Consider the following 54,163-nt stretch of genomic DNA (forward strand, 5'->3'; position numbering starts at 1 on the left):
GTGTAGTGGCCATTATGATCTGGTTGTCAGGCCGTTCGAGCCGGCAACGCCGGTCACTGCCTATGTTCTCAGGCCCAAAGGCCGGCCCGTTTCGCGGCTCGCCGAAGCCTTCCTGCGCGAGGTCAGGACGTCGCTGGAGGATGTAGCGCCACGCCTGGGTTGAGCGCGGCTGAACGAGGTATTTGCTCAGCAAATAGACATGCCCAAAAAATCATAGCTCTGGGCATTGCACGTCGGACCGGATGTGCAACATTTCGAACCGTCCCGCTTTTGCTCGCCTGCAATCGCTGTTCGATCGAGGACCCACCATGCCCCGTATCCTGCGTGTCGCAGCTGCCCAGATGGGCCCCAACCAGCGGGCCGACAGCCGCGAGGCCATTCTCGCGCGGATGATCGCGCTGCTGGATCAGGCCGCCGACCAGGGCGCGCAGCTCGTCGTGTTCCCCGAGCTCGCCTTCACCACCTTCTTTCCGCGCTGGCTGCTGACGCCTGCCGAACTTGAAGCCTATTTCGAGCCGGCCATGCCGAACCCGATGGTGTCGGCGCTGTTCGACCGGGCCCGCGAGCGCAAGATCGGCTTCTATGTCGGCTATGCCGAGAAAACCGCCGACGGCCACCATTTCAACAGCTCGATCACGGTTGGTCCGGATGGCGAACTGCTTGGCAAATACCGCAAGGTGCATCTGCCGGGCTCCGTCGAGCCGCGCATCGGCGACAAGTTCCAGCAGCTCGAGAAGCGCTATTTCGAGTATGGCGATCTTGGCTTTTCCGCCTTCTACGGCCCCGATGCTTGGGGCAGCCCGGTCACCGGCATGCTGGTCTGCAATGACCGCCGCTGGCCCGAGGCCTGGCGCTGCTACGGCCTCCAGTCGGTCGAGCTGATGCTGATCGGCTACAATTCGGCTGCCTATGATCCCAATGGCGGCAAGACCGAGAACGAGGAGCTGCGCACCTTCCACTCCACCCTTGCGGTCCAGGCCAATGCCTACATGAACGCGACCTGGGCGGTCTCGGTCGCCAAGGCGGGCAACGAGGACGGCTCAGGCCTCATCGGCGGCTCGCTGATCGTTGACCCGAACGGCGTCATCGTCGCCCAGGCGCAGTCGCTCGGCGACGAGGTTCTGGTCGCCGACATCGACCTCGACGCGTGCCGGCAGGGCAAGGAGAAGATGTTCAACTTCGCCGCCCACCGCCGGCCGGCGCAGTACAGCCGGATCGTCGACCAGGTCGGCGCCGAGCCGCCGCCGGTCGGGACTCCGCTGAAGGTCGCGGGAGGGCAGGGGCGATGAGCCAGGCTGTCTCCCGCACCGGCGCGCTGCCGGATATTTCAGCCTACAAGCTGGTGCCCGACCGGCACTATGGCCGCTGGCTCGCCGCCATCGCGATCGTGGTGGTGCTGTTGATCCTGGGGCGTGCCTTCGCCCGCGGCCAGATCGAATGGCAATATGTCGGAACCTTCCTGACCGCCCGCGCCATCCTTGACGGCCTCGTCAACACGATCCTGATGACCATTGGCGCCATGTCGCTTGGCATCATCCTCGGTGTCGTGGTGGCCGTCATGCGCATGTCGCCGAACCCGGTCCTGAAGGGTGTGGCGCTCGGCTATGCCTGGCTGTTCCGCGGCACGCCGGTGATCCTCCAGCTGCTGCTCTGGTTCAATCTCGCGCTGATCTTTCCCCATCTCGGCATTCCCGGCGTCTGGAGTGTCCGGACCGTCGACGTCATGACGCCGGCAGTGGCAGCGCTTCTTGGCCTCGGCATCAACCAGGGCGCCTATACGTCGGAAGTCATGCGTGCAGGCATGCTGTCGGTCGATACCGGTCAGTATGAAGCCGCCAAAGCCATCGGTATGACGCGGCTGAAGTCGCTGCGCCGCATCGTCTTTCCGCAGGCCATGCGGGTGATCATTCCGCCGCTCGGCAATGAGTTCATCGGCATGGTCAAGCTGACCTCGCTCGCCAGCGTCATCCAGTTCTCCGAGATCCTGCACAACGCGCAGAACATCTACTACGCCAATTCGCGGGTCATCGAGCTCTTGCTGGTGGCTGCCGTCTGGTACCTCGCGATTGTCTCGATCCTGACGCCGCTGCAGATGCTGCTGGAGCGCCATTTCGGCCGCGGTGCGGGAGTTGGGCGATGACAACACCGCTCGTTTCCATCGTCGATGTCCACAAGACATTTGGCGCCTTCCAGGCCCTGAAAGGCGTCTCTCTGGACGTCAAGGCCGGCGAGGTCACCTGCATCATCGGCGCTTCGGGGTCCGGCAAGACGACGCTCTTGCGCTGCGTCAACCAGCTTGTCGCGATCGACAAGGGCGCCATCTGGGTCGATGGCGAATTGACAGGCTACCGGATCCTCGACGAGCGGCTCCATCGGCTTCCCGAGAAGGACATTGCCAGGCAGCGTCTCAAGACCGGGATGGTTTTCCAGCGCTTCAACCTGTTTCCGCACATGACGGCGCTCGAGAACATCATCGAGGGGCCGGTGCAGGTTCAGGGGCGGCCGAAGGCCGAGGCGGTCGAGGAGGCGAAGGCGCTTCTGGCGCGCGTCGGCATGAGCGAGAAGGCCGGCGCCTATCCGACCAATCTTTCGGGTGGCCAGCAGCAGCGCGTGGCGATTGCCCGCGCGCTCGCGATGAAACCCAAGCTGATGCTGTTCGACGAGCCGACTTCGGCACTCGATCCTGAACTGGTCGGCGAAGTGCTGGCCGTCATGAAGGAACTGGCAGCTTCCGGCATGACCATGATTGTCGTCACCCACGAACTGGGCTTCGCCCGCGAGGTCGCCGACCGTGTCGTCTACATGGATCACGGCCTGATCATCGAGAGCGGCACGGCAGCCGAGGTCCTTGGCGCACCGCAGGAGGCGCGGACCGCCGCTTTCCTGGCCGCTGTCCTGTCATGAACCGTCGCAACACCAAAAGAACCAGACACACAACCAATCCAGAGGAGCCGACATGCTGAAGCGACTGATGATCACCGCCGCCGCCTGCCTTGCCGCATCGGCCGCCATTGCGCAGGAATTGCCCGCTGCCATCAAGACGCGCGGCTCCATCATTGCGGCCGTGGTGCCGAACTATCCGCCGCTTGAGATGAAGGACCCGGCGACGAACCAGCTGACCGGTTTCGACATCGAGCTTGGCAATGCCATCGCCGAGAAGCTCGGCGTGCGCATGCAGTGGCAGGAAACGAGCTTCGAGCAGATGCTGTCTGCGGTGAAGACCGGCCGCGTCGACATCATTCTGTCCGGCATGTCCGACCTGCCGGCGCGCCAGGAGACGGCAACCTTCGTCAACTACATCCGCTCGGGCACCCAGTTCTTCACGCAGCACAGCCGTGCCGCGGAGTTCCCTACACGCGAGTCGCTCTGCGGCAAGTCGGTGGGGGCCTCGCGCCGGACCTCGCTGCCGGCGGAGATCAAGGCCTTCTCGGATGCCAATTGCGTGGCCAAGGGCCGCCCGGAAATCCGCATCGTCGGCACCGAGGGCTCGGCCGATGCTCGCACGCAGCTGCGCCAGGGCCGTATCGACGCCGCCATGCAGGGCTCGGAGACGCTGCCCTACATCATGGGCATGGAGCCGAACACCTTCGCGCTGATCGGCGAGCCCACCCGCTGGACGCTGATGGGCATCGCGACCGGCAAGGAAGAGACCCAGCTGCAGCAGGCGATTGTCAGCGCGCTGCGCCAGCTGATCGCGGACGGAACCTACAAGCGGCTGCTCGACAAGTGGCAGCTCTCGACGAACGGACTTACCGAGGTGACCATCAATGCCGGCCAGTAAATACGACGCCATTCCGCTTCTGCCCGCCAACCGGGCGCCGCTGTCGCCGGAATATCCCTGGCCGAATGGCAACAAGGCCGCGGTCTTCCTGTCCTTTGACGTCGACGCCGAAAGCGCCTGGACCGCCAAGGACCCGAAGAACTACGAGCGCCTGGTGACGGTCTCCTACGGTGGCTTCGAGGCGCGCGTCGGCGTCGCCAAGCTGCTGGAGTTGCTGCGCCAGCAGGAGCTGAAGGCGACCTTCTTCATCACGGGCTGGTCCGTCGAGGCGCACCCCGCCATGTGCGAGGCGATCCTGAAAGATGGCCACGAGATCGGTCATCACGGCTTCCATCACCTGCTGCCCGATCCCGGCGACCCGCTGATCGTCGACGAACTGGAAAAGGGTCTGGACAGCCTGAAGCGTCGCCTCGGCGTCGTGCCTGTCGGCTATCGCGCGCCGCTCGGCGAGAGCTGCGAGGAATTGCGTGTGCTGCTGAAGCAGCACGGGTTCCTCTATTCCTCGTCCTGGCGCGACGATGTCCGGCCCTACCGGCATCTCCTCGCCGACAACACGCCCGGCATCATCGAGCTGCCGGTCACCATGACCTATGACGATTGGATGTACGGCCTGACCCACCGGTTCTCGCCGCGCCCGCTGTTTCCCCGCGAGCATGTCCTGTCGATCTGGAACGACGAACTGGCCGAGACCCGCGACTGGGGCGGCCTGATCACCACCGTTCTGCATCCGCAGGTCTCCGGCCGGCCGATGCGGCTGAAGCTGCTGCGCGAGTTCCTCGACGGCGTGAAGACCTACGGCGATGTGTGGATCACGACCGGCGAAGAGATCGCGAAGCATTTCGCGGCTTGCGAAGCCAAGTCGGCCTGACCTGTCCCTGAAACCCTGAGGAGAAGACCATGACCCGGACAATGTCCCGTTTCCTGCCCCTGGCCATGGCCTTCTGCCTTGGACAGGCGGTGCCCGCGCTCGCCCAGGCGCCGATCGTGCTCCCGGATGCCATCCGCACGGCTGGCGTCGTGCGCATCGGTATCGAGGCGACCTATCCGCCGATGGCCTACAAGGACCCCGCGACCAATGAGCGGCGCGGCGTCAATGTCGATCTCGTCACCGAAATCGCCAAGGTGCTGGGCTTGCGCATCCAGTGGGAAGAGATGGCATTCGCCCAGCTCATCCCGGCGCTGACCACCGGCCGTATCGATTTCTCCGGTTCCTCGATGACCGACCTGCCATCGCGCCGCGATCGGTTGAGCTTCGTCGACTATGTCTCGACGGGTCCGCAGATCTTCGCGCTCGCGGCTCAGTCGGCCGGCATCACCCAGCCGACCGATCTCTGCGGCAAGTCGATCGCCACCCCGCGCACGACCGCCTATTTCCCGACCCTGACGGCGTGGAGCCAGAAGAACTGCGTCGACCAGGGCAGGCCTGCCATCAATGTGGTCGGCACCGAGGGGGCTGCCGCCACCCGCACCGACCTGCGTCAGGCGCGCGTCAACGCCGCCGTGCTGGGCGCCGAATATGTCGTCTATCTGAGCCAGCAGGAGCCCAACACTTTCGTGCGTATCGGCCGCCCCATCGGCGTCAATATGTCGGGCATGGCCTTTCCGAAGGAATCGACCGTTCTGCGCGATGCCGTCGTTGCTGCGATCAACAAGCTGATCGCCGACGGGACCTATCTGGCGATCCTGAAGAAGCACGGCATTGAGGATCAGGCCCTGGCCACGGCAACGGTCGACGCCGGCCAGCCCTGACCCCTGTCGATCGACCGGCGCTGCCAACGGGCTGTGCCGGTCGTTCCCCTGCATAGGCGAGTCCGTCCATGAACATGCTCATCACACGGACTGTCGTCGTGACCGGCAATGCCGCGCACGATGTCCTGTCCAATGCGGCGATTGCCGTGATCGGCAACCGGATTGCCGCTGTCGGATCGACCTCCGAGCTGGAGCAGGCCTATCCGGATCTCGAGCGTTTCGACGCCCGCGGCCTCGCCGTCCTGCCGGGCTTCATCAACGCCCATACCCATACCGTCCTCCTTGCGCTGCGCGGCACGGTCGAGGACTGGTCTGGCGAGGCGATCTACCGCTACATGACGCCGGTGTCCTACGCGATGAGCGGCGAGGAGCGGTCGGTTCTGGCAGCGCTCGGTTGCCTGGAGGCGATCCGCTCTGGCACCACGACGCTGGTCGATCCGTTCCGGCACGTCACGACCTATGCCAAGGCCATGGCCGAGACCGGCATGCGGCTCTGGCTCACCGAATCCTGCGCCGACATCGACACCCGTCGCATCCGCCACGGCGAGTATGCGGTGGACGAGACCTTCGGTGCGGCCTTTCTGGAGCGCGCCGAGGCGCTGGTCGAAGGGTTTCATGGCAGCTATGGCGACCGCGTGCGCTGCCAGGCGGCGGCCCATGCGCCGGACAATTGCTCGCCCAAGATGCTGCGATCCGTGCTCGATTTCGCGGCGAAGCACCAACTGACCCGCACCGTCCATCTGTCGCAAAGTCCGGGCGAGGTCGCAGCCGTCAAGGCGGCGCACGGACTGACCTCGGCTGAATATCTTGATCGGGAGGGTTTCCTCGGCCCCGACCTGACCGCCGCTCACTGGACCTTCTGCACTGAGGCCGACATCGCGCTATTGGCCGAGCGCAAGGTTCGCATGGCCCATACGCCGGCCTCGATCTCCAGGCGCGGATTCCACAAGGTCCGCATTGGCCAGATCCGCGATGCCGGCGTCGAGGTGGTCTTCGGCACCGACAACATGAGCGAGGACATGTTCCAGGCCATGGCCTTCGGCTCCATCGTCCATCGGACGGGCAGGGGCCGGGAGGTCGAGGGCGGCGTGTCGCCAAGCCCCGACGAGGTGCTGGACAGCGTGACGACCATCGCTGCACGCTCGGTCGGTGCGGGCGATGAGATCGGCGCGATCAAGGTGGGCTACAAGGCCGACCTGACCTTTATCGATCTCAAGACGCCGGCGCTCCGGCCGATCGTCCGCCTGGTCTCCAACATCGTCCATTACGGCCATCCCGGCTGCGTCCATTCCGTCATGGTCGATGGTGAGTTCCTGATGCGCGACCGCAAGGTTCTCACCATCGACGAGGACGCGCTGATGGAAGAGGCCGACCGGGTGACCCGCCGTGTCTGGGAGCGGATGATGGCCGACAATCCCGACATCGCGCGGCCGGATGGCGAGCTCCAATGGCTCGGAACGGGCACCTGACCCTTTAGCTGCGGTTCATCCGCCGGCCATTGTCCGGTCATGAAGCCGCTTATGATGGCGAACCTTCAACGGAGCTAGCCCATGCGCGCCATCGGACCGGTTCTCGCTCTCGTTCTCCTGCCCAGTCTGGCGCTCGCCCAGACGCCCGGCGCGATCCCTGCGCCGCGCGACGTCGATGGACGTTTCGTGCTGCGCGAGACGCCCGAGGGTTTCCTGCGGATGGACAGCCGCACCGGCCAGATCTCGCTTTGCGCCCGCCAGAGCGGTGGGCTGACCTGCCGTCTCGTACCAGACGACCGAACCGCGCTCGAGGCCGAGGTTGAACGCCTGAAGGCCGAGAATGAAGCGCTGAAGCGGGGAGGGGCGACGGCTCTCGCCAAACCGCCGACCGATGGCACCGCCACGCAACTCCCCAGCGATCAGGACATCGACCGCGCGCTGTCGATCGCCGAGCGGGTCTGGCGCAAGTTCATGCAGATCATGCGCGACACCGAGCAGGAACAACCGAGCCGCAGGCTTTGAGCGCGCCTCAGGCCGCTGCCTTGTGCGGCGGCTTGTCGAGGCCCTTGGGCGACAGTGTGAACACTTCCACGCCGGTCTCGGTCACGGCCACGGTGTGCTCGAACTGGGCCGACAGCGAGCGGTCGCGGGTGACCGCCGTCCAGCCGTCCGAAAGTACTTTCACATGCGGGCGGCCAAGGTTCACCATCGGTTCGATGGTGAAGAACATGCCGGGCTTCAGCATGGGGCCTTCGCCGGGACGCCCGAGATGGACGACATTCGGCTCGTCATGGAACATCCGACCGAGGCCATGGCCGCAGAAGTCGCGCACCACGCTCATGTGCTGCGGCTCCACGAAGGACTGGATCGCGTGGCCGACATCGCCGAGCGTCGCGCCAGGCTTCACGGCGGCGACGCCGCGCATCAGCGATTCATAGGTGACATCGATCAGGCGCTCGGCGCGCCGCGGAATCTCACCGGCCGTGTACATGCGCGAGGAATCGCCGTGCCAGCCGTCCAGCACGAAGGTCACATCGATATTCACGATGTCGCCGTCACGGAACGGTTTCTCATTCGGGATGCCGTGGCAGACGACATGGTTGATCGAGGTGCAGCAGGACTTCTCGTAGCCGCGATACATCAACGTCGCCGGATAGGCGCCGTGATCCATGGCGAACTCGAACACCAGCTCGTCGATCCGCTCGCTCGGCACGCCGACATCGACCTCGTCGACCAGCATGTCGAGGCATTCGGCGACGAGACGTCCGGCCCGCCGCATGCCCTCGAAGGCTGCGGGACCATAGAGCTTGATCTGGCCATTCTTGCGCATCGGCGCAGTTCCGGCATCGACATAGGTGACCACGGGCAAATTCCTGAGTTTCAACCGAGATAGGGAATTTGGTCCCGCGGGGCAAGCCTTGCCGATGGGACAGGCTCGCTGATCGAGAGCTCAGGTGCCCTCGATCGGCTCCCGCAGCACCCAGATCTCATCCTCGAACACCCTGATGCCGCCCGGCGCCTCGTCGTCCGGATCCTCCTGGCGTTCGTGGTAGCCGTGCTCTACCCAGCCTTCTGGCAGGATCAGACCCAGTTCGGCGACCAGGCTTCGCGCTCGCGGGTTCAGCAAGGTCCAGGTTTGATAGCGATGGGTCCGACGCTCGAAATCGCGGCCATAGGCCGGATCGAGAAAGACACCCACTTCGGACATGAACATGTCCGGCCACCCGACCGCGACATAGACGGTGTCACGCGTCCGTGCCTCCGGACGGGCCGCGACCAGGTGCCTGCCGGCCTCAAGCAGCGCCTGCAGCAGTCGCCGCGCATAGTCGGGATTTTGCTGCGCCAACGGGACGAGCCGCTGATCCACCGGCAAGTGCCAGTGCTCGCACGGGCGGGATGGGCCACCCGGTCCCGGAAAAGTTCCGCTGAACGCGGCGGCCCAGTCCTCGACGGCCGCCACATGCTTTTCGGGTTTGCGCAACGGCCGGCTCTTGCCGAAGGATAGGCGGATGACAGGCTTGACCATGGCGGCTCGCAGGACGGCTTGAAGCAAGGGGCCCGCGCGATGCGCGCGAGACCCCTTCGTCGCCTCGTCAGTCGAGAAGGTTCAGCCCGTTCCAGCTCGCCACCACGTCCGACAGCATCGGCACATATTTGCCGCCCATGCCCTGTGCCTCCGCCATCGCATAATAGTTGCGGACCGCCGCGCCCATGGGATTGGCAATGCCGGATGCCTCCGCCATGGCGGCGCAATAGCGCATGTCCTTGTGGGCATTGGCGAGCGTGAAGCGGTGGGCGTTCTCGTCGCGCTCGATCACATATTTGAAGAAGGTCTGGTAGAAGCCGCAATCCATCCGGCCGCCGCTCAGCACAGCATTCATGGCTTTTGGCGCCACGCCATTGGCCTTGGCAACGGCCAGCGCCTCGGCATAGAGCGCCGCATAGCCCATCGAGACGAAGTTGTTGACGATCTTCATCGTGTGGCCGGCACCCGTCGGCCCGACATGGACGATGCGGCCGGCAAAGCACTCGATGACAGGCCGGACGCGCGCGAGATCGGCCTCCGAGCCACCCGCCATCACATCCAACGTGCCCTCCCAGGCTTCCTTCGGCGTGCGCGACAGGGGCGCATCCAGAAAGGTCACCCCGATCTCGGCAAGCTCCCCGGCGAGCTTGCGGGTCAGCGTCGGTTCCGATGTCGAGCAATCAATGATGGTCAGGCCCTTGTGGGCGCCGGCCCGAAGACCGTCCGGCCCGTTGACGATCGCTTCGACCTGCGGTGAGCCGGTGACGCACAGCACCACGATGTCGGAGGCCTCCGCGATCGCCTTCGCTGATGAGACCTCCTTGGCGCCACGACCGATCAGGTCCTCGACCGGCTTGCGGTTGCGATAGGCCATCACGGTCAGAGGGAAACCCTTCTCGACGATGTTCTTGGCCATCCCATGGCCCATCAGGCCGACGCCGATAAATCCCACTCGTGCCTTGGTCATGCTCGCTCTCCCTGATGTTGTTTTGCTCAGTCTAGCGACATGAGCGCGCAAAAGACGAGAGGTGAAACGATTGAATTGGCTTTCAACTTTTGAATTCAAACTTTAAGCTGCAGCCTTGGCCGGGAGCTTATCCATGTCGCCGCGCATGTCGGATCAAGCGGGTCAGCGGGTGACGCTGCAGCGCATCGCTCACGAACTCGGCGTTTCGACCGCCACGGTGTCTCTAGCGCTGCGTTCCAGTCCACTTGTGGCGGATGCCACGCGGGACAGGGTGCAATCGGTCGCCCGCGAACTCGGCTATGTCTACAACCGCTCGGCCGCCAGCCTGCGTACCGCCCGTACCAACATGATCGCGGTCGGCGTCAACGACATCGTCAATCCCTATTTCGGCGAGTTGCTGGCGGCGATCGAGGAGACGCTGGCCGGTTCCGGCCATACCGTCTTGCTGGGGACCTACTCGGACGATCCCGCCAAGCAGGACCGTGTGCTAAACACGTTGAAGGAATATCGGCCGGACGGGATGATCCTCTGTCCAGCCAATGGAGCGCTCGCGCCGGGCCTCGCAAATGTTGCCGCCAGCGGCATCCCGATCATCCAGGTGACCCGCGAGATTGCGGATGTCGGGCTGGATTTCGTCGGCTCGAATGACGCGATGGCGGCGCGTATCGCGCTCGATCACCTCTATGCGCTGGGACATCGCCGCATTGCCTGCATTGGCGGTACGGACGGGATGTCCACCGGCTTCAACCGGCGCCAGGCGTTCGGGGCGTGGATGCGCGAGAAGGGGCTTACGCCCGACCCCCGCCTGGTGGTGGCGGGGCCCCCCACGCGGCATGCGGGCTTCGAGATCATCCAGCATCTGCTGGACCTCGATGATCCGCCGACGGCTGCGACCTGCATCAACGATCTCACCGCGTTTGGTGTGATGCTGGGCTTGCGCCATCGTGGTGTGGAACCCGGCCGAGGTTTTTCGGTGGTGGGGTCGGACGATGTCGGCGAGGCCGCGCTCTGGGCGCCAGGGCTCACGACCGTGGACAATCATCAGGCAGATATCGGACGCCGGGCCTGCGAGCGGGTTCTGGCCCGCATGGTCAATCCGCACCTGCCGGTCGAGCGGATCGTGATCGCGCCGACGCTGGTCGTGCGGGGGAGCACGGCCAGCGTCGGGTCGTCAGTCTAGAAGTGGTCGATCAGAAGGTCTTGGCGAGCTCGACGGCCTTGGCTTTGGCTTCGGTGAGCGAGGCTTCCGCCGAATCCGGCATGGCGGTGTTGATCACCTGGATCGAGTGGATCGTCTCGAACCCGAAGAACTTCAGCATCCACTCGACATAGGGCTTCTGGAAGTCGATCGCTTCCGCGCCGGTGCCCGGGCCATAGGCGCCCATGGAGGCGGTGACCACCAGGGCCGGCTTGCCCTTGACCAGGCCGAAATAGCCCTGGTCCGGCGACCAGCCGAAGGTCTGGCCCGGCTGGGCGATGACGTCGATATAGTGCTTCAGCACATAAGGAACGCCGAAGTTCCACATCGGGACGGAGACGACGATCTTGTCGGCAGCCTTGAAGTGCTCGGCGGCGGCGACAACCTTGCCCCAGGCCTGGGCCTGTTCGGCGGTGAAGTCCTTGCCGCCCATGACGGCATATTTCGCGTCGAGGGTCGCGCCGTTGAAGGCCGGCAGGTTGGCGGCCCACAGGTCGAGGACCTCGACCGTGTCGCCGGGATGGGCTGCCTTGTAGGCGTCGAGGAAGGCGGTCGCGGCCTGGGTGGAATAGGAGCGGCCCTTGCGCGGGCTCGCTTCGATGTAAAGAATCTTGGCCATTGTCGTGGTGCTTTCCTTGAGAGGGACGGTCAGGCGGCGCGCAGCGCGGAGCGCGGCGACGACTGCCAGAAGGCGAGGGGACCCGAGCGCAGGGCGAGCGCGCCGTCACCGGCGAGCGCATGGGCGACCGACGCGACGATCAGGAAGGCGGGATATTCCCAGCCGCCCTTGGGCGCGCTGAACACCCAGCCATTGGGCACGTGGACCATCAGGGCACCGATCATGATCGGCAGCAGCACGACTGACACCTGCCGGCCATAGAAGCCCGCGATGATCAGAAGGCCGCCGATGATCTCGGCGAAGATGATCGGAGCGGCGAGGAATGACGGCATGCCCTGCGAGCCGAGGAAGCCGGCAAAGCCCGGGATGGTGAACAGCATGAGCTTCATCAGGCCGTGGGAAACCCACATGGCGCCAAGAGCAAGCCGGAGGACAAGGAGGCCGTAAGGGCCGGTCTGGGTATCGGTCATGGTGGGGGTTCCAACGATTCAAGGTCGAGGCGGCGGGTTGCCGTCTGGCAGGGAAGATGGGTCGCTAGTCCCCGCAAGTAAATTGACTTCTCTGCAATGATTTGCTTGCATCTGTGCACATTGAGACGGAGTGCCTGTGATGACACCGCCGCTGGTTTCCTGGGACGACTATCGAACCGTGCTGGCGGTCTCGCTCGCCCGGTCGCTTGGCGGTGCGGCCGAGATGCTCGGCGTCAACCAGTCGACCGTTTTCCGTCGGCTCGGTGCGATGGAGGAACGCCTCGGTGCGCGGCTCTTCGAGCGCAGCCGCACCGGCTATTCGCTGACCACGGCCGGCGAGGAGATGGTCAAGCTCGCCGAGAAGATGGCCGACGAGATCGTCGACTTCGAGCGGCGCCTGACCGGCCATGACCTCAGGCCCCAGGGCGAATTGCGGGTGGCGACCAACGACACGCTGGTGGTCCACCTTCTGACCCCGATCTTTGCGTCGTTCCGCAAGCTCTATCCCGGCATCACGCTGGATGTGGTCGTCGGCAACCAGGCGCTGAACCTCTCCAAGCGCGATGCCGACGTGGCGATCCGCGCCACCGGCGATCCACCGGAGACGCTGGTCGGGCGCAAGCTCGCAGCCATCCACTGGGCGATCTATGGCGCCAAAAGCCTCGGGCTCACCGAGCTTGATCCGGTCGACTACCGCTCCCATTCCTGGATCGGCCTGGGTGACAATCTGTCGGGCCTCAAGCCCGGCCGGTGGATGGCGCAGAATGTCGGCGAGGACCGCATCGGCTGGAAGATCAATACGGTGCTTGGCTTGTCGGAGGCGGTGGCGGAAGGGGCAGGAGTGGGTCTGTTGCCCTGCTTCATCGCCCAGACCTTCCCGAACCTCGTGCCGCTCTCAGGCATCATGGGGGACTTTTCCAGCCATATCTGGCTGCTGACCCATCCGGATCTGCGCAATACCGCCAGGGTGCGGGCCTTCATGGATCATGTGGGGGCTGAAATCGCCAAGAAGCGCACGTCGATCGAGGGCAACCTGGCAATGGCGCCGCTGACCTGAGGCACGCGGGTGTCGGCACGGCAGACGGATGCCTTATCGCATTCCGCCCGGCCTTAACCGTGCCGCCAGAACCTTTGCCGGAGCAGGGATTTTCCTGTCATTCGAGGGACATGGATGGCTTGCCTCAGGCGCGGCATCCGCCGATAGTGGCGCGTCTTTTGTCGCCTTCGCGTTGGGAGTTCACCATGAAGGCCATCATTGTCGGCGGCGGCGTCGGCGGTCTCACCACTGCGCTCATGCTGAAGGAGCGCGGCATCGACTGCGAGATCCACGAACAGGCGAGCGAGGTGCGCGAGCTCGGCGTCGGCATCAACACGCTGCCGCACGCGATCAAGGAACTCAGCCTGCTCGGCCTCCTGCCGCGGCTGGATGACGTCGCGATCCGCACCCACGAACTGATCTATTCCAACCGGTTCGGCCAGGAGATCTGGCGCGAGCCTCGCGGTATCGAAGCGGGCTTCGAAGTACCGCAATTCTCGATCCATCGCGGCCGGCTGCAGACCGTGATCTACCAGGCCGTGCGCGCGCGGCTCGGTGAAAGCCGCATTTTCACCGGCTCCCGGCTTGGGTCGTGGACGCAGGACGAAAGCGGCGTCACCGCCTGGTTCTTTGACCGCGAGGGGCGGCATGTGCGCACCGCGCGGGGCGATGTGCTGATCGGCGCCGATGGCATCCATTCCACCGTGCGCCGTTCGCTCTTCCCCAACGAGGGCCCGCCGGTCTGGAACGGCTTCATGCTCTGGCGCGGTGCGGTCGACTGGCCGGATTTCCTGACCGGCCGTTCGATGGTGATTGCCGGCGGCATGGCGGCCAAGCTCGTCGTCTATCCGATCGCCGAGGGTCTCGCTCCCGGCCGCAAGCTCACGAACTGGGCGGTTCTGGCGCGCATCAGTGAGGGCGGCACGCCGCCGCGCCGCGAGGACTGGTCGCGTCCCGGCCGGTTCGAGGACATGATGCCCTATCTGAAGCGGCTCTCCATTCCCCACCTCGACGCCCAGCGGATGATCGAGGCGACGCCCGAGTTCTGGGAATATCCGATGTGCGACCGCGATGCCCTGCCGCGCTGGAGCCATGGCCGCGTGACCCTGCTCGGCGACGCCGCCCATCCGATGTACCCGGTCGGTTCCAACGGCGCGAGCCAGGCGATCCTCGATGCGCGTTGCCTCGCCGATCTGCTGGTTTCGGCCGAGCATCCGGTCCAGGCGCTGTGGGCCTATGACCAGGAGCGCCTGCCGGCCACTGCCCAGATTGTCCGCATGAACCGCAAGGGCGGGCCGGAAGGCGTCATCGATGCCGTGGAGGAACGCGCGCCCGACGGTTTCACCGACATCGACACCGTGCTGTCGTTCGAGGACCGGAAGGCGATCGTGCGGGGTTATGCCTCGACGGCGGGCTTCACGCAGGACAAGGTCAACCGGTCGAAGGCAGCCTGAGCCGAATTGCCCAGACACGTGGCTCGTCTGCCGACATTCGCATGACTTCAGGCCGGGAGGCCCAGGACCATGACCTCTCGCATGCGTGAAGCGGCTTTGCTGCTCGCGGGCTGTGGCATCGTCCTGGGAATGACTCTGCCGTTGCAGAAGATGGCGGCGAAGGCCGGCGTCCAGCCGGCATCCTGGGTGTTCGTCATGACGTTCGGGGCGAGCCTGTTCCTGTTGGCTCGTGCGCTCCTCGCCGGTAAGGCACCGACACTGACACGGCAGCATCTCGTCTATTACGGCGTGGCCGCGCTCATCTCGTTCGTCATTCCCAATCTGCTCGTCTTCATCTCGATCCCGCGGATCGGCGCCGGCCTGACCGGCGTGATGTATGCGCTGTCACCCATGACCACGCTGTCCCTGTCGAGCCTCGCACACCGGCGGCTGCCGGACGCCTGGGGGGCCGCCGGCCTTGGGCTTGGCCTTGCCGGCACGCTGCTGATCATCATTTTCCGGGGAGAGGGCGGTGGTGGGCAATCTGCGGAGATCGCGTGGGTTCTGCTGGCCCTGCTGATTCCGGTCTTCCTTGCGTCTGGCAACGTCTATCGCGGCATGTTCTGGCCCGAAGGGTCCGATCCAGCGGCGTTGGCGGCCGCGACCAACATAGCCGCCGCCGGCATGCTGCTGGTCGCGGTCTTTGCGGGCGGCGAGGGATGGGACGGTTTGCGGGTCGTCGCCTTCGTGCCTGCGCTGATCGTGACGCAGATCGTCGCGACCGCGATCATGCTGGCCATGTTCTTCCGCCTGCAGCAGGTCGGCGGGGCCGTCTATCTCAGCCAGATCGGCTATGTCGCGGCGGCGGTCGGACTCATCGCCGGAACGCTGGTGCTGGGCGAGCGCTATCCGCTAGCGACCTGGCTCGGTGCGCTGGTGGTCGTGGCCGGCGTCGCGCTGGTCACCTGGTCGCAGGCGCGACGGTAGCGATCAACGAAAAGCGCGGCGCCGTTACCGACGCCGCGCTGCTCAGTCTCAATGACGATCAAGTCGCCTCACGCACCGGGGGCGGCGGCAGGAACACCACTTCGTGCTTGGCGGCGAGCGCCACGACGGCATCCGGGTTCTGGTCGGGCAGCGAGTGGATGCCCCAGAACAGATCGTAGAGCTTGCGCGTCGGCGAGACCCAGAAGAAGCACTTCACCGGCTGGTCGGTCTTGTTGAAAATGCCATGGGACAGGCCCATCGGCAGGCGGATCAGGTCGCCGGCGGTCGCGACGAACTCGCGCCCTTCCAGCACCAGATCGAACCGGCCTTCGAGCATGTAGATGAACTCGTCCTGCGTCGGATGGATGTGCGGCGGCACGAAGGTGCCGGGCGGAAATGTCGCGTGCCACGACATCGAGCTTTCGCTCACCTGCTTGGGCACATAGATCTGGCCCAGAATGTTCCAGACGATCCCGTCGAGGCCGGTCCCGGCCTTGGTGATGCCTGCCGTCATCGGCTGCATGGTAAACTCCCCCTTTACGCGGTCGGCCGCATCCAAGCGCAAGCGCGGTGCGATCGCAATCGACGAATGACGACATGATTACCGCCGGCGCGCAGGGGCCTCCAGGCGGCTTTGGCGTGGCGGCGTGCCGCGACCTCGGCTATGTCTGGTCCATCGCCCGACAGGATGCCTTTCATGCTGAGCTTCACCCGCCATGCCGGCCACCGCGCCGACCACATTTCCTTCACGCCTGAAACGCTGGTGATCGCGGGCTGGGCCGGCCGTGACGAGGCGGCCATCCAGCATCATATCGAGGAACTCGCCGCCATCGGCGTGCCGCCGCCGTCCTCCGTGCCGGTTTTCTATCGTGGCGCCGCGCAATTGCTGACACAGGCACCGAAGGTTGAGGTGTTGGGGCCGGATTCCTCCGGCGAGATCGAACCGGTGATCGTGTCGCTCGCCGATGGGCTCTGGGTGACGGTCGGGTCCGACCACACCGACCGCAAGGCCGAGACGGTGGGCATCGCGCTGTCGAAGCAGCTCTGCGTCAAGCCGCTGGCCAATGTGCTCTGGCGCCTCGACGAGGTCGCCGCCCATTGGGACGAGCTGTTCCTGCGCGCCCATGCCGTCATCGGTGGCGAGCGCGTCGTCTATCAGGAGGGCAAGCTTGCCGCTCTCCGCCAGCCTGGCGACCTGATCCAGCGCTGGACTGGCAAGGAGACGCTGGCGCCGGCAACCGTCATGTTCGGCGGAACCCTTGGTGCGATCGGCGGCATCAGGCCGGCCGCCCGCTTCGAGATGGAATTGATCGACCCTGTCCTGCACCGGTCGATCAGCCATGCCTATGACATCGCCGACCTCCCCGTGATCAGCTGATGGCAGGAGTGCCGGGGCAGGGCGCCCCGGCACTCCTGCCCCATCATTTCGGTGCCTTGCGGGTCGGGTCGAAGTGCTTCTTCAGGTCGGCCCAGCAGTCGATGTAGTTCGGCTGCATGGTCGGCAACTCGCTGGCATGGCGGGTCAGCCGCTGGGGAAAGCGCGTCTCGAACATGAAGGCCATGGTGCCGGTCAGCTTCACCGGCTTTTGCTCGCCATTGCTGGCATGTTCGAAGGCCGTCATGTCCGGTCCATGAGACTGCATGCAATTGTGCAGGCTCATGCCGCCAGGCACGAAACCCTCGGGCTTGGCGTCATAGACGCCGTAGATCAGCCCCATGAACTCGCTCATGATGTTGCGGTGGTACCAGGGCGGACGGAACGTGTTCTCGCCGACCATCCAGCGCTCCGGGAAGATGACGAAGTCGACATTGGCAGTGCCCGGCGTCTCCGACGGCGCGGTCATCACCGTGAAGATCGATGGATCGGCATGGTCGAACAGGATCGGCCCGACCGGCGAGAAGTGCCTGAGATCATATTTGTAGGGATAGTAATTGCCGTGCCAGGCGACGACGTCGAGCGGCGATTGTCCGATGGCCGTGGCGTAGAGTTCTCCACCCCATTTGACGAAGAGCGTCGATGGCTCCTCGCGATCCTCATAGGCCGCGACGGGGGCCAGGAAGTCGCGTGAATTGGCCAGGCAATTGGCCCCGATCGGTCCGCGATCCGGCACGGTGAAGGCGCCACCGTAATTCTCGCAGACATAGGCGCGGGCAGGGCCGTTCACCAGTTCGACCTTGAACACGACGCCGCGCGGGATGATGCAGATCTCCCCCGGCTCGATCTCGATCCGGCCGAACTCGGTGCAGAAGCGAAGATTGTTCTCCTGCGCGACGATCAGGAACTCGCCATCGGCATTGAAGAAATACTCGGATGTCATCGAGCGGTTGATCACCAGCATATGGGCAGCCATGCCCACCTGCGTGTCGGCATCGCCAGCCGTCGTGATGGTCTGCAAGCCCGTGACGAAAGTGACCGGCTCGGAGGGGATGGGTGTCGGATCCCAACGCAATTGGCCGATCGGCAATTCGCTCTCGTTGCGCGCCTCGGGCGCGGTGCGGATCAGGCCGCGATCGACCTTCACATAGCGGCCCGAATGCTTGACCGACGGGCGGATGCGATAGAGCCAGGAGCGCTGGTTGGTCGCCTGCGGCGCGGTAAACGGAGACCCCGAGAGCTGCTCGGCATAGAGCCCGTAATTGCACTTCTGCGGCGAGTTGCGTCCGATCGGCAGGGCGCCGGCGAGCGCCTCTGTCTCGAACGAATTGCCGAAGCCGGACATGTACTGAAGCGTACCGCCGCCGCGGTCGTCGGTGGGAACGAAGCCGGTCACATATTGCAGGGTCATCGGGGGCATCCTCGTCTGGCGATGTCGGCGCCAAACTAGTCTCAGATGAAACTATCGTCAATGCGCCGCCGCGGCTCGGGCCTTCTCCGCCTTTGCGCCGAATCGCCGTTCGAGCAGCACCATGGCTGCCAGGGCGGCAAGCGACGACACCAGGGCCAGAAGGATCGGCGCCGTCGGGCCGCCATGGGTAAGGGCTGCGGCGAACACGATGGGCGCGGCCGCGAAGGCCAGGTTCTGCGGCAGCAGCAGCCAGCCATTCATGGTCGCGTAGGTGGCGCGCCCGAACAGCATGAGGGGCGCGGCATTGCGAACGATGGTCATGGCACCGGCCGACATGCCGTAGCCCACCACGAAGCCGATCGCGATCATGGGACCGGTCTCGACGACAAGCGGCAGCGTCATGGCGAGCGGCATGATCGCGGTCGCTATGACGCCGACCATGAGGAGACCGAGGCGCTGGCCGAACATCATCTCGGCCATGCGCGACAGGATCTGCGCCGGTCCCATCGCGGCGCCCGCCGCAATCGCGAAGCTCGCCGGCAGGCCGAAGCCCTTGAGCACGTCGATGATCAGCAGCGGAATGCCCCAGGTGACGAAGCCGATGAAGGAAAAGGCAGCCGCCATCAGGATGAAGGCGGAACGGCGCTCCTCCGGAGTGAGCGCCAGCGGTTCCATCACGACCGGCAGCTCACCAGTCCGCACCACTTGTTCCTGTTCCCGGCGCCCGAGTGCCAAGGCGTGGAGCGGCAGGCAGACGAACACGTGAAGCGCCGCGAAGATGACCAGGGTCTCGCGCCAGCCGAACGTGTCGGAAAGCCAGGCCGTCAGCGGCCAGAACACCGCGGATGCCAGGCCGCCGACCAGAAAGAGCATGCCCATTGAGCGCCTGGCGCCATCGCCGGAGGTCTGGGCAATGGCTGCGGCGGCGCCCTGGGTCAGTGCCAGCGGGGCCCCCAGGCCGATGAAGACCCACGCGGCCACATAGCCCATCAACCCCTCTGCGCGCGACAGGATGACCAGCGCGACCGCCATGAGCACGGAGCCAAGGCACATCGGCAGGCGTGCGCCCGACCGGTCTAGGAAGCGGCCGGCGTGAGGGCCGATGGCGCCACTGACCAGCAGCATGATGGTGACGCCGCCGAACACCATTTCCCGCCCGAGGCCGAGGTCGCGAGTCAGGAACAGAGACAGGGTCGTCGGCAGATAATAGGTCGTGCCCCAGCCGATGATCTGGCCAATCGACAGCGCGGGCGTGACATATCTGAATGTCGGCCGGGCGACGCGCTGAACCGTTTCGATGGGCATGGCAGAACCCTGCCGAAACCGATCCGAGGCCACAACCATTGGCGCCGCAGGTCTGACCATCGCGTGCGGGTCGCGTGTCAGGCGACCGCGACAGGCCAGTCCCTTGGCCTGGCATGGATCGTCCAAGCCTCTTGATCCGCGGCACAGAATGTGGTCACTCGCCCGCCGGAGATGCGGGTATAGCTCAATGGTAGAGCAGCAGCCTTCCAAGCTGAATACGCGGGTTCGATTCCCGCTACCCGCTCCACCCCGTCCGTCAGGCATCCGCCGAGCGGTTGTCGCGGCTCCGCCCGATCGGGCGTGACGGCAACGCAGTCTATCCTGGCAGCCGTGTATAAGTTTCGCCGCCATCCTTGTACTCTTTGATCGCCGTGCTATTCGATGTCGATCGGATGGAAAGGTGTAGCAATGTTGCGTCGCGTTGTTGGAGTAATTCTGTGCGCGGTGGCGCTTGCCGGTTGTAATGCGCCCGGACGCCAAATGTCAGTTGCAGAACTGAACACCTATCGCGTTGCGGGCGTGGATGTTGTTCTGGCTCCAGGCGTAAACGGCAGGACGACCAGTTTCGAGATGGCGTATGCGCAGTCTCGCGGCGCCCAAACTCCTCCAGCCAGCACTTTGCCCGAGGCTCAGGTGACCTCGACCTCACGCGCGGGGCCGGACTATTTCACGGTCGTCAACTCTCCAGAGGCACAGGAATATTACCAGCGCCGGACCGTGGAGATTGTGCGGGACGAGATGGAAAAGAGGGTGGGGCACGCGCTGCTGGGCCAGAAGCCTGCGCGAATCCATGTGACTGTCACGACCCTGACCCTGCCGAACGAGGCAATGCGCATCCTTGTGTCGCAGCACCATCTGCTGCAGGCAACGGTCGTGCTGCGCGATGCGGTGACAGGACAGGCTCTGGTCACCTATCCGGACATGCGCGTCGTGATCGACGGTGGCGGAGGTCTGGTCGGGACATTCCTTGTCCCCGCACTTGTTGGTGGGCCTGTCGAAAGGCTTGCGGCGGAATTGGCGCAAGGCTATCGCAACTGGCTCTTGCAGAACTGAGCGAAAACTCGTAACCGACCGTCCGTCGCGGGACCGCCCGTATTTGGAAGCCTAAGGACCACGATCGATGGCCAAAGCAAAGTTCGAACGCAACAAGCCGCATTGCAACATCGGCACGATTGGTCACGTTGACCATGGCAAGACGTCGCTGACTGCGGCGATCACGAAGGTTCTGGCGGAGTCGGGCGGCGCGTCGTTCACGGCCTATGACCAGATCGACAAGGCGCCGGAAGAGAAGGCACGTGGCATCACGATCTCGACGGCGCACGTCGAGTACGAGACGGCGAACCGTCACTATGCCCACGTCGACTGCCCGGGCCACGCCGACTATGTGAAGAACATGATCACCGGTGCTGCCCAGATGGACGGCGCGATCCTGGTCGTGTCGGCTGCCGACGGCCCGATGCCGCAGACCCGCGAGCACATCCTGCTCGCCCGTCAGGTCGGCGTTCCGGCGCTGGTCGTGTTCATGAACAAGGTCGACCTCGTCGACGACGCCGAGCTCCTCGAGCTCGTCGAGATGGAAGTCCGCGAGCTTCTGACCAAGTACGACTTCCCCGGCGACGACATTCCGATCACCAAGGGCTCGGCCAAGGCTGCTCTTGACGGCGTGACGCCGGAGATCGGCCATGACGCGGTTCTGGCGCTGATGGCCACCGTCGACGCCTATATCCCGCAGCCGGAGCGCCCGGTTGACATGCCGTTCCTGATGCCGGTCGAGGACGTGTTCTCGATCTCGGGTCGTGGCACGGTTGTGACGGGTCGCGTCGAGCGCGGCATCGTCAAGGTCGGCGAGGAAATCGAGATCGTCGGCATCCGCGACACCCAGAAGACGATCGTCACGGGCGTCGAGATGTTCCGCAAGCTGCTCGACCAGGGCCAGGCCGGCGACAACATCGGCGCTCTGCTGCGCGGCACCAAGCGCGAGGACGTCGAGCGCGGTCAGGTTCTGTGCAAGCCGGGTTCGGTGAAGCCGCACACGAAGTTCAAGGCCGAGGCCTATATCCTGACGAAGGAAGAGGGTGGCCGTCACACGCCGTTCTTCACCAACTATCGTCCGCAGTTCTACTTCCGCACGACGGACGTGACGGGCATCGTCCACCTGCCGGAAGGCACGGAGATGGTGATGCCTGGCGACAACATCGCCATGACGGTGAACCTGATCGTGCCGATCGCCATGGAGGAGAAGCTGCGCTTCGCCATCCGTGAAGGTGGCCGCACGGTTGGAGCTGGAGTGGTGGCGTCGATCATCGAGTGATCGACGCTGCTACGGAATGCGCAAACCGCATTCCTGATGCTGGCGCCGGCGTCGTCGCTTCCATCATCGAGTGATTGATCACGGCGCCGCTCCGGACTATAGGAAGCGGCGCCTCTAGGGGTTTAGCTCAGCTGGTAGAGCGGCGGTCTCCAAAACCGCAGGTCGTGGGTTCGAATCCCCCAGCCCCTGCCAAATTCGAAAAGCCTCGGCGATCACATCGCCGGGGCTTTTCATTTTCCGACGGGAGTGCCTGACATGCCGGATCTCTCGACGCTCGCCCTGTTCGCACTGGCCTGTCTCGCGCTGACGATGACCCCCGGCCCGGACATGCTGCTGATCGCCTCGCGCAGCATCGGCCAGGGGCCCAAGGCGGGCTTTGCAACGCTGGCAGGCATTCAGGCCGGCACCTACGTCCATGCGCTTGCCGCTGCCTTCGGCCTCTCCGAGCTCTTCGTCGCCGTGCCCATGGCCTATGATGCGGTGCGCTGGGCCGGTGCCGCCTATCTGCTCCTTCTTGCCTGGACGAGCTTTCGGGCAGACGGGACGACCTTCGCGCCGTCGGAAGGGCTCGCAGCCGTGCCACTTGGCCGCATCGTCCGGCAGGGATTGGTGACCAATCTGCTCAATCCGAAGATGGTGCTGTTCGTGCTGGCGTTGTTCCCACAATTCATCAGGCCAGAATTCGGCTCAATCGTCTGCCAGACGCTGATTCTTGCCACCGTCCTCAATCTCATCGGCCTGGTCGTGAATGGCGCGGTCATCCTGACGGCAGGCAGCCTGCGGCGGCGGTTTTCCACCAGCGGCCGCTTTGCGCGCCTGCCGCAATATCTGCTGGGCGGCGTGTTTGCTGCCCTGGCGCTCCGGCTCGCCTGGAGCGAGAGCCGGTGATGCTGCGGCCCATGCCCGCCCGCGACCACATTTTCTTGACGTGCCGGTCCCGATCAGTTAGCAGACCCCACTCCCAGTCGGCCCGGTAACGGATATCCGACGGGACGAGCTTCCTCCTTGAGGCCGATTCGCCGGCCCCTGTCCGAAATGGATAAGGGCGGTGACCGGCCTTGTTCGGATTCAATTCATGGCCAAGACGAACCCTTTCGAGTTCATGCAGCAGGTCCGCCAGGAGGCCAACAAGGTCACCTGGCCGTCGCGCAAGGAGGTCGGCATCACGACCCTCATGGTCGTGATCTTCATGGTCGTGTCGGCGATCTTCTTCTTCGCCGCCGATTCCATCATTCGATGGGGCGTCCAGACGCTCCTGTCGCTCGGCAGCTGATCGGGAGGACGCCGTGGCGAAGCAGTGGTACGTCGTTCACGCCTATTCGAATTTCGAGAACAAGGTCGCCGAGGCGATTCGCGAGGGCGCAGCTCAACGCGGTCTGGCTGAGCTGTTCGACGACATTCTCGTTCCCAAGGAGCGGGTCATCGAAGTGCGCCGCGGCCGCAAGGTCGATACCGAGCGCAAGTTCTTCCCCGGCTATGTGCTGGTGAAGATGGAGATGACCGACCAGGCCTACCACCTGATCAAGAACACCCCGAAGGTCACCGGCTTCCTCGGTTCCGACAAGAAGCCCATGCCGATCCCGGAAGCCGAGGCGATGCGCATCGCCCAGCAGGTCCAGGAAGGCGTCGATCGTCCCAAGGCGACGATCAGCTTCGAGGTCGGCGAGAAGGTCAAGGTCAACGACGGGCCCTTCGCCTCGTTCGAGGGCTTCATCGAGGAGGTCGACGAGGGCCGCGCCCGCGTCAAGGTCGCCGTCTCGATCTTCGGCCGGCCGACGCCGGTCGAACTGGAATTCGGTCAGGTCGACAAGCTCTGATCGATCGGGCTCGCGAGAGCCTGAAGCCGGAACGGTCCGCCGTTCCGTTCACCCGTGGGAGGCGAGGGGAGGCGGTCCGCCATCCGCCCCGAACCCGACCACGAAACCCAACCGAGGGGCCTGTGACCAGGTCCTGAGAGGAGGTAGCCATGGCGAAGAAAGTCGTCGGCTTCATTAAGCTGCAGGTGCCGGCTGGCGCTGCCAACCCGTCGCCGCCCATCGGCCCGGCGCTCGGCCAGCGCGGTCTGAACATCATGGAATTCTGCAAGGCCTTCAACGCGAAGACCCAGCAGATGGAAAAGGGGATGCCGATCCCCGTTGTCATCACGGCCTATCAGGACCGCTCCTTCACCTTCGAGATGAAGCAGCCGCCGGTGTCCTACTGGCTGAAGAAGGCCGCCAAGATCGACAAGGGCCACACGACCACCGGTCGTGGCTTCGTCGGCAAGATCACGCGCGCCCAGATCGCCGAGATCGCCAAGACGAAGATGGTCGACATGAACTGCGACACGGTCGAATCGGCCTCGTCGATGATCGAAGGCTCGGCCCGTTCCATGGGCCTCGAGGTCGTGGGGTGAGATCATGAGCGGCAAGCGTTTCAGGAAGACCCTCGACGGCATCGAAGTCACCAAGACCTATGCCATCGACGAAGCGGTGAAGCTCGTGAAGGAGCGCGCCACGGCGAAATTCGACGAGACCGTCGAGATCGCCATGAACCTCGGCGTCGATCCGCGTCACGCCGACCAGATGGTCCGCGGCGTCTGCAATCTGCCGAACGGCTCCGGCCGCGTCCTGCGCGTTGCGGTGTTTGCCCGCGGCGCCAAGGCTGACGAAGCCAAGGCCGCCGGTGCTGACGTCGTCGGCGCGGAAGACCTGGTGGAGATCGTCCAGGGCGGCAAGATCGATTTCGATCGCTGCATCGCCACCCCGGACATGATGGGCCTCGTTGGCCGCCTCGGTAAGGTTCTGGGCCCGCGCGGCCTGATGCCGAACCCGAAGGTTGGTACCGTCACCATGGACGTGAAGTCGGCTGTTGCTGCCTCCAAGGGCGGCGCCGTCGAGTTCCGCGTCGAGAAGGCCGGCATCATCCACTCGGCCGTCGGCAAGGCGTCTTTTGATCTCACCAAGCTGGTCGAGAACATCAAGGCATTCGCCGACGCGGTCCAGAAGGCCAAGCCTGCTGGCGCTAAGGGCACCTATGTCCAGCGTATCGCCATCTCCTCGACCATGGGTCCGGGCGTGAAGGTCGATCCGTCGAGCGTTCTCAACGGCTGATAAGCATCGGCGCCGGTACGGCCTTCGGGCCCGCCGGCGCCATCGCTTTGCCGGTCACCTGGACAATCGACGCAGTTCGGCCTTGCGGAAAAATGTGGGGCTACCCACTTGGCAAGTGGAACAGGCTTTGCTAGACGACCTTGACTTGGGTGTGGGTGACCACGCCCTCATTGCGTTTGGGTGACAGAGCCCTCGACCTTTTGGCCGAGGACGAAGCGAGGATCTTGCGGCGGAGTGATCCGGGACCTCGATCAAGAGTCCGATACGAGTATCAAGAGCTTCCGTTCGGGGCGACCCGGGCGGCAAGGCCAGTCAAGTCTGTCTCTGAAGGCCCGAGGGCCGATGAGGTGGCGACTGGTAAGTCCTGTCCGAGACTGCAGGCGAGGGGGCGTCCCCTCTTAATCGTGCAACGCCTGCACAGACGGGTGAAGACCGTTTCACCGGCGCGCAAGTGCCGAAGGATTGGTTCGAACTCACGGCACCTCGGCCGATGGATGGTTTCATCCACCGGTGTCCTGAGGGGACAGGGCCGAACGTCGATCGTTCGCCAAAGGCCGGCCTGGCCTGAGGGGCGATCGGCAGGTGCAACCCGGGAACTCCGTCTATGGGGTTCCCGATCTAGAGAGAGCAAAAGTGGATCGCGCGGAAAAGAAGGAGCTTGTCGGCACGCTGAACGAGGTCTTCTCGACCTCGAGCGTCGTTGTCGTCGCTCACTATTCCGGCCTCACCGTCGCGCAGATGCAGGACCTCCGTCGCAAGATGAAGGCCCAGGGCGCGTCCGTGAAGGTCACAAAAAACCGCCTCGCGAAGATCGCTCTCGAAGGCACGGACGTCGCGTCGATCGGAGCCCTGCTGAAGGGCCCCACGATCCTGGCTATCAGCCATGATCCCGTCGCGGCACCGAAAGTGGCTGTCGAATTTGCCAAGGCGAACGAGAAGTTCGTCATCCTTGGCGGTGCGATGGGCACGACCGCACTGAACCCAGATGGTGTGAGGGCTCTCGCCACCATGCCGTCGCTCGACGAACTGCGCGCCAAGCTCGTGGGCCTTATCCAGGCTCCCGCGACCAAGCTCGCCCAGCTCTCGACCGCGCCTGCTGCCAAGCTTGCGCGCGTGTTCGGCGCCTATGCCAAACGAGACGAAGCCGCGTGAGGCTTATCTCTCACACTCAACGGTTCGAACCGATCACAAGGAAGTAGTTACATGGCTGATCTTGCCAAAATCGTCGACGAGCTGTCGTCGCTCACCGTTCTGGAAGCCGCCGAGCTTGCAAAGCTCCTCGAAGAGAAGTGGGGCGTCTCCGCCGCTGCTGCCGTCGCCGTCGCCGCCGCTCCGGCCGGCGCTGCTGCTGCTGCCGTCGAAGAGCAGACCGAGTTCACCGTGATGCTTGCCGCCGCTGGCGACAAGAAGATCGAGGTGATCAAGGAAGTGCGCGCCATCACCGGTCTGGGCCTGAAGGAAGCCAAGGACCTGGTCGAGGCCGCTCCGAAGGCTGTCAAGGAAGGCGTGACCAAGGACGAGGCCGAGAAGCTGAAGAAGCAGCTCGAGGCCGCCGGCGCCAAGGTCGAACTGAAGTAATATTGGGAGTGCGGGCGGTCTTGCGATCGCCCGCGCACCTTCCCGCCGGTTGGGTTTGACCATCCGGAGGGGCCCGCCGAGAGGTGGAATTTTCGAATTGGAGGCGACAAGCCTCCTGGAGTGCAACAGGTGTCAAACGCTTGACCGGACGGTCCAGGGTCGTGGAAACGACCCGATTTGGACCGTCCGGTCAGGCGTCTGCGGTGAGGGGTCTTCTCCGACCTCCTGCCGTCGAGACCGGACCGCCGTCGACGCCAGGCGGTCCAAGCGAGAGGCGACATGGCTCAGACCTTCACCGGCCGCAAGCGGTTCCGCAAGTTCTTCGGTAAAATCAGGGAAGTGGCGACGATGCCGAACCTCATTGAGGTTCAGAAATCGTCCTACGACCAGTTCCTGATGGTCGAGGAACCCAAGGGCGGACGCTCCGACGAGGGGCTGCAAGCGGTTTTCAAGTCGGTTTTCCCGATCACCGACTTCTCCGGCAGCGCCATGCTGGAATTCGTGAAGTATGAGTTCGAACCGCCGAAATACGACGTTGACGAGTGCCGTCAGCGCTCGATGACCTTTGCCGCGCCGCTCAAGGTGACGCTGCGCCTCATCGTGTTCGATGTGGACGTGGATACCGGCGCCAAGTCGGTCAAGGACATCAAGGAGCAGGACGTCTACATGGGCGATATCCCGCTCATGACGTCGAACGGCACCTTCATCGTCAACGGCACCGAGCGCGTCATCGTCTCGCAGATGCACCGTTCGCCGGGCGTGTTCTTCGACCACGACAAGGGCAAGACCCATTCCTCGGGCAAGCTCCTGTTCGCCGCCCGCATCATTCCCTATCGCGGTTCCTGGCTCGACATCGAGTTCGACGCCAAGGACATCGTCTATGCGCGTATCGACCGCCGCCGGAAGATCCCGGTGACGAGCCTGCTCTATGCCCTCGGCATGGACAACGAGGACATTCTCGCAACCTTCTACAACCGCATCATGGTGTCGAAGGACAAGAAGGACGGCTGGCGCCTTCCCTATGATCCCGCCCGTATGCGCGGCTTCAAGTCGACCACCGACATGATCGACGCCGATACCGGCGAGGTCGTGCTCGAGGCCGGTCGCAAGCTCGCTGTCCGCGAAGCCAAGAAGCTCGCCGACAAGGGCCTGAAGGCTCTGCGCATCACCACCGAGGAACTGGCTGGCCGCTACCTCGCCGAGGACATGGTCAACTTCAAGACCGGTGAGATCTATGCCGAAGCCGGCGACGAGATCACCGAGAAGATGCTGAAGCTGCTGGGCGATGTCGGCTACGACGACATCCCGACGCTCGACATCGATCACGTCTCGATCGGCGCCTATATCCGCAACACCCTGGTGGTCGACAAGAACATGACGCGTGAAGACGCGCTGTTCGACATCTATCGCGTGATGCGTCCGGGCGAGCCGCCGACCATCGACACGGCCGAAGCCATGTTCCACTCGCTGTTCTTCGACAGCGAGCGCTATGACCTGTCGGCCGTCGGCCGCGTCAAGATGAACATGCGTCTCGACCTCACCGCCGAGGACACCGTGCGCATCCTGCGCAAGGACGACATCCTGGCGGTCGTGAAGACCCTCGTCGAACTCCGCGACGGCAAGGGCGAGATCGACGACATCGACCATCTCGGCAATCGCCGCGTGCGCTCGGTCGGCGAGCTCATGGAGAACCAGTACCGCGTCGGCCTGCTCCGCATGGAGCGCGCCATCAAGGAGCGCATGTCGTCGGTCGAGATCGACACCGTCATGCCGCAGGACCTGATCAACGCCAAGCCGGCGGCTGCCGCCGTGCGCGAGTTCTTCGGTTCCTCGCAGCTCTCGCAGTTCATGGACCAGACCAATCCGCTGTCGGAAATCACCCACAAGCGCCGCCTGTCGGCCCTTGGACCCGGTGGTCTGTCGCGTGAGCGCGCCGGCTTCGAGGTGCGCGACGTGCATCCGACGCATTACGGCCGTATCTGCCCGATCGAGACGCCGGAAGGCCCGAATATCGGTCTGATCAACTCGCTGGCGACCTTTGCCCGCGTCAACAAGTACGGCTTCATCGAGGCGCCCTATCGCAAGGTGCGCGACGGCCGGGTTACCGATGAGGTGATCTATCTCTCCGCCATGGAGGAGGGGAAGTACGCGGTCGCCCAGGCGAACGCCCCCATCGACAAGGCCGGTACCTTCATCGAAGACCTCATCATCTGCCGCCAGGCCGGTGAAGTTCTGTTGCTGCCGGTTGATCGCGTCGACTTCATGGACGTGTCGCCGAAGCAGCTCGTGTCGGTCGCGGCAGCGCTCATCCCGTTCCTCGAGAACGATGACGCCAACCGCGCTCTCATGGGCTCGAACATGCAGCGTCAGGCCGTGCCGCTGGTGCGCGCCGATGCGCCGTTCGTCGGCACCGGCATGGAAGCGATCGTCGCCCGCGACTCGGGCGCTGCGATTGCGGCCCGCCGCACCGGCGTCGTCGACCAGGTGGACGCCACCCGTATCGTTATCCGCGCGACCGAGGATCTCGATCCCAGCCGCTCGGGCGTCGACATCTACCGCCTGATGAAGTTCCAGCGTTCCAACCAGAACACCTGCATCAACCAGCGTCCGCTGGTGCGTGTCGGTGACATCGTCAAGAAGGGCGAGATCCTGGCCGACGGCCCGTCGACCGATCTCGGCGATCTGGCGCTCGGCCGCAATGTGCTCGTCGCGTTCATGCCGTGGAATGGCTACAACTTCGAGGACTCCATCCTGCTCTCCGAGCGGATCGTCAAGGAGGACGTGTTCACCTCGATCCATATCGAGGAGTTCGCGGTGGCCGCCCGTGACACCAAGCTCGGACCGGAGGAAATCACGCGCGACATTCCGAACGTGTCGGAAGAAGCTCTGAAGAACCTCGACGAAGCCGGCATCGTCTATATCGGCGCGGAAGTCGCAGCTGGCGACATTCTCGTCGGCAAGATCACGCCGAAGGGTGAAAGCCCGATGACGCCGGAAGAAAAGCTTCTGCGCGCCATCTTCGGCGAAAAGGCCTCCGACGTTCGCGACACCTCGCTGCGCGTGCCCCCGGGCGTGACCGGCACGGTCGTCGAAGTCCGCGTGTTCAACCGCCACGGCGTCGACAAGGACGAGCGTGCCATGGCGATCGAGCGCGAGGAAATCGAACGCCTCGCCAAGGACCGCGACGACGAGCAGGCGATCCTCGACCGCAATGTCTATGGCCGTCTGGCCGAGATGCTGGAGCACAAGACCGGCATTTCCGGTCCGAAGGGCTTCAAGAAGGACACGGTTCTCACCCGCGACATCCTGCAGGAATTCCCCCGCGGGCAGTGGTGGGCGTTCGCCGTCGCCGAAGACGCCCTCATGGCCGAGATCGAGGCCATGCGGAAGCAGTACGACGAGTCCAAGCGTCGCCTCGAGCAGCGCTTCCTCGACAAGGTCGAGAAGCTGCAGCGCGGCGACGAGCTGCCGCCCGGCGTCATGAAGGAAGTCAAGGTCTTCGTGGCGGTGAAGCGCAAGATCCAGCCGGGCGACAAGATGGCCGGCCGTCACGGCAACAAGGGTGTCGTGTCCAGGATCGTGGCTCTCGAGGACATGCCGTTCCTCGAGGACGGCACCTCGGTCGACATCGTGCTGAACCCGCTCGGCGTGCCGAGCCGCATGAACGTCGGTCAGATCCTCGAAACCCATCTGGGCTGGGCCGCTGCTGGCCTCGGCAAGATGGTGGGCGAGGCCTATGACTCCTACATGCGCTCCAAGGACGTGAAGCCTCTGCGTGCGACCTTCGACAAGATCTACGGCGACGACGCCCAGATCGCGGCTCTCGATGAGCCGAACCTTGCCGAACTCGCCCGCAACTCGCGCCGCGGTATCCACTTCGCGACCCCCGTCTTCGACGGTGCGAAGGAAGCCGACATCGAGAAGATGCTCGATACGGCCGGCCTGAAGCATTCGGGGCAGGTGACGCTGTTCGACGGCAAGACCGGCGATGTGTTCGACCGTCAGGTGACGGTTGGCTACATCTACATGCTGAAGCTCCACCACCTTGTGGACGACAAGATCCACGCCCGTTCCATCGGTCCCTACTCGCTCGTCACCCAGCAGCCGCTGGGCGGCAAGGCGCAGTTCGGTGGCCAGCGCTTCGGCGAAATGGAAGTCTGGGCTCTGGAGGCCTACGGCGCCGCCTACACCCTGCAGGAAATGCTGACGGTGAAGTCGGACGACGTGGCCGGTCGTACCAAGGTCTACGAGGCGATCGTGCGCGGCGACGACACGTTCGAGGCGGGCATCCCCGAGAGCTTCAACGTGCTCGTCAAGGAAATGCGCTCGCTCGGGCTCAATGTGGAGCTCATGTCGACCAAGCCGGTCCGCTCCGCCGAGGACGACGATCTGGGCCGTCAGCAGGCCGCCGAGTAACAGTTCGACAGGTCTTTACGGAACCGGGTGCGCCCGGTTCCGACCAAATCGTTCACTTCGGCCGCGATGCCTTCGCTCCGGCCATGATTTTTTCCCGGTTTTCCCGGGGCTTTGGAGACTGCGATGAACCAAGAGGTCGCGAATCTCTTCAATCCGACGACGCAGCCGGCGACTTTCGATCAGATCAAGATCTCGATCGCGAGCCCGGAAAAGATCCTGTCGTGGTCGTTCGGCGAGATCAAGAAGCCGGAAACCATCAACTACCGGACGTTCAAGCCGGAGCGTGATGGCCTTTTCTGCGCTCGGATCTTCGGACCCATCAAGGACTACGAGTGCTTGTGCGGCAAGTACAAGCGGATGAAGTACAAGGGCATCATCTGCGAGAAGTGCGGCGTCGAAGTCACGCTGTCGCGCGTCCGCCGCGAGCGCATGGGCCATATCGAGCTCGCCGCTCCCGTTGCCCATATCTGGTTCCTGAAGTCGCTGCCGAGCCGCATCGGCCTGCTGCTCGACATGCCGCTCAAGGACCTCGAGCGCATCCTCTATTTCGAATATTACTGCGTGCTTGAGCCGGGCCTCACCTCGCTGAAGGAGCGTCAGCTCCTGTCCGAGGAAGAGTATGTCCGCGCCCAGGACGAGTTCGGCGATGACTCGTTCACCGCCATGATCGGCGCCGAGGCCATCCGCGAATTGCTGCGCGGCCTCGACCTCGAGAAGCTGGCTGCCGACACCCGCAAGGAAATCTCGGAAGCCACCACCGAGCTGAAGCCGAAGAAGCTCGCCAAGCGCCTGAAGATCATCGAGGCCTTCATCCAGTCGGGCAACAAGCCGGAATGGATGATCCTGACGGTGGTTCCGGTCATTCCGCCGGACCTGCGTCCGCTGGTGCCGCTGGACGGCGGCCGCTTCGCGACCTCCGACCTCAACGATCTCTATCGCCGCGTCATCAACCGCAACAACCGCCTGAAGCGGCTGATCGAGCTGCGCGCCCCGGACATCATCATCCGCAACGAGAAGCGCATGCTTCAGGAAGCGGTCGATGCGCTGTTCGACAACGGCCGTCGCGGCCGCGTCATCACGGGCGCCAACAAGCGCCCGCTGAAGTCGCTCGCTGACATGCTGAAGGGCAAGCAGGGCCGGTTCCGTCAGAACCTGCTCGGCAAGCGCGTCGACTATTCGGGCCGTTCGGTCATCGTCGTCGGTCCGGAAATGAAGCTGCACCAGTGCGGCCTGCCGAAGAAGATGGCGCTCGAGCTGTTCAAGCCGTTCATCTACGCCCGGCTCGACGCCAAGGGTCTCTCCGCCACCGTCAAGCAGGCGAAGAAGCTGGTCGAGAAGGAGCGTCCGGAGGTCTGGGATATCCTCGATGAGGTCATCCGCGAGCATCCGGTGCTCTTGAACCGCGCTCCCACCCTCCATCGCCTCGGCATCCAGGCCTTCGAGCCTGTGCTGATCGAGGGCAAGGCGATCCAGCTGCACCCGCTCGTCTGCTCGGCCTTCAACGCCGACTTCGACGGCGACCAGATGGCCGTGCACGTCCCGCTGTCGCTCGAAGCGCAGCTGGAAGCGCGCGTGCTGATGATGTCGACCAACAACATCCTGCATCCCGCCAACGGCGCGCCGATCATCGTGCCGTCGCAGGATATCGTGCTCGGTCTCTACTACGTCTCGCTGATGTCGGACGGCATGCCCGGCCAGGGCAAGGCCTTCGGCAATATCGGCGAGCTCGAGCATGCGCTGGCCAACAAGGTCGTTACCCTTCACTCGAAGATCAAGTATCGCTGGGAAGGCCTCGATCCCGACGGCGTCATGGTCCGCAAGATCTATGACACCACGCCGGGCCGTGTGCTCCTCGGTCAGCTCCTGCCGAAGTCCGCCAAGATCCAGTTCGACGCAGCCAACAAGCTGATGACGAAGAAGGAGATCTCGGGGATGATCGACACCGTCTACCGCTTCTGCGGTCAGAAGGAGTCGGTGATCTTCTGCGACCGCGTCATGGCGCTCGGCTTCTACCACGCCTACAAGGCCGGCATTTCCTTCGGCAAGGACGACATGCTCGTGCCGGAGAACAAGTGGCCGATCGTCGAGGAGACCCGCTCGCTCACCAAGGACTACGAGCAGCAGTATCTCGACGGCCTGATCACCTATGGCGAGAAGTACAACAAGGTCGTCGACGCCTGGGCCAAGTGCTCGGACCGTCTCGCCCAGGAGATGATGGGCCGCATCTCGGCTGTCCGGAAGGACGAGAACGGCCGCGATCTGCCGATCAACTCGATCTACATGATGAGCCACTCGGGTGCCCGTGGTTCGCCGACCCAGATGCGCCAGCTCGCCGCCATGCGCGGCCTGATGGCCAAGCCGTCCGGCGAGATCATCGAGACCCCGATCATCTCGAACTTCAAGGAAGGCCTGTCCGTGATGGAGTACTTCAACTCCACCCACGGTGCGCGTAAGGGTCTGGCCGACACGGCGCTCAAGACGGCGAACTCGGGTTACCTGACCCGCCGTCTGGTCGACGTGGCCCAGGACTGCATCATCACGGAGCGGGACTGCCATACCGACCGCGGCATTGGCATGCGTGCCATCGTCGACGCCGGCCAGGTGGTTGCCACCCTCGGTCAGCGCATCCTCGGTCGTTCGGCGGCGAATACCGTCACCGATCCGTCGTCGGGTGCTGTGATCGTCGAAGCCGGCCGCATGATCCTCGAAAAGGATGTCGAGGCGATCACCGCCGCCGGCATTCAGGAGGTCAAGATCCGCTCGGTGCTCACCTGCGAGACCAAGGTCGGCGTTTGCGGCCAGTGCTATGGCCGTGACCTTGCCCGCGGTACCCCGGTCAATATCGGTGAAGCTGTCGGCGTCATCGCCGCGCAGTCCATCGGTGAGCCGGGCACCCAGCTCACCATGCGTACCTTCCACATCGGTGGCGCTGCCCAGGTGGTCGATACCTCGTTCATCGAGGCGACCTTCGAAGGCACGATCCGCATCCGCAACCGTTCGATCGTCAAGAATTCGGACGGCGAGCTGATCGCGATGGGCCGCAACATGGCGGTCGTCATCGTCGATGCCGACGGCTCGGAGCGCGCGACCCACCGTATCCAGTACGGTGCGAAGCTGCGGGTCGACGAGGGCGCCAAGGTCAAGCGTGGCCAGCGCATCGCCGAGTGGGACCCCTACACGCGTCCGATCATCACCGAGATCGACGGTATCCTCGGCTTCGAGGATCTGGTCGACGGTCAGTCGATCGCGGAAACCACCGACGAGGCGACTGGCTTCACCAAGCGTATCGTCACCGACTGGCGTACCTCGACGCGCTCGGCGGACCTCAAGCCGTCGCTGGTCATCAAGGACGCCAACGGCAAGATCCAGAAGCTGCCGCGCGGCACCGACGCGCGCTACGCCCTGGCGGTGGAAGCGGTCATCTCGGCCGATGCCGGTGCCCAGGTCTATGGCGGTGACGTCATTGCGCGTATCCCGCTGGAAAGCGCCAAGACGCGCGACATCACCGGTGGTCTGCCGCGTGTCGCCGAACTCTTCGAGGCCCGTCGTCCGAAGGATGCCGCGATCATCGCGGAAGTCTCCGGCATCGTGCGCTTCGGCAAGGACTACAAGCAGAAGCGTCGCCTCACGATCGAGCCCTTCGAGGCCGATGCCGAGGCGGCGGAATATCTGATCCCGAAGGGCAAGCACATCCATCTGCAGGATGGTGACGAAGTCCAGAAGGGTGACTTCATCGTCGACGGCAACCCGGCGCCGCATGACATCCTGGCGATCAAGGGCGTGGAGGAGCTTGCTGCCTACCTCGTCAACGAGATCCAGGAAGTCTACCGACTGCAGGGCGTCGTCATCAACGACAAGCACATCGAGGTCATCGTCCGTCAGATGCTCCAGAAGGTCGAGATCACCGATCCCGGCGATACCGAGCTGATCCAGGGCGACCAGGTGGATGCGTCCGAGATGGAAGAGGCCAACGAGGCCATGGCTGACGACAAGAACAAGCGCCCGGCCACGGGCGTGCCTGTCCTTCTCGGCATCACCAAGGCTTCGCTGCAGACCCGGTCGTTCATCTCGGCGGCGTCCTTCCAGGAAACCACGCGCGTGCTCACCGAGGCTGCCGTCAACGGCAAGTCGGATACGCTCGAGGGCCTGAAGGAGAACGTCATCGTCGGTCGTCTGATCCCCGCCGGCACCGGCGCCATGGTCAGCCGCATCCGCGAGATCGCCGTGAAGCGCGACGATCTGATCCTGGACGAGAAGCAGAAGGCTGCAGCCAGCGTCAAGGCGCGTGCACCGGCTGCCGTCGCTGCCATCGAGGCACCCCAGGCCTGACGCCTGGGTGCCCTCGGCACCTAAAGAGAAGGGCCGCCCAACCGGGCGGCCCTTTTTCGTCTGGCGGGTGCTGCCCGGCTCTTACTGGGCGCGGCAGCTGGATGTCGACACGCACACCAGGTTGGTGGTCGAGCAGAGATTGACCCCACGACGCTCGACCGAGCGATCGTTCTCGAACACGACCTTCATGTCGAACTGGCAATAGCCGCGATCGCGCTGACGGCGAGTCGGGACGACCCGCATGGATTCTCCGGAATCAATCGTTGAATCGCCAAGACGATCGTCACCCCAGCCGCGGGTGTCGACATCGGTCATGTAGAACTCGCGAATCGTCAGGTTCGTGCGGTTCACGACATTGATCCAGCGCTGCTGGCCGTCACGGTCCGTCTGCGCGGTCGCCGGCGCAATGGTGGCGGCAGAGCTCGCAAGCAAGGCTGCGGTCGCGGCAGCCAAGAAAGTGGCTTTGAATGTCATGATAGGCTTCCTCTTCAGCTAACCGCCCGGCTCCTGATACCGGCAGCGATTCCCCATGAATGTCGTCCGGCACGTCGGAGCGACGGCCGATTGTTTCGCTCGGACGGAGGCAGGTGGGCGTCGGGTCGCAACCTCACCTCGTCGCGCGGCACTATGCCCGGGAACTGCGCAAAGAGCCTATCAGTTGATTTCCCGATATCCGGGTAAGGGGGGCGCCAGAGGATCGACGAGCCCGTCAGGCTGCCGCCCTGAGGGCAGGGGAGGCGAATGGCACGGCGGATGATCCTTTCGTGCGGGTGCTGATCAGCGAAACTTCCCGTCTTTGAAGGGCCTGGCTGTGCGTGACGCTTGACGACCCCCGAGTCAGCGTGTATTGCGGCCCAACTTTCCCGGCGTATGTCGGTCGCCAACACGGTCTTGATGCGGTTCCACCGCCCCCGACCGAAGCGTACCGAGACTACGCCGCCTGACGTCAGTCAGATTCGAACGCATGATCCGGACGCCGAAAGGCGCTCTGATCCTCTGTTTTCGCCGGGCGCAGTTTGTCCTTCCAGGGCAAACCGAGCGCCCGGTTGTTCGTTCCGGTAACGGGACGGGCACGTCATTAGCTTTGTGAGGTGCGGGCAACCGCTTCTCGATTGGTTCAAGGACAAGGCCGCCGATGCCGACAGTCAACCAGCTGATCCGCAAGCCGCGTCAGCCGCGCACCTACCGCTCGAAGTCCCGCCATATGGAGGGCTGCCCGCAGAAGCGTGGCGTGTGCACACGCGTCTACACCACGACCCCGAAGAAGCCGAACTCGGCTCTCCGTAAGGTTGCCAAGGTTCGCCTCACCAACGGTTTTGAGGTGATCGGTTACATCCCGGGTGAAGGCCACAACCTTCAGGAACACTCGGTGGTGATGATCCGTGGCGGTCGCGTCAAGGATCTTCCGGGTGTGCGTTACCACATCCTCCGCGGCGTCCTCGATACCCAGGGCGTCAAGAACCGCAAACAGCGTCGTTCGAAGTACGGCGCCAAGCGGCCCAAGTAAGCAGTTTCCACCGGCTGCTCCAAGCCGAGGCGCGTTGCGCCGGGTAGGAGCGGCCGGTGGCTTTAGAAATCAACGGAGAGAGCGATGTCGCGTCGTCACCGGGCAGAGAAGCGGGAAATCATCCCGGACGCCAAGTACGGAAACGTCGTGCTGACCAAGTTCATGAACTCGGTCATGTACGAAGGCAAGAAGTCGGCGGCTGAACAGATCGTCTATGGCGCATTCGATATCATCGAAGCCAAGGCGAAGTCGGACCCGCTCGCGGTGTTCCAGTCGGCGTTGGAAAACGTCATGCCGGCCATCGAGGTCCGCTCCCGCCGCGTTGGTGGTGCGACCTACCAGGTTCCGGTCGAGGTGCGCCCCGAGCGTCGCCAGGCTCTGGCCATTCGCTGGCTGATCCAGGCTGCTCGTTCGCGCAACGACAAGACCATGGTCGACAAGCTGTCGGCCGAGTTGATGGACGCGTCGAACAATCGTGGCAACGCCGTCAAGAAGCGTGAAGACACGCACAAGATGGCCGAAGCCAACCGCGCCTTCTCGCACTACCGCTGGTAACGAAACTTAAGGGCCCTGACGGGTTCGAAGGATTACGATCATGGCGCGCACCCACGCGATCGAGGACTACCGCAACTTCGGAATCATGGCCCACATTGATGCGGGCAAGACGACGACGACCGAGCGGATCCTCTACTACACCGGCAAGTCCCATAAGATCGGCGAAGTCCATGACGGCGCCGCAACCATGGACTTCATGGAGCAGGAGCAGGAGCGCGGCATCACGATCACGTCCGCCGCGACGACCGCTCACTGGCAGGGCAAGCGCCTGAACATCATCGACACTCCCGGCCACGTCGACTTCACGATCGAAGTCGAGCGTTCGCTGCGCGTGCTCGACGGTGCCGTCTGCGTCCTCGACTCCAACCAGGGTGTTGAGCCGCAGACCGAGACCGTCTGGCGCCAGGGCGACAAGTACAAGGTTCCGCGCATCGTCTTCGCCAACAAGATGGATAAGACCGGCGCAGACTTCTACATGTGCCTGGACGACATCAAGAAGCGCCTCGGCGCCAAGCCCGTTCCGATCCAGCTGCCGATCGGCGCTGAGGCCGGCTTCAAGGGCATCGTCGATCTCGTCCGCATGAAGGCCGTCATCTGGTCCGGCGAGTCGCTCGGCGCCGATTTCGACATGAACCTCGAGATCCCGGACGACCTCAAGGAAAAGGCTGCGGAGTACCGCAACCTGCTCGTCGAGGCCGCCGTTGAACTCGACGACACCGCCATGGAAGCCTATCTGGAGGGCAACGAGCCCGACGAGGCGACCCTGAAGCGCCTCATCCGCAAGGCCGTCCTCATCGGTGCCTTCTATCCCGTGCTTGCCGGCTCGGCCTTCAAGAACAAGGGCGTCCAGACGCTCCTGGACGCGGTGGTCGACTACCTGCCGTCGCCGGTCGACGTTCCCGCGATCAAGGGTATCGATCCGCGCAACGAGCAGGAGACCGAGCGCAAGTCTTCCGATAGCGAGCCGCTCTCGCTGCTCGGCTTCAAGATCATGGATGACCAGTACGGCGTCCTGACCTTCTGCCGCATTTACTCGGGCAAGCTCGAGAAGGGCGCGAGCCTCCTGAACTCGACCCGCGAGAAGAACGAGCGCGTCGGCCGCATGGTTCTCATGCATGCCAACAACCGCGAAGAAATCGCTGAGGCCTATGCCGGCGACATCGTCGCTCTGGTTGGCCTGAAGGACACACGCACGGGTGATACCCTTTGCGATCCGAACAAGCCGGTCATTCTGGAGCGTATGGAGTTCCCGGAGCCGGTCATCGAGATGGCGATCGAGCCGAAGACAAAGGCCGACCAGGAAAAGATGGCGCTCGCGCTGATCAAGTTGGCTTCCGAGGACCCGTCCTTCCGCGTTTCGACCGACCAGGAATCCGGCCAGACCCGCATCAAGGGCATGGGCGAGCTCCATCTCGACATCAAGGTCGACATCCTTCGCCGGACCCACAAGGTCGAGGTTTCGGTTGGCGCCCCTGAGGTTGCCTTCCGCGAGAAGATCACGAAGAAGGCCGAGATCGACTACACCCACAAGAAGCAGACCGGCGGTACCGGCCAGTTCGCTCGCGTCAAGTTCGTCGTCGAGCCGAACGAGCCGGGCAAGGGCTTCGAGTTCGAGTCGAAGATCATCGGCGGTTCGGTGCCCAAGGAATATCTGCCGGGCGTCGAGAAGGGCCTGAACTCGGTCATGGGCGCGGGCATCATTGCCGGCTTCCCCGTGGTCGACATTAAGGTGTCGTTGATCGACGGCGCGTATCACGAGGTCGACTCGTCGGCTCTCGCATTCGAAATCGCCTCGCGCGCCGCCATGCGCGAAGCTCTCCAGAAGTGCGGATCGGTTCTGCTCGAGCCGATCATGAGCGTCGAAGTGGTGACCCCGGAGGAATATACCGGTTCGGTCATCGGCGATCTCAACTCGCGGCGTGGCCAGATCCAGGGTCAGGACATGCGCGGCAACGCGAATGTCGTGAACGCCATGGTCCCGCTGATGAACATGTTCGGCTACGTCAACCAGCTGCGCTCGTTCAGCCAGGGTCGTGCCAGCTACTCGATGTCGTTCAGCCACTACGATCAGGCGCCGTCCAACGTCGCCGCCGAAGTCCAGGCCAAATACGCGTAACCGTCCGTCCGGCTGGTGCCGCGGGTCTCTGATCCCGCACTGGTAAGCAAATTGAAGGAGGCCTCCGATGGCCAAAGCAAAGTTCGAACGCAACAAGCCGCATTGCAACATCGGCACGATTGGTCACGTTGACCATGGCAAGACGTCGCTGACTGCGGCGATCACGAAGGTTCTGGCGGAGTCGGGCGGCGCGTCGTTCACGGCCTATGACCAGATCGACAAGGCGCCGGAAGAGAAGGCGCGTGGCATCACGATCTCGACGGCTCACGTCGAGTACGAGACGGCGAACCGTCACTATGCCCACGTCGACTGCCCGGGCCACGCCGACTATGTGAAGAACATGATCACCGGTGCTGCGCAGATGGACGGCGCGATCCTGGTCGTGTCGGCTGCCGACGGCCCGATGCCGCAGACCCGCGAGCACATCCTGCTCGCCCGTCAGGTCGGCGTTCCGGCGCTGGTCGTGTTCATGAACAAGGTCGACCTCGTCGACGACGCCGAGCTCCTCGAGCTCGTCGAGATGGAAGTCCGCGAGCTTCTGACCAAGTACGACTTCCCGGGCGACGACATTCCGATCACCAAGGGCTCGGCCAAGGCTGCTCTTGACGGCGTGACGCCGGAGATCGGCCATGACGCGGTTCTGGCGCTGATGGCCACCGTCGACGCCTACATCCCGCAGCCGGAGCGCCCGATCGATCTGCCGTTCCTGATGCCGGTCGAGGACGTGTTCTCGATCTCGGGCCGTGGCACGGTTGTCACCGGTCGCGTCGAGCGCGGCATCGTCAAGGTCGGCGAGGAAATCGAGATCGTCGGCATCCGCGACACCCAGAAGACGATCGTCACGGGCGTCGAGATGTTCCGCAAGCTGCTCGACCAGGGCCAGGCCGGCGACAACATCGGCGCTCTGCTGCGCGGCACCAAGCGCGAGGACGTCGAGCGCGGTCAGGTTCTGTGCAAGCCGGGTTCGGTGAAGCCGCACACGAAGTTCAAGGCCGAGGCCTATATCCTGACGAAGGAAGAGGGTGGCCGTCACACGCCGTTCTTCACCAACTATCGTCCGCAGTTCTACTTCCGCACGACGGACGTGACGGGCATCGTCCACCTGCCGGAAGGCACGGAGATGGTGATGCCTGGCGACAACATCGCCATGACGGTGAACCTGATCGTGCCGATCGCCATGGAGGAGAAGCTGCGCTTCGCCATCCGTGAAGGTGGCCGCACCGTCGGCGCCGGCGTCGTCGCTTCCATCATCGAGTGATTCACTGTCGAGAGGGTGCGCTCAGTCGCGCGCCCTTTCGTTTTGCCTGAAGGGGCGAACCCATGAACGGTCAGAACATCCGGATCCGCCTCAAGGCGTTCGACCACCGGGTCCTGGACACGTCGACACGCGAAATCGTCAATACGGCGAAGCGTACCGGCGCCCAGGTCCGTGGGCCGATCCCGCTGCCGACGCGGATCGAGAAGTTCACGGTGAACCGCTCGCCGCACATCGACAAGAAGTCGCGCGAGCAGTTTGAGATCCGCACCCATAAGCGGCTTCTCGATATCGTCGATCCGACCCCGCAGACGGTCGATGCCCTTATGAAGCTCGATCTCGCTGCCGGTGTGGACGTCGAGATTAAGCTTTGAGTCGCATGACGCGCCGATGACGGCGCGTCTCGAAAAGAACCCGGGTCCTCTCCGGTCCTGAAATGGACGCGGATGACCCCAATTCAGAGGAATGCGCGCAATGCGTTCCGGTGTGATTGCTAAGAAGATGGGCATGACCCGCATCTTCACCGAGGGCGGCGAGCACGTCCCCGTGACGGTGCTGGTGCTGGACGACTGCCAGGTCGTCGCCCACCGCACGGCCGACAAGGATGGCTACACGGCTCTCCAGCTCGGTGCCGGTCTTGCCAAGGTGAAGAACACGTCGAAGGCCCAGCGTGGGCATTTCGCGGTCGCCAAGGTCGAGCCGAAGCACGAGATCGTCGAGTTCCGCGTCGGCGACCAGGAACTCGTGCCGGTTGGCGCGCGCTTCTCGGCCGACCACTTCCTGCCTGGCCAGTTCGTCGACGTGACGGGCACCTCGCAGGGTAAGGGCTTTGCCGGTGCCATGAAGCGGCACAATTTCGGCGGTCTGCGTGCCACCCACGGCGTCTCCGTCTCGCACCGTTCGCACGGTTCGACGGGTATGCGTCAGGATCCGGGCCGCGTGTTCAAGAACAAGCGCATGGCCGGCCATATGGGCGTGGTTCGTGTGACGACGCAGAACCTGAAGGTTGTCCGCACCGACGTGGAGCGCGGCATCATCCTGGTCGAGGGTGCCGTTCCCGGCTCCAAGGGCGGATGGATCCTGGTTCGCGACGCGGTGAAGAAGCCGCTTCCCAAGGATGTTCCGGTTCCGGGCAGCTTCACGCTGCCGGGTGCTGAGGCTCCGGCCGCTCAGACGACGGAGGGTTGAGATGGAACTTAAGGTCAAAACCCTCGACGGCGCCGATGTCGGCTCCGTCAATCTGTCGGACGAGATCTTCGGTCTCGAGCCGCGCGCAGACATCCTGCACCGCGTCGTGCGCTGGCAGCTTGCCAAGCGTCGCGCCGGCACGCATGACGTCAAGAACCGCGCCGAAGTCTGGCGGACCGGCAAGAAGATGTACAAGCAGAAGGGTTCGGGCGGCGCCCGTCACTCGTCTGCTCGTGCCAACCTGTTCCGCGGCGGTGGCCGTTCCTTCGGCCCGACGCCGCGCTCGCATGAGCACGCGCTGCCGAAGAAGGTCCGTGCTCTCGGTCTGAAGCATGCGCTCTCGACCAAGGTGAAGGCCGGCTCGATCATCGTGCTCGAGAAGGCCTCGTCGGATGCGTCGAAGACCAAGGCCTTGAAGGCTCAGTTCGAGAAGCTGGGGCTGAAGAGCGTCCTGATCATCGATGGCGCCGAGGTCGACAAGAACTTCGCGCTGGCCGCCCGCAACATCCCGCTCGTGGATGTGCTGCCGGTCCAGGGCATCAACGTCTATGACATCATGCGTCGCAATACGCTGGTGTTGACGAAGGCCGCTGTGGATGCGCTGGAGGCGCGCTTCAAATGAGCACCGTCGATCCGCGTCACTACGACGTCATCAAGGCGCCGCTGATCACCGAGAAGGGCTCGTTGGTTGCGGAGCAGAACCAGGTGATCTTCCGGGTCGCCGGCACCGCCACCAAGCCTCAGATCAAGGCCGCCGTGGAAAAGCTGTTCGATGTCAAGGTCAAGAGCGTGAACACGCTTGTCCAAAAGGGCAAGACGAAGCGCTTCAAGGGCATGCTCGGCCAGCGCTCGGACGTGAAAAAAGCGATCGTGACCCTCGCCGAGGGCCATTCGATCGACATCACGACCGGTCTGTGAGGCGAGGGGACTAGGAACCATGGCACTCAAGACCTTCAAGCCGATCACGCCGAGCCTTCGTCAGCTCGTCCTGGTCGACCGCTCCGACCTCTACAAGGGCAAGCCGGTCAAGACCCTGACCGAAGGCAAGTCTGCGACTGGCGGCCGTAACAATCTCGGCCGCATCACCTCGCGTTTCCGCGGCGGTGGCCACAAGAAGTCCTACCGTCTGGTGGACTTCAAGCGGCGCAAGGTCGACATGCCGGCCGTTGTCGAGCGTCTGGAATATGATCCGAACCGCTCGGCCTTCATCGCTCTGGTGAAGTACGCCGATGGCGAGCTGTCCTACATCATTGCTCCGCAGCGCCTTGCTGTCGGCGACCAGGTGGTGGCCGGCGAAAGCGTCGACGTGAAGCCCGGCAATTGCATGCCGATCGCCAACATCCCGGTTGGCACGATCGTGCACAATGTCGAGATGAAGATTGGCAAGGGTGGTGCGGTTGCCCGCTCCGCCGGCACCTATGCCCAGATCGTCGGTCGTGACGAGGGCTACGTGATCCTGCGTCTGAATTCGGGCGAGCAGCGCCTGGTCCATGGCCGTTGCCTGGCGACCATCGGTGCCGTGTCCAATCCGGACCACATGAACGTTTCGATCGGCAAGGCCGGTCGTAACCGCTGGAAGGGCCTTCGTCCGCACAATCGCGGCGTGGCCATGAACCCGATCGACCATCCGCACGGCGGCGGCGAAGGCCGTACCTCCGGCGGCCGTCACCCCGTCACGCCCTGGGGCTTCCCGACCAAGGGCAAGAAGACTCGTTCGAACAAGCGGACCGACAAGTTTATCTTGGCGAGCCGTCATTCGAAGAAGAAGTAAGGGCACGTCATGGCACGTTCCGTCTGGAAAGGTCCGTTCGTCGACGGATACCTCCTGAAGAAGGCCGATACCGCCCGTTCGTCGGGCCGGCATGAGGTCATCAAGATCTGGAGCCGTCGCTCCACGATCCTGCCCCACTTCGTGGGTCTGACCTTCGGCGTCTACAACGGTCAGAAGCATGTCCCGGTGCAGGTCACCGAGGAGATGGTTGGACACAAGTTCGGCGAGTTCTCGCCGACTCGCACCTTTTACGGCCATGCGGCCGATAAAAAATCCAAGCGGAAGTGAGGTGAGAGATGAGTAAGTCCGCCACTCCGCGCGCACTGAAGGACAACGAGGCGAAGGCCATCGCGCGCATGCTGCGCGTCAGCCCTCGCAAGCTGAACCTTGTTGCTGCGCTCATTCGTGGCAAGCCGGTCGATACCGCGCTTGCCGATCTCGAGTTCTCTCGCAAGCGTATCGCTGGCGACGTGAAGAAGTGCCTCGAGAGCGCCATCGCCAATGCCGAGAACAACCATGACCTCGATGTCGACGACCTGGTCGTCGCTGAGGCCCATGTCGGCAAGGCGTTCGTTCTGAAGCGCTTCCACGCTCGGGCCCGCGGTCGCGGTGCACGGATCGAGAAGCCCTTCTCCCACCTGACGATCGTTGTTCGTCAGGTTGAAGAAGCGAAGGTTTGAGGAGAGAGCCATGGGTCAGAAGATCAATCCGATCGGCTTCCGCCTCGGCATCAACCGCACCTGGGACTCGCGCTGGTTCGCCAACAAGGGCGAGTACGGCCGTCTCCTTCACGAGGATCTCAAGATCCGCCGTGAGCTGATGAAGCTGCTCAAGCAGGCCGCCGTCTCGAAGATCATCATCGAGCGTCCGCACCGCAAGTGCCGCGTCACGATCCACTCGGCTCGTCCGGGCATCGTGATCGGCAAGAAGGGCGCCGACATCGAGAAGCTGAAGAAGGCCGTCTCGAAGCTGACGCCGGCCGAGGTCGTCATCAACATCGTCGAAATCCGCAAGCCGGAAGTCGACGCGACCCTGGTGGCAGACTCGATCGCCCAGCAGCTCGAGCGCCGTGTGGCTTTCCGTCGTGCCATGAAGCGCGCCGTTCAGTCGGCCATGCGTCTCGGTGCCGAAGGCATCCGCATCAATTGCTCGGGTCGCCTCGGCGGTGCCGAGATCGCCCGCCTCGAATGGTACCGCGAAGGTCGCGTGCCGCTTCACACACTGCGTGCTGACGTCGACTATGGCGTCGCCACCGCGTTCACGACCTACGGGACGTGCGGCGTGAAGGTGTGGATCTTCAAGGGCGAAATCATGGAGCACGACCCCATGGCTCAGGACAAGCGCCTGACCGAGGGCGAAGGCTCGACCCGTCGTGGCTCCCGCGGTGGTGACCGCGACCGCGACGCGGCTTGATAGGGAAGGTCTGAGCCATGCTTCAGCCCAAGAAGACGAAGTACCGCAAGCAGTTCAAGGGCCGGATTTCCGGTACCTCGAAGGGTGGAACGGACCTGAACTTCGGACAGTTCGGCCTCAAGGCCGTTGAGCCCGAGCGCATCACCGCGCGGCAGATCGAGGCGGCCCGCCGCGCGATGACCCGTGAGATGAAGCGCGCCGGCCGTGTCTGGATCCGCATCTTCCCGGACGTGCCTGTGTCGAAGAAGCCTGCCGAAGTCCGCATGGGCTCCGGTAAGGGCGCCAATGAGTACTGGGCGGCGAAGGTTGCCCCGGGGCGCATCATGTTCGAGATCGACGGCGTTTCGATCGATGTCGCCAAGAAGGCGCTCGAACTTGCCGCTGCCAAGCTCCCCATCAAGACGCGCTTTGTTCAGCGCATCGCCGAGTGAGGATCTGAGGATCATGAAGGCCGAAGAAATCCGGACCAAGACCCTCGACGAGCTCGAGGGCCAGCTTGGTGACCTGAAGAAGGAGCAGTTCAACCTGCGCTTCCAGAAGGCCACCGGTCAGTTGGAAAACGTTGCGCGCGTCCGCCAGGTGCGCCGTGACATCGCCCGTGTCAAAACCATCGCCGCGCAAAAGCGCGACGCCAAGAAGTAAGGGAGCGACCATGCCTAAGCGCGTGCTCCAGGGCGTTGTCGTCAGCGACAAGCAGGACAAGACCGTGGTGGTGAAGGTGGAGCGTCGCTTCACCCATCCGCTGCTGAAGAAGACCGTTCGTCGGTCGAAGAACTACCACGCCCACGATGAAGGCAATGCCTTCAAGGCGGGTGACGTGGTGAGCATCGAGGAGGGCAAGCCCATCTCGAAGCTCAAGCGTTGGGTCGTGCTGCCGAAGGCGTAAGCCTGCGGCTTGTTTTAGAACAGCGCGCCGCCGTCGGGTTCTCCCGAGACGGGCGCGAAAGGAAGAGGTTGCGTCATGATCCAGATGCAAACCAATCTCGATGTGGCGGACAATTCGGGCGCACGCCGCGTCATGTGCATCAAAGTGCTCGGTGGCGCCAAGCGTCGGTACGCCCATGTCGGCGACATCATCGTGGTGTCGGTGAAGGAAGCTATCCCGCGTGGCCGCGTGAAGAAGGGCGACGTCATGAAGGCGGTCGTCGTTCGCACCGCCAAGGACATCCGTCGCCTGGATGGTTCGGTGATCCGTTTCGACCGCAATGCGGCCGTTCTGATCAACAACCAGAAGGAGCCGATCGGCACCCGTATCTTCGGACCGGTTCCGCGCGAACTGCGCGCCAAGAACCACATGAAGATCATCTCGCTTGCGCCGGAGGTGCTGTGATGGCTGCCAAGATCAAGAAGGGCGACAAGGTGGTTGTCCTCACCGGCCGCGACAAGGGTCGCAGCGGTGAAGTGATCCAGGTCATGCCGACCGAGAGCCGTGCTCTCGTGCGCGGCGTCAATATCGTGAAGCGCCATCAGCGCCAGAGCCAGACCCAGGAAGGCGGGATCATCTCGAAAGAGGCCCCGATCCACCTGTCCAATCTGGCCGTCGCCGATCCCAAGGACAACAAGCCGACCCGCGTCGGTTTCAAAGTCCTTGCCGATGGCAAGAAGGTTCGCGTGGCGAAGAAGTCCGGGGAGACGATCGATGTCTGAGGCGGTTTACACCCCGCGCCTCAAGGCGCACTACGACAGCGTTGTCCGGCAGAAGCTGGTCGAGCAGTTCGGTTACAAGAACGCCCTCGAGGTTCCCGCGATCGACAAGATCGTCGTGAACATGGGCGTCGGCGAATCCACTGCCGATTCCAAGAAGGCGACGGTTGCTGCAGCGGATCTCGCGCTGATCACGGGCCAGCGGCCCGTCATCACCCGGGCCCGTCAGGCCATCTCGAACTTCAAGGTTCGCGAGAACATGCCGCTGGGTTGCAAGGTCACCCTTCGCAAGCAGCGTATGTATGAGTTCATGGACCGCCTGGTCACGATCGCGCTCCCGCGCGTTCGCGACTTCCGCGGCCTCAACCCGAAGAGCTTCGACGGCCGCGGCAACTTCGCCCTCGGCCTGAAGGAGCACGTCGTGTTCCCTGAGATCTCCTACGACAAGGTGGATCAGATGTGGGGCATGGACATCATCGTGTGCACCACCGCCAAGACCGATGAGGAAGCTCGTGCTCTCCTCGCGGCCTTCAACTTCCCGTTCCGGCAGTGAGCCGGGTTTCTTAAACGCTAGAAGCCCGTCCCAGACGCGGAAACCAGGAGAAACCGATGGCGAAGAAAAGCTCCATCGAGAAGAACAATCGCCGGCGCAAGATGGTTGCGCGCGACGCCAAGAAGCGCGCTGAGCTGAAGGCGACCGTGATGGACCAGTCCCTCTCGATCGAGGAACGGTTCGCGGCGACTGTGAAAATGGCGGCCCTTCCGCGCAATGGCGCGAAGGTCCGTATCAAGAATCGTTGCGAAGTGACCGGCCGTCCGCGGGCGTTCTATCGCAAGCTCGGCATGAGCCGCGTGGCTCTTCGCGACCTCGGCAACCGTGGGCTCGTTCCGGGCCTCGTGAAGTCGAGCTGGTGAGAGGAGGGAATTAGTCATGGCTCTCACAGATCCGCTCGGCGATATGCTGACCCGCATCCGCAACGCGCAGATGCGCCGCAAGACCCGCGTCTCGACGCCCGGCTCCAAGCTGCGCGCCCGCGTTCTCGAAGTGCTCAAGTCGGAAGGCTACATCCGTGATTACCTCACGGTGACCCATACGAACGGCCGCTCCGAGTTCGAAATCGAGCTGAAGTATTTCGACGGCGAGCCGGTTATCCGGGAAATCGCCCGCGTCTCGAAGCCCGGCCGCCGCGTTTACGCCGGCGTCGGTAACACACCGCGCGTGTCGAACGGCCTCGGCATCACGATCATCTCGACCCCAAGGGCGTGATGGCCGACCACGAGGCTCGCGAACAGAATGTGGGCGGGGAGGTGCTTTGCACGGTCTTCTGACCGGGCAGAGCCTTCTCAGACAAGGACGAAATCCAATGTCTCGTATCGGTAAGAAGCCGGTCGCCGTTCCCGCGGGCGTCACTGCCCAGGTGTCCGGCCAGACCGTCAAGGTCAAGGGTCCCAAGGGCGAACTCGCCTTTACCTGCCCGGAAGACGTCGTGGTGTCGCTGAATGGCGATGCCGTGAAGGTCGATCCGCGCGACCAGGGCAAGCGCGCCCGCTCCATGTGGGGCATGTCGCGCACCCGGGTGTCGAATCTGATCGTCGGCGTGACCAAGGGCTTCGAAAAGAAGCTTGAGATCACCGGCGTCGGTTACAAGGCTGCTGCACAGGGCAAGGTTCTGAACCTGTCCCTTGGCTACAGCCACGACATCAACTATCCCGTGCCCAATGGCATCACCATTGCCACGCCGAAGCCGACGGAAATCGTCGTCGCCGGCCTGGACAAGCAGCAGGTCGGACAGGTCGCCGCCGAGATCCGCGAATTCCGCGGTCCGGAGCCCTACAAGGGCAAGGGCGTTCGGTACGAAGGCGAGTTCATCTTCCGCAAGGAAGGCAAGAAGAAGTAAGGCGTCAGCCCCGCCACGCGGGGCTGGTCCGTCTCAGAGGAGCCACACATGGCCAATACGAAGGATGCAACGGAGCGTCGCAAGGCGCGTGTCCGCCGGGCTCTGCGCCAGGCGGCAAATGGGCGTCCGCGGCTGAGCGTGTTCCGGTCGTCGAAGCATATCTATGCTCAGGTTATCGATGATCAGAACGGCGTGACCGTCGCGAGCGCTTCCTCGCTCGAAAAGGAGATGAAGTCTTCGCTGAAGACCGGTGCGGACCAGGCTGCGGCATCTGCCGTCGGCAAGGCCCTGGCCGAGCGCGCGAAGAAGGCTGGCATCACCGAGGTCGTTTTCGACCGCGGCGCCTATCTCTTTCATGGCCGCGTCAAGGCGCTGGCCGATGGCGCCCGTGAGGGCGGTTTGAGCTTCTAAGCGAACACGGGCGGTTTGCCGCCGAAAGGACAGATCATGGCTCGTGAACGTGAAGGTCACCGCGAAGAGCGGGACTCCGAATTCACCGACAAGCTGGTTCACATCAACCGCGTCTCCAAGACGGTCAAGGGCGGCAAGCGCTTCGGCTTTGCAGCTCTCGTCGTGGTCGGCGACCAGAAGGGCCGCGTTGGCTTCGGCCACGGCAAGGCCCGCGAGGTCCCCGAGGCGATCCGCAAGGCGACCGAGGCTGCCAAGCGCGGCTTCATTCGCGTCGCGCTTCGCGAGGGACGCACCCTGCATCATGACGTCAACGGCCGTCATGGCGCTGGCAAGGTGATCCTGCGGGCAGCCCCCGCCGGTACCGGCATCATCGCCGGCGGTCCGATGCGCGCCGTCTTCGAGACCCTCGGCATGGCCGATGTGGTTGCGAAGTCGATGGGCTCGTCGAACCCCTACAACATGGTGCGTGCCACCTTCGACGCGCTGAAGAACCAGGACAGCCCGCGCTCCGTCGCGGCTCGCCGCGGGCTCAAGGTTTCGGTCCTTCAGGGCCGTCGCCAGGAGCAGGGCGAAGGCGACGTTTGAGGACTGAACAATGGCCAACAAGACTGTGACTGTTGAGCAGATCGGGTCGCCGATCCGCCGCGAGGAATCGCAGCGGGCGACCCTGGTCGGGCTCAAGCTGAACAAGCTCCATCGCCGCGCCACGCTTGAGGATACCCCTTCGGTTCGTGGCATGATTGCGAAGGTTGCTCACCTCGTGAAGGTGGTGGAGTGATGACGATGAAACTCACCGACATCAAAGACAATGACGGCGCCGTCAAGCGCCGGATGCGCATCGGACGCGGTATCGGTTCGGGCAAGGGCAAGACCGGTGGTCGCGGCGTGAAGGGGCAGAAGTCCCGTTCCGGCGTCGCCATCAAGGGCTTCGAGGGCGGCCAGATGCCGCTGCATCGTCGCCTGCCCAAGCGCGGCTTCACCAATATCTTCCGTCTTGAGTTCGTCGAAGTGACGCTTGAGCGCCTGCAGCGTGCCATCGATTCCGGCAAGCTGAAGGCCGGCGCCATCGACGAGGTCGGCCTGGTTGCTGCCGGCGTGATCCGTCGTTCGCGCGATGGCATTCGCCTGGTCGCCACCGGCGAGATCAAGTCGGCCGTCCAGATCACCGTCCACGGTGCGTCGTCCGGTGCCGTTCTGGCGATCGAGAAGGCTGGCGGTACCGTCACCCTGATCAAGCCGAAGGCCGACGCTGCCGCCTGAGCGGCGTAGGCGTCGCTCAGATCTGACGAGTTTTCGGGGCCGGTTCGACAGGACCGGCCCTTTTTCGTCCGGCATTCATCCACATCGTCCGATGATCCCTGCGTCTTGACCCTTCGGGGACTGGCGCTTGGCGTCGCGGACAGTTAAGTGAATGCGACCTTATCCAGGCGCTTATTCCCGCGCCCGCGACATATCCATCGGAGCCACCATGGCATCGGCAGCGGAACAACTGGCAGCCAATCTCAACTTCGGGGCCCTCGCCAAGGCGGAGGACCTGAAGAAGCGGATCTGGTTCACTCTCGGTGCGCTGCTGGTCTACCGGGTCGGCACCTATATCCCGCTTCCCGGCATTGACCCGGAAGCGCTGCGCCAGGTGTTCCAGTCGTCGCAGGGCGGCGTGCTTGCCATGTTCAACGTCTTCGCTGGCGGCGCCGTGAGCCGTATGGCGATCTTCGCCTTGAACATCATGCCCTACATCTCGGCGTCCATCATCATCCAGCTGCTCACCGCCGTGGTGCCGGAGCTGGAGAAGCTGAAGAAGGACGGGGAGGGCGGCCGCAAGCAGCTCAACCAGTACACCCGCTATCTGACGGTGGTGCTCGCCCTGTTCCAGTCCTGGGGAATCGGCGTCGGCCTCCAGTCGTCCGGGTCGATCGTCTCGAGCCCCGGCCTGTTCTTCGTCATGACCACGGTCATCACGCTGACTGGCGGCACCATGTTCATGATGTGGCTTGGCGAGCAGATCACCCAGCGCGGTATCGGCAACGGCATTTCGCTGATCATTTTCGCCGGCATCGTCGCCGAACTGCCGAGCGTGCTGGCTCAGGCCTTCGAGCTTGGCCGCCAGGGCGTCATCTCGACGCCGCTTCTGCTCTCGCTGCTGGTGCTGATCGGCGTGACCATTGCGGTCATCGTGTTCTGTGAGCGCGCTCAGCGTCGGCTGCTGATCCAGTATCCAAAGCGCCAGGTCGGCAACAAGGTGTTCGAAGGCAATTCGTCGCATCTGCCGCTGAAGCTGAACACGGCCGGCGTCATCCCGCCGATCTTCGCCTCGTCGCTGTTGCTGCTTCCGACGACCGCCCTGTCATTCCAGAGCAACCCTCCGGAATGGCTGCGCCTCACCGCCCAGCTTCTCGGCCACGGCCAGCCGCTCTTCATGGCCTTCTACACTCTGCTGATCGTGTTCTTCTGCTTCTTCTACACGGCCATCGTGTTCAATCCGCAGGAGACAGCCGACAATCTGCGCAAGTATGGCGGCTTCATTCCCGGCATCCGGCCCGGCGAGAAGACCTCGAACTATATCGACTATGTCCTGACGCGAATCACCGTGATCGGCGCCGTCTACATCACGGCTGTCTGCCTCATACCCGAAATGATGATAGCGCAGCTCGGCCAGAGCTTTTATCTGCTGGGTGGCACCTCGCTGCTGATCGTCGTCACCGTGACGATGGATACGGTTGCCCAGGTGCAGGGATATCTGCTGGCCCATCAATACGAAGGGCTGGTCAAGAAGTCGCAATTGCGGGGGAAGCGTCGATGAAACTCATTCTGCTCGGGCCTCCCGGGGCGGGGAAGGGGACCCAAGCACAGCGTCTGGTGGACAGGCTCGGCGTGGTCCAGCTGTCCACCGGTGATATGCTGCGCGCGGCAGTGGCCGCTGGTACGCCGATCGGCATCAAGGCCAAGGATGTCATGGCGCGCGGCGAACTCGTCTCCGACGAGATCGTTGTCGGAATCATCGAGGATCGGATCGCTCAGCCGGATTGCGCCAAGGGGTTCATCCTGGATGGCTTCCCGCGCACGGTGGCTCAGGCCGAGGCCCTCGATGGCATGCTGGCAAATCACGGGGTCAGCCTCGACGCGGTGATCGAGCTCAAGGTCGACGAGAGCATTCTGGTCGATCGAATCGAGCAGCGAGTCGCCGAGATGACGGCCCGCGGTGAAGCGGTTCGGCCTGATGACAATGCCGCTGCGCTCAAGAAGCGGCTTGAGGCCTATCGTGCCCAGACCGCGCCGGTCGCCGGTTACTATGCCTCCAAGGGTGCTCTCAAGACCGTCGATGGCATGGCGCCGATCGACGACGTCACGAAGGCGATCGCCGGGATCATTGGCGCCTGACGGCATCTGCCGATTTCGGGTTGACGGACGAGGGCTTAGCGGTTATGTCCGCCCCTCGTTCGATTGACGGTTCTCTCGCTCCGTCTGCGTGAGCAGGCGGGGTGTTTCGTTTGTCGGACCACCGTGCATGAGCCGGCCTCCACCGGACGCATGGGTTCATCAGTTCTTTCGCGGCTCTGCCGCGGCTACATGGAGACGAGACATGGCTCGTATCGCGGGTGTCAATATCCCGACTAACAAGCGCGTTGTGATCGCGCTGCAGTACATTCACGGCATCGGCGCCAAATACGCCTCCGAGATCTGCGAGAAGGCGAAGATCGCGTCCGATCGTCGCGTCAACCAGCTCTCCGACGCCGAGGTTCTTGCCGTTCGCGAAACCATCGACCGCGACTACATGGTCGAAGGCGACCTTCGCCGCGAAGTGTCGATGAACATCAAGCGTCTGATGGATCTGGGCTGCTACCGCGGCCTGCGTCACCGCAAGGGCCTGCCGGTCCGCGGTCAGCGCACCCACACCAATGCCCGCACCCGCAAGGGTCCGGCAAAGGCCATCGCCGGCAAGAAGAAGTAATTTCGGCCAGGCCGGGCGGGGTGACCCGCCGGCCGGCTCTCCCGAGCGCCTGGCATTACGGGCGCGCCTGAAGGACAAGGACAAGACAACATGGCCAAGGAAGCCACACGCGTTCGGCGTCGCGAACGCAAGAACATCGCCTCTGGCGTCGTTCACGTGAACGCCTCGTTCAACAACACCATGATCACCATCACCGATGCGCAGGGCAACACGATTGCCTGGTCGTCGTCGGGCACGATGGGCTTCAAGGGCTCGCGCAAGTCGACCCCCTATGCAGCCCAGGTTGCCGCCGAGGACGCTGCCCGCAAGGCCAGCGAGCACGGCATGCGGACCGTCGAAGTGGAAGTCTCGGGCCCCGGTTCGGGCCGTGAGTCGGCGCTGCGCGCCCTCCAGGCTGCCGGCTTCACCGTCACCTCGATCCGTGACGTGACGCCGATCCCGCACAACGGCTGCCGCCCGCGCAAGCGTCGCCGCGTCTGATCATTCGCATTCACTCTCGCAGCGTCCGGCGCGCCCTGTAGCCGTCGGATGTTCCATGCCTCGCCTTCGGGTCGAGGAACCGGTCGTCAGGGTCCTGCAGGGGACGAGACAGCGGCCAGATTTCAGCGAAGGTTACCAACGTGATTCAGAAGAACTGGCAGGAACTGATCAAGCCGGAGAAGCTCCACATCGTTCCCGGCGATGATCCCAAGCGTATTGCGACCGCCACCGCCGAGCCGCTTGAGCGTGGCTTCGGCGTGACGCTCGGCAACTCGCTGCGTCGCGTTCTCATGTCCTCGCTTCAGGGCGCTGCCGTCTCGGCCGTCCAGATCGACGGCGTGCTGCATGAATTCTCGTCGATTGCCGGTGTTCGCGAGGATGTCACCGACATCATCCTGAACATCAAGGATATTGCCATCAAGAT

General features: G+C 63.8%; 63 protein-coding genes, 2 tRNA genes and 1 pseudogene (2 of these 66 cut by a window edge). 57 read left to right on the plus strand and 9 right to left on the minus strand.

What is annotated here, in order from left to right; all coding sequences use genetic code 11:
• The 9 genes from E8L99_RS15625 to E8L99_RS15665 all read left to right on the plus strand — a co-directional run.
• Window positions 1-163 carry the end of a LysR family transcriptional regulator gene (locus E8L99_RS15625; RefSeq protein ID WP_137100418.1) on the plus strand. Its footprint begins 737 nt before the window's first position, so only the last 163 of its 900 coding nucleotides appear in the window; the start codon falls outside the window, past its left edge; its stop codon occupies window positions 161-163.
• Between the two features lie 145 nt (window positions 164-308).
• Window positions 309-1,289 carry an N-carbamoyl-D-amino-acid hydrolase gene (locus tag E8L99_RS15630; RefSeq protein ID WP_137100419.1) on the plus strand — a complete coding sequence of 327 codons (981 nt, stop codon included), beginning with the start codon at window positions 309-311 and terminating at the stop codon, window positions 1,287-1,289.
• Complete coding sequence (locus tag E8L99_RS15635) at window positions 1,286-2,140, plus strand: amino acid ABC transporter permease (protein ID WP_137100420.1); 855 nt, start codon at window positions 1,286-1,288, stop codon at window positions 2,138-2,140. Before E8L99_RS15630 ends, E8L99_RS15635 begins: the two co-directional genes overlap by 4 nt.
• Window positions 2,137-2,904: an amino acid ABC transporter ATP-binding protein gene (locus tag E8L99_RS15640; RefSeq protein WP_137100421.1), complete on the plus strand. Its 768-nt coding sequence runs from the start codon at window positions 2,137-2,139 to the stop codon at window positions 2,902-2,904. Before E8L99_RS15635 ends, E8L99_RS15640 begins: the two co-directional genes overlap by 4 nt.
• Window positions 2,905-2,956: 52 nt before the next feature.
• Window positions 2,957-3,781, plus strand: a complete 825-nt coding sequence (locus tag E8L99_RS15645) for an ABC transporter substrate-binding protein (RefSeq protein WP_137100422.1) — start codon at window positions 2,957-2,959, stop codon at window positions 3,779-3,781.
• Window positions 3,768-4,649: a polysaccharide deacetylase family protein gene (locus E8L99_RS15650; RefSeq protein ID WP_137100423.1), complete on the plus strand. Its 882-nt coding sequence runs from the start codon at window positions 3,768-3,770 to the stop codon at window positions 4,647-4,649. The genes E8L99_RS15645 and E8L99_RS15650 overlap by 14 nt, the downstream gene beginning before the upstream one ends.
• 29 nt (window positions 4,650-4,678) lie before the next feature.
• Entirely contained in the window at window positions 4,679-5,530 is an 852-nt protein-coding gene (locus tag E8L99_RS15655) for an ABC transporter substrate-binding protein (protein ID WP_215907004.1), read from the plus strand.
• A 68-nt stretch (window positions 5,531-5,598) separates the two neighbouring features.
• Entirely contained in the window at window positions 5,599-6,999 is a 1,401-nt protein-coding gene (locus tag E8L99_RS15660; protein WP_137100424.1) for an amidohydrolase family protein, read from the plus strand.
• Between the two features lie 81 nt (window positions 7,000-7,080).
• Entirely contained in the window at window positions 7,081-7,521 is a 441-nt protein-coding gene (locus E8L99_RS15665; RefSeq protein WP_137100425.1) for a hypothetical protein, read from the plus strand.
• A 7-nt stretch (window positions 7,522-7,528) separates the two neighbouring features.
• On the opposite strand, the gene map is transcribed toward E8L99_RS15665, so the two are convergent.
• From map to E8L99_RS15680, 3 genes are all read right to left on the minus strand, one after another.
• Entirely contained in the window at window positions 7,529-8,329 is an 801-nt protein-coding gene (map, locus tag E8L99_RS15670) for a type I methionyl aminopeptidase (protein WP_137102146.1), read from the minus strand.
• A 120-nt stretch (window positions 8,330-8,449) separates the two neighbouring features.
• A complete protein-coding gene (locus tag E8L99_RS15675) occupies window positions 8,450-9,025 on the minus strand; it encodes a DUF3916 domain-containing protein (RefSeq protein WP_137100426.1) in 576 nt (191 codons plus the stop codon).
• Window positions 9,026-9,092: 67 nt separating this feature from the next.
• Window positions 9,093-10,022: an NAD(P)-dependent oxidoreductase gene (locus E8L99_RS15680; protein ID WP_256371392.1), complete on the minus strand. Its 930-nt coding sequence runs from the start codon at window positions 10,020-10,022 to the stop codon at window positions 9,093-9,095.
• Window positions 10,023-10,125: 103 nt separating this feature from the next.
• On the opposite strand from E8L99_RS15680, the gene E8L99_RS15685 reads away from it, so the two are divergent.
• Window positions 10,126-11,172 (plus strand): LacI family DNA-binding transcriptional regulator, encoded by a 1,047-nt coding sequence (locus E8L99_RS15685; RefSeq protein ID WP_137100428.1) that lies wholly within the window; start codon window positions 10,126-10,128, stop codon window positions 11,170-11,172.
• A gap of 10 nt (window positions 11,173-11,182) precedes the next feature.
• On the opposite strand, the gene E8L99_RS15690 is transcribed toward E8L99_RS15685, so the two are convergent.
• Both E8L99_RS15690 and E8L99_RS15695 read right to left on the minus strand, forming a co-directional pair.
• Window positions 11,183-11,809 (minus strand): FMN-dependent NADH-azoreductase, encoded by a 627-nt coding sequence (locus E8L99_RS15690; RefSeq protein WP_137100429.1) that lies wholly within the window; start codon window positions 11,807-11,809, stop codon window positions 11,183-11,185.
• A 29-nt stretch (window positions 11,810-11,838) separates the two neighbouring features.
• Window positions 11,839-12,279: a DoxX family protein gene (locus tag E8L99_RS15695; RefSeq protein WP_137100430.1), complete on the minus strand. Its 441-nt coding sequence runs from the start codon at window positions 12,277-12,279 to the stop codon at window positions 11,839-11,841.
• A 139-nt stretch (window positions 12,280-12,418) separates the two neighbouring features.
• On the opposite strand from E8L99_RS15695, the gene E8L99_RS15700 reads away from it, so the two are divergent.
• The 3 genes from E8L99_RS15700 to E8L99_RS15710 all read left to right on the plus strand — a co-directional run bounded on the left by E8L99_RS15700 (window position 12,419) and on the right by E8L99_RS15710 (window position 15,735).
• A complete protein-coding gene (locus tag E8L99_RS15700) occupies window positions 12,419-13,336 on the plus strand; it encodes a LysR family transcriptional regulator (RefSeq protein WP_168201696.1) in 918 nt (305 codons plus the stop codon).
• A gap of 185 nt (window positions 13,337-13,521) precedes the next feature.
• The gene (locus E8L99_RS15705) at window positions 13,522-14,769 is read left to right on the plus strand and encodes a flavin-dependent oxidoreductase (protein ID WP_137100431.1); all 1,248 of its coding nucleotides are present in this window, start codon (window positions 13,522-13,524) and stop codon (window positions 14,767-14,769) included.
• A gap of 69 nt (window positions 14,770-14,838) precedes the next feature.
• Window positions 14,839-15,735, plus strand: a complete 897-nt coding sequence (locus tag E8L99_RS15710; protein ID WP_252511130.1) for a DMT family transporter — start codon at window positions 14,839-14,841, stop codon at window positions 15,733-15,735.
• A gap of 58 nt (window positions 15,736-15,793) precedes the next feature.
• Here the strand turns inward: E8L99_RS15710 and E8L99_RS15715 are convergent, their stop codons facing one another.
• The gene (locus E8L99_RS15715; RefSeq protein ID WP_137100432.1) at window positions 15,794-16,258 is read right to left on the minus strand and encodes a cupin domain-containing protein; all 465 of its coding nucleotides are present in this window, start codon (window positions 16,256-16,258) and stop codon (window positions 15,794-15,796) included.
• Window positions 16,259-16,432: 174 nt separating this feature from the next.
• Here E8L99_RS15715 and E8L99_RS15720 point away from each other — a divergent pair, with 174 nt between their 5' ends.
• A complete protein-coding gene (locus E8L99_RS15720; RefSeq protein WP_137100433.1) occupies window positions 16,433-17,113 on the plus strand; it encodes a DUF2848 domain-containing protein in 681 nt (226 codons plus the stop codon).
• 43 nt (window positions 17,114-17,156) lie between these two features.
• On the opposite strand, the gene hmgA is transcribed toward E8L99_RS15720, so the two are convergent.
• Together hmgA and E8L99_RS15730 are read right to left on the minus strand one after the other, a co-directional pair.
• A complete protein-coding gene (hmgA, locus tag E8L99_RS15725) occupies window positions 17,157-18,521 on the minus strand; it encodes a homogentisate 1,2-dioxygenase (RefSeq protein ID WP_137100434.1) in 1,365 nt (454 codons plus the stop codon).
• A gap of 57 nt (window positions 18,522-18,578) precedes the next feature.
• Entirely contained in the window at window positions 18,579-19,826 is a 1,248-nt protein-coding gene (locus E8L99_RS15730) for an MFS transporter (protein ID WP_168201697.1), read from the minus strand.
• Between the two features lie 173 nt (window positions 19,827-19,999).
• Between E8L99_RS15730 and E8L99_RS15735 the strand changes: the two genes are divergently transcribed.
• From E8L99_RS15735 to rpoC, 13 genes are all read left to right on the plus strand, one after another.
• A tRNA-Gly gene (locus tag E8L99_RS15735) sits at window positions 20,000-20,073 on the plus strand.
• A 233-nt stretch (window positions 20,074-20,306) separates the two neighbouring features.
• A complete protein-coding gene (locus E8L99_RS15740; RefSeq protein WP_137100436.1) occupies window positions 20,307-20,879 on the plus strand; it encodes a hypothetical protein in 573 nt (190 codons plus the stop codon).
• A 67-nt stretch (window positions 20,880-20,946) separates the two neighbouring features.
• Window positions 20,947-22,137 (plus strand): elongation factor Tu, encoded by a 1,191-nt coding sequence (gene tuf, locus E8L99_RS15745; protein ID WP_137100437.1) that lies wholly within the window; start codon window positions 20,947-20,949, stop codon window positions 22,135-22,137.
• A 116-nt stretch (window positions 22,138-22,253) separates the two neighbouring features.
• Window positions 22,254-22,329: transfer RNA gene (locus E8L99_RS15750), tRNA-Trp, on the plus strand.
• 63 nt (window positions 22,330-22,392) lie between these two features.
• Entirely contained in the window at window positions 22,393-23,025 is a 633-nt protein-coding gene (locus E8L99_RS15755) for a LysE family translocator (protein ID WP_137100438.1), read from the plus strand.
• Between the two features lie 187 nt (window positions 23,026-23,212).
• Entirely contained in the window at window positions 23,213-23,410 is a 198-nt protein-coding gene (gene secE / locus E8L99_RS15760; protein ID WP_137100439.1) for a preprotein translocase subunit SecE, read from the plus strand.
• 13 nt (window positions 23,411-23,423) lie between these two features.
• The gene (gene nusG, locus E8L99_RS15765; RefSeq protein ID WP_137100440.1) at window positions 23,424-23,954 is read left to right on the plus strand and encodes a transcription termination/antitermination protein NusG; all 531 of its coding nucleotides are present in this window, start codon (window positions 23,424-23,426) and stop codon (window positions 23,952-23,954) included.
• Window positions 23,955-24,103: 149 nt separating this feature from the next.
• Window positions 24,104-24,532: a 50S ribosomal protein L11 gene (rplK, locus tag E8L99_RS15770; RefSeq protein ID WP_137100441.1), complete on the plus strand. Its 429-nt coding sequence runs from the start codon at window positions 24,104-24,106 to the stop codon at window positions 24,530-24,532.
• A gap of 4 nt (window positions 24,533-24,536) precedes the next feature.
• Window positions 24,537-25,229 carry a 50S ribosomal protein L1 gene (gene rplA, locus E8L99_RS15775; protein ID WP_137100442.1) on the plus strand — a complete coding sequence of 231 codons (693 nt, stop codon included), beginning with the start codon at window positions 24,537-24,539 and terminating at the stop codon, window positions 25,227-25,229.
• Window positions 25,230-25,862: 633 nt separating this feature from the next.
• Window positions 25,863-26,381 carry a 50S ribosomal protein L10 gene (gene rplJ, locus E8L99_RS15780; protein WP_137100443.1) on the plus strand — a complete coding sequence of 173 codons (519 nt, stop codon included), beginning with the start codon at window positions 25,863-25,865 and terminating at the stop codon, window positions 26,379-26,381.
• Between the two features lie 51 nt (window positions 26,382-26,432).
• Window positions 26,433-26,807 carry a 50S ribosomal protein L7/L12 gene (gene rplL / locus E8L99_RS15785; protein WP_137100444.1) on the plus strand — a complete coding sequence of 125 codons (375 nt, stop codon included), beginning with the start codon at window positions 26,433-26,435 and terminating at the stop codon, window positions 26,805-26,807.
• A 279-nt stretch (window positions 26,808-27,086) separates the two neighbouring features.
• Window positions 27,087-31,223, plus strand: coding sequence for a DNA-directed RNA polymerase subunit beta (gene rpoB / locus E8L99_RS15790; protein WP_137100445.1), 4,137 nt, complete (start codon window positions 27,087-27,089; stop codon window positions 31,221-31,223).
• Between the two features lie 123 nt (window positions 31,224-31,346).
• Window positions 31,347-35,552 carry a DNA-directed RNA polymerase subunit beta' gene (rpoC, locus tag E8L99_RS15795; protein WP_137100446.1) on the plus strand — a complete coding sequence of 1,402 codons (4,206 nt, stop codon included), beginning with the start codon at window positions 31,347-31,349 and terminating at the stop codon, window positions 35,550-35,552.
• A gap of 81 nt (window positions 35,553-35,633) precedes the next feature.
• On the opposite strand, the gene E8L99_RS15800 is transcribed toward rpoC, so the two are convergent.
• Window positions 35,634-36,026: a hypothetical protein gene (locus E8L99_RS15800; protein ID WP_137100447.1), complete on the minus strand. Its 393-nt coding sequence runs from the start codon at window positions 36,024-36,026 to the stop codon at window positions 35,634-35,636.
• A gap of 661 nt (window positions 36,027-36,687) precedes the next feature.
• Here E8L99_RS15800 and rpsL point away from each other — a divergent pair.
• The 30 genes and pseudogenes from rpsL to E8L99_RS15950 form a co-directional block, all read left to right on the plus strand.
• Window positions 36,688-37,059: a 30S ribosomal protein S12 gene (rpsL, locus tag E8L99_RS15805; RefSeq protein ID WP_137100448.1), complete on the plus strand. Its 372-nt coding sequence runs from the start codon at window positions 36,688-36,690 to the stop codon at window positions 37,057-37,059.
• 84 nt (window positions 37,060-37,143) lie between these two features.
• Complete coding sequence (rpsG, locus tag E8L99_RS15810) at window positions 37,144-37,614, plus strand: 30S ribosomal protein S7 (protein ID WP_137100449.1); 471 nt, start codon at window positions 37,144-37,146, stop codon at window positions 37,612-37,614.
• Window positions 37,615-37,654: 40 nt separating this feature from the next.
• Window positions 37,655-39,730: an elongation factor G gene (gene fusA, locus E8L99_RS15815; RefSeq protein ID WP_137100450.1), complete on the plus strand. Its 2,076-nt coding sequence runs from the start codon at window positions 37,655-37,657 to the stop codon at window positions 39,728-39,730.
• A 67-nt stretch (window positions 39,731-39,797) separates the two neighbouring features.
• Window positions 39,798-40,988: an elongation factor Tu gene (tuf, locus tag E8L99_RS15820; protein WP_137100451.1), complete on the plus strand. Its 1,191-nt coding sequence runs from the start codon at window positions 39,798-39,800 to the stop codon at window positions 40,986-40,988.
• A 62-nt stretch (window positions 40,989-41,050) separates the two neighbouring features.
• Complete coding sequence (gene rpsJ, locus E8L99_RS15825; protein ID WP_035038345.1) at window positions 41,051-41,359, plus strand: 30S ribosomal protein S10; 309 nt, start codon at window positions 41,051-41,053, stop codon at window positions 41,357-41,359.
• Between the two features lie 100 nt (window positions 41,360-41,459).
• Window positions 41,460-42,173: a 50S ribosomal protein L3 gene (gene rplC, locus E8L99_RS15830; RefSeq protein ID WP_137100452.1), complete on the plus strand. Its 714-nt coding sequence runs from the start codon at window positions 41,460-41,462 to the stop codon at window positions 42,171-42,173.
• Window position 42,174: 1 nt separating this feature from the next.
• Entirely contained in the window at window positions 42,175-42,795 is a 621-nt protein-coding gene (gene rplD / locus E8L99_RS15835) for a 50S ribosomal protein L4 (protein WP_137100453.1), read from the plus strand.
• Window positions 42,792-43,091 (plus strand): 50S ribosomal protein L23, encoded by a 300-nt coding sequence (locus E8L99_RS15840; RefSeq protein WP_137100454.1) that lies wholly within the window; start codon window positions 42,792-42,794, stop codon window positions 43,089-43,091. Before rplD ends, E8L99_RS15840 begins: the two co-directional genes overlap by 4 nt.
• 19 nt (window positions 43,092-43,110) lie before the next feature.
• The gene (gene rplB, locus E8L99_RS15845; protein ID WP_137100455.1) at window positions 43,111-43,944 is read left to right on the plus strand and encodes a 50S ribosomal protein L2; all 834 of its coding nucleotides are present in this window, start codon (window positions 43,111-43,113) and stop codon (window positions 43,942-43,944) included.
• A gap of 9 nt (window positions 43,945-43,953) precedes the next feature.
• Window positions 43,954-44,232, plus strand: a complete 279-nt coding sequence (gene rpsS, locus E8L99_RS15850; RefSeq protein ID WP_137100456.1) for a 30S ribosomal protein S19 — start codon at window positions 43,954-43,956, stop codon at window positions 44,230-44,232.
• Between the two features lie 8 nt (window positions 44,233-44,240).
• Window positions 44,241-44,624 carry a 50S ribosomal protein L22 gene (gene rplV / locus E8L99_RS15855; RefSeq protein ID WP_137100457.1) on the plus strand — a complete coding sequence of 128 codons (384 nt, stop codon included), beginning with the start codon at window positions 44,241-44,243 and terminating at the stop codon, window positions 44,622-44,624.
• Between the two features lie 10 nt (window positions 44,625-44,634).
• A complete protein-coding gene (rpsC, locus tag E8L99_RS15860) occupies window positions 44,635-45,357 on the plus strand; it encodes a 30S ribosomal protein S3 (protein WP_137100458.1) in 723 nt (240 codons plus the stop codon).
• Between the two features lie 17 nt (window positions 45,358-45,374).
• Window positions 45,375-45,788, plus strand: a complete 414-nt coding sequence (gene rplP, locus E8L99_RS15865; RefSeq protein WP_137100459.1) for a 50S ribosomal protein L16 — start codon at window positions 45,375-45,377, stop codon at window positions 45,786-45,788.
• A 13-nt stretch (window positions 45,789-45,801) separates the two neighbouring features.
• Complete coding sequence (gene rpmC, locus E8L99_RS15870) at window positions 45,802-45,999, plus strand: 50S ribosomal protein L29 (protein WP_137100460.1); 198 nt, start codon at window positions 45,802-45,804, stop codon at window positions 45,997-45,999.
• 10 nt (window positions 46,000-46,009) lie between these two features.
• Window positions 46,010-46,243 (plus strand): 30S ribosomal protein S17, encoded by a 234-nt coding sequence (gene rpsQ / locus E8L99_RS15875; RefSeq protein WP_137100461.1) that lies wholly within the window; start codon window positions 46,010-46,012, stop codon window positions 46,241-46,243.
• A gap of 75 nt (window positions 46,244-46,318) precedes the next feature.
• On the plus strand, window positions 46,319-46,687 hold the full coding sequence (rplN, locus tag E8L99_RS15880; protein ID WP_038312231.1) for a 50S ribosomal protein L14: 369 nt from the start codon (window positions 46,319-46,321) through the stop codon (window positions 46,685-46,687).
• A complete protein-coding gene (gene rplX / locus E8L99_RS15885) occupies window positions 46,687-47,004 on the plus strand; it encodes a 50S ribosomal protein L24 (protein WP_137100462.1) in 318 nt (105 codons plus the stop codon). The genes rplN and rplX overlap by 1 nt, the downstream gene beginning before the upstream one ends.
• Window positions 46,997-47,554: a 50S ribosomal protein L5 gene (gene rplE / locus E8L99_RS15890; RefSeq protein WP_137100463.1), complete on the plus strand. Its 558-nt coding sequence runs from the start codon at window positions 46,997-46,999 to the stop codon at window positions 47,552-47,554. The genes rplX and rplE overlap by 8 nt, the downstream gene beginning before the upstream one ends.
• Before the next feature lie 56 nt (window positions 47,555-47,610).
• Complete coding sequence (rpsN, locus tag E8L99_RS15895) at window positions 47,611-47,916, plus strand: 30S ribosomal protein S14 (RefSeq protein WP_137100464.1); 306 nt, start codon at window positions 47,611-47,613, stop codon at window positions 47,914-47,916.
• 16 nt (window positions 47,917-47,932) lie between these two features.
• Window positions 47,933-48,330, plus strand: a pseudogene (gene rpsH, locus E8L99_RS15900) (30S ribosomal protein S8).
• 35 nt (window positions 48,331-48,365) lie between these two features.
• Window positions 48,366-48,899 carry a 50S ribosomal protein L6 gene (gene rplF, locus E8L99_RS15905; protein WP_137100465.1) on the plus strand — a complete coding sequence of 178 codons (534 nt, stop codon included), beginning with the start codon at window positions 48,366-48,368 and terminating at the stop codon, window positions 48,897-48,899.
• 48 nt (window positions 48,900-48,947) lie between these two features.
• Complete coding sequence (gene rplR / locus E8L99_RS15910) at window positions 48,948-49,310, plus strand: 50S ribosomal protein L18 (protein WP_137100466.1); 363 nt, start codon at window positions 48,948-48,950, stop codon at window positions 49,308-49,310.
• 36 nt (window positions 49,311-49,346) lie between these two features.
• The gene (rpsE, locus tag E8L99_RS15915) at window positions 49,347-49,895 is read left to right on the plus strand and encodes a 30S ribosomal protein S5 (protein WP_137100467.1); all 549 of its coding nucleotides are present in this window, start codon (window positions 49,347-49,349) and stop codon (window positions 49,893-49,895) included.
• A gap of 10 nt (window positions 49,896-49,905) precedes the next feature.
• Window positions 49,906-50,088: a 50S ribosomal protein L30 gene (gene rpmD / locus E8L99_RS15920; protein ID WP_137100468.1), complete on the plus strand. Its 183-nt coding sequence runs from the start codon at window positions 49,906-49,908 to the stop codon at window positions 50,086-50,088.
• A gap of 5 nt (window positions 50,089-50,093) precedes the next feature.
• The gene (gene rplO, locus E8L99_RS15925; protein ID WP_137100469.1) at window positions 50,094-50,570 is read left to right on the plus strand and encodes a 50S ribosomal protein L15; all 477 of its coding nucleotides are present in this window, start codon (window positions 50,094-50,096) and stop codon (window positions 50,568-50,570) included.
• A gap of 208 nt (window positions 50,571-50,778) precedes the next feature.
• Window positions 50,779-52,110, plus strand: a complete 1,332-nt coding sequence (secY, locus tag E8L99_RS15930; protein ID WP_137100470.1) for a preprotein translocase subunit SecY — start codon at window positions 50,779-50,781, stop codon at window positions 52,108-52,110.
• On the plus strand, window positions 52,107-52,688 hold the full coding sequence (locus E8L99_RS15935) for an adenylate kinase (protein WP_137100471.1): 582 nt from the start codon (window positions 52,107-52,109) through the stop codon (window positions 52,686-52,688). The genes secY and E8L99_RS15935 overlap by 4 nt, the downstream gene beginning before the upstream one ends.
• A gap of 202 nt (window positions 52,689-52,890) precedes the next feature.
• The gene (rpsM, locus tag E8L99_RS15940; RefSeq protein WP_137100472.1) at window positions 52,891-53,259 is read left to right on the plus strand and encodes a 30S ribosomal protein S13; all 369 of its coding nucleotides are present in this window, start codon (window positions 52,891-52,893) and stop codon (window positions 53,257-53,259) included.
• 90 nt (window positions 53,260-53,349) lie between these two features.
• Window positions 53,350-53,739 carry a 30S ribosomal protein S11 gene (gene rpsK / locus E8L99_RS15945; RefSeq protein ID WP_137100473.1) on the plus strand — a complete coding sequence of 130 codons (390 nt, stop codon included), beginning with the start codon at window positions 53,350-53,352 and terminating at the stop codon, window positions 53,737-53,739.
• Window positions 53,740-53,858: 119 nt separating this feature from the next.
• Window positions 53,859-54,163, plus strand: partial view of a DNA-directed RNA polymerase subunit alpha gene (locus tag E8L99_RS15950; protein WP_391527495.1) — the 5' end (the start) only. Its footprint extends 733 nt past the window's final position; the window shows 305 of its 1,038 coding nt (coding positions 1-305); its start codon is at window positions 53,859-53,861; its stop codon lies off the right edge, out of view.

Origin of the sequence: Phreatobacter aquaticus (genome assembly GCF_005160265.1) — a bacterium.
GTDB lineage: Bacteria > Pseudomonadota > Alphaproteobacteria > Rhizobiales > Phreatobacteraceae > Phreatobacter > Phreatobacter aquaticus.

Excerpts from the sequence above, each read along its gene's own strand:
- rplE (WP_137100463.1), top strand. The coding sequence starts at position 46,997 with ATGTCTGAGGCGGTTTACACCCCGCGCCTCAAGGCGCACTACGACAGC.
- rpsM (WP_137100472.1), top strand. The coding sequence starts at position 52,891 with ATGGCTCGTATCGCGGGTGTCAATATCCCGACTAACAAGCGCGTTGTG.
- rplF (WP_137100465.1), top strand. The coding sequence starts at position 48,366 with ATGTCTCGTATCGGTAAGAAGCCGGTCGCCGTTCCCGCGGGCGTCACT.
- E8L99_RS15660 (WP_137100424.1), top strand. The coding sequence starts at position 5,599 with ATGAACATGCTCATCACACGGACTGTCGTCGTGACCGGCAATGCCGCG.
- rplN (WP_038312231.1), top strand. The coding sequence starts at position 46,319 with ATGATCCAGATGCAAACCAATCTCGATGTGGCGGACAATTCGGGCGCA.
- E8L99_RS15695 (WP_137100430.1), bottom strand. The coding sequence starts at position 12,279 with ATGACCGATACCCAGACCGGCCCTTACGGCCTCCTTGTCCTCCGGCTT.
- rplV (WP_137100457.1), top strand. The coding sequence starts at position 44,241 with ATGAGTAAGTCCGCCACTCCGCGCGCACTGAAGGACAACGAGGCGAAG.
- E8L99_RS15655 (WP_215907004.1), top strand. The coding sequence starts at position 4,679 with ATGACCCGGACAATGTCCCGTTTCCTGCCCCTGGCCATGGCCTTCTGC.
- map (WP_137102146.1), bottom strand. The coding sequence starts at position 8,329 with ATGCGCAAGAATGGCCAGATCAAGCTCTATGGTCCCGCAGCCTTCGAG.
- rplL (WP_137100444.1), top strand. The coding sequence starts at position 26,433 with ATGGCTGATCTTGCCAAAATCGTCGACGAGCTGTCGTCGCTCACCGTT.
- E8L99_RS15700 (WP_168201696.1), top strand. The coding sequence starts at position 12,419 with ATGACACCGCCGCTGGTTTCCTGGGACGACTATCGAACCGTGCTGGCG.
- E8L99_RS15645 (WP_137100422.1), top strand. The coding sequence starts at position 2,957 with ATGCTGAAGCGACTGATGATCACCGCCGCCGCCTGCCTTGCCGCATCG.
- rplK (WP_137100441.1), top strand. The coding sequence starts at position 24,104 with ATGGCGAAGAAAGTCGTCGGCTTCATTAAGCTGCAGGTGCCGGCTGGC.
- E8L99_RS15630 (WP_137100419.1), top strand. The coding sequence starts at position 309 with ATGCCCCGTATCCTGCGTGTCGCAGCTGCCCAGATGGGCCCCAACCAG.
- secE (WP_137100439.1), top strand. The coding sequence starts at position 23,213 with ATGGCCAAGACGAACCCTTTCGAGTTCATGCAGCAGGTCCGCCAGGAG.
- rplO (WP_137100469.1), top strand. The coding sequence starts at position 50,094 with ATGAAACTCACCGACATCAAAGACAATGACGGCGCCGTCAAGCGCCGG.
- rpmD (WP_137100468.1), top strand. The coding sequence starts at position 49,906 with ATGGCCAACAAGACTGTGACTGTTGAGCAGATCGGGTCGCCGATCCGC.
- hmgA (WP_137100434.1), bottom strand. The coding sequence starts at position 18,521 with ATGACCCTGCAATATGTGACCGGCTTCGTTCCCACCGACGACCGCGGC.
- rpsJ (WP_035038345.1), top strand. The coding sequence starts at position 41,051 with ATGAACGGTCAGAACATCCGGATCCGCCTCAAGGCGTTCGACCACCGG.
- E8L99_RS15640 (WP_137100421.1), top strand. The coding sequence starts at position 2,137 with ATGACAACACCGCTCGTTTCCATCGTCGATGTCCACAAGACATTTGGC.
- secY (WP_137100470.1), top strand. The coding sequence starts at position 50,779 with ATGGCATCGGCAGCGGAACAACTGGCAGCCAATCTCAACTTCGGGGCC.
- rplR (WP_137100466.1), top strand. The coding sequence starts at position 48,948 with ATGGCCAATACGAAGGATGCAACGGAGCGTCGCAAGGCGCGTGTCCGC.
- E8L99_RS15650 (WP_137100423.1), top strand. The coding sequence starts at position 3,768 with ATGCCGGCCAGTAAATACGACGCCATTCCGCTTCTGCCCGCCAACCGG.
- E8L99_RS15935 (WP_137100471.1), top strand. The coding sequence starts at position 52,107 with ATGAAACTCATTCTGCTCGGGCCTCCCGGGGCGGGGAAGGGGACCCAA.
- tuf (WP_137100437.1), top strand. The coding sequence starts at position 20,947 with ATGGCCAAAGCAAAGTTCGAACGCAACAAGCCGCATTGCAACATCGGC.
- rpoB (WP_137100445.1), top strand. The coding sequence starts at position 27,087 with ATGGCTCAGACCTTCACCGGCCGCAAGCGGTTCCGCAAGTTCTTCGGT.
- rpsN (WP_137100464.1), top strand. The coding sequence starts at position 47,611 with ATGGCGAAGAAAAGCTCCATCGAGAAGAACAATCGCCGGCGCAAGATG.
- rpsS (WP_137100456.1), top strand. The coding sequence starts at position 43,954 with ATGGCACGTTCCGTCTGGAAAGGTCCGTTCGTCGACGGATACCTCCTG.
- rplB (WP_137100455.1), top strand. The coding sequence starts at position 43,111 with ATGGCACTCAAGACCTTCAAGCCGATCACGCCGAGCCTTCGTCAGCTC.
- E8L99_RS15635 (WP_137100420.1), top strand. The coding sequence starts at position 1,286 with ATGAGCCAGGCTGTCTCCCGCACCGGCGCGCTGCCGGATATTTCAGCC.
- fusA (WP_137100450.1), top strand. The coding sequence starts at position 37,655 with ATGGCGCGCACCCACGCGATCGAGGACTACCGCAACTTCGGAATCATG.
- E8L99_RS15840 (WP_137100454.1), top strand. The coding sequence starts at position 42,792 with ATGAGCACCGTCGATCCGCGTCACTACGACGTCATCAAGGCGCCGCTG.
- rpoC (WP_137100446.1), top strand. The coding sequence starts at position 31,347 with ATGAACCAAGAGGTCGCGAATCTCTTCAATCCGACGACGCAGCCGGCG.
- E8L99_RS15685 (WP_137100428.1), top strand. The coding sequence starts at position 10,126 with ATGTCGCCGCGCATGTCGGATCAAGCGGGTCAGCGGGTGACGCTGCAG.
- rpmC (WP_137100460.1), top strand. The coding sequence starts at position 45,802 with ATGAAGGCCGAAGAAATCCGGACCAAGACCCTCGACGAGCTCGAGGGC.
- rpsK (WP_137100473.1), top strand. The coding sequence starts at position 53,350 with ATGGCCAAGGAAGCCACACGCGTTCGGCGTCGCGAACGCAAGAACATC.
- E8L99_RS15710 (WP_252511130.1), top strand. The coding sequence starts at position 14,839 with ATGACCTCTCGCATGCGTGAAGCGGCTTTGCTGCTCGCGGGCTGTGGC.
- rplX (WP_137100462.1), top strand. The coding sequence starts at position 46,687 with ATGGCTGCCAAGATCAAGAAGGGCGACAAGGTGGTTGTCCTCACCGGC.
- rplP (WP_137100459.1), top strand. The coding sequence starts at position 45,375 with ATGCTTCAGCCCAAGAAGACGAAGTACCGCAAGCAGTTCAAGGGCCGG.
- E8L99_RS15740 (WP_137100436.1), top strand. The coding sequence starts at position 20,307 with ATGTCAGTTGCAGAACTGAACACCTATCGCGTTGCGGGCGTGGATGTT.
- rplA (WP_137100442.1), top strand. The coding sequence starts at position 24,537 with ATGAGCGGCAAGCGTTTCAGGAAGACCCTCGACGGCATCGAAGTCACC.
- E8L99_RS15755 (WP_137100438.1), top strand. The coding sequence starts at position 22,393 with ATGCCGGATCTCTCGACGCTCGCCCTGTTCGCACTGGCCTGTCTCGCG.
- E8L99_RS15730 (WP_168201697.1), bottom strand. The coding sequence starts at position 19,826 with ATGCCCATCGAAACGGTTCAGCGCGTCGCCCGGCCGACATTCAGATAT.
- rpsC (WP_137100458.1), top strand. The coding sequence starts at position 44,635 with ATGGGTCAGAAGATCAATCCGATCGGCTTCCGCCTCGGCATCAACCGC.
- E8L99_RS15665 (WP_137100425.1), top strand. The coding sequence starts at position 7,081 with ATGCGCGCCATCGGACCGGTTCTCGCTCTCGTTCTCCTGCCCAGTCTG.
- rpsG (WP_137100449.1), top strand. The coding sequence starts at position 37,144 with ATGTCGCGTCGTCACCGGGCAGAGAAGCGGGAAATCATCCCGGACGCC.
- E8L99_RS15715 (WP_137100432.1), bottom strand. The coding sequence starts at position 16,258 with ATGCAGCCGATGACGGCAGGCATCACCAAGGCCGGGACCGGCCTCGAC.
- tuf (WP_137100451.1), top strand. The coding sequence starts at position 39,798 with ATGGCCAAAGCAAAGTTCGAACGCAACAAGCCGCATTGCAACATCGGC.
- rpsL (WP_137100448.1), top strand. The coding sequence starts at position 36,688 with ATGCCGACAGTCAACCAGCTGATCCGCAAGCCGCGTCAGCCGCGCACC.
- E8L99_RS15720 (WP_137100433.1), top strand. The coding sequence starts at position 16,433 with ATGCTGAGCTTCACCCGCCATGCCGGCCACCGCGCCGACCACATTTCC.
- rplD (WP_137100453.1), top strand. The coding sequence starts at position 42,175 with ATGGAACTTAAGGTCAAAACCCTCGACGGCGCCGATGTCGGCTCCGTC.
- E8L99_RS15705 (WP_137100431.1), top strand. The coding sequence starts at position 13,522 with ATGAAGGCCATCATTGTCGGCGGCGGCGTCGGCGGTCTCACCACTGCG.
- rpsQ (WP_137100461.1), top strand. The coding sequence starts at position 46,010 with ATGCCTAAGCGCGTGCTCCAGGGCGTTGTCGTCAGCGACAAGCAGGAC.
- E8L99_RS15690 (WP_137100429.1), bottom strand. The coding sequence starts at position 11,809 with ATGGCCAAGATTCTTTACATCGAAGCGAGCCCGCGCAAGGGCCGCTCC.
- rpsE (WP_137100467.1), top strand. The coding sequence starts at position 49,347 with ATGGCTCGTGAACGTGAAGGTCACCGCGAAGAGCGGGACTCCGAATTC.
- rplC (WP_137100452.1), top strand. The coding sequence starts at position 41,460 with ATGCGTTCCGGTGTGATTGCTAAGAAGATGGGCATGACCCGCATCTTC.
- E8L99_RS15800 (WP_137100447.1), bottom strand. The coding sequence starts at position 36,026 with ATGACATTCAAAGCCACTTTCTTGGCTGCCGCGACCGCAGCCTTGCTT.
- E8L99_RS15675 (WP_137100426.1), bottom strand. The coding sequence starts at position 9,025 with ATGGTCAAGCCTGTCATCCGCCTATCCTTCGGCAAGAGCCGGCCGTTG.